General features: G+C 56.8%; 49 protein-coding genes (2 of these 49 running past the window's edge). 29 read left to right on the forward strand and 20 right to left on the reverse strand.

Annotated features, from left to right (window positions below):
* The 3 genes in view from WFM49_RS01305 to WFM49_RS01315 are tightly spaced (at most 12 nt apart) and all read left to right on the forward strand, a layout consistent with a single transcriptional unit that may run on beyond the window.
* A protein-coding gene (locus WFM49_RS01305; protein ID WP_026483134.1) for an NADH-quinone oxidoreductase subunit M crosses the window boundary here: on the forward strand, positions 1 to 992 show its 3' portion. 496 nt of this gene lie to the left of the window's left edge; 992 of the gene's 1,488 nt are visible here — the last part of the coding sequence; its start codon lies off the left edge, out of view; it ends in the stop codon at positions 990 to 992.
* A gap of 11 nt (positions 993 to 1,003) precedes the next feature.
* Entirely contained in the window at positions 1,004 to 2,482 is a 1,479-nt protein-coding gene (gene nuoN, locus WFM49_RS01310; protein WP_009456673.1) for an NADH-quinone oxidoreductase subunit NuoN, read from the forward strand.
* A 12-nt stretch (positions 2,483 to 2,494) separates the two neighbouring features.
* On the forward strand, positions 2,495 to 3,028 hold the full coding sequence (locus WFM49_RS01315; RefSeq protein WP_009456672.1) for a DUF2818 family protein: 534 nt from the start codon (positions 2,495 to 2,497) through the stop codon (positions 3,026 to 3,028).
* Positions 3,029 to 3,159: 131 nt separating this feature from the next.
* Here the strand turns inward: WFM49_RS01315 and WFM49_RS01320 are convergent, their stop codons facing one another.
* A complete protein-coding gene (locus tag WFM49_RS01320) occupies positions 3,160 to 4,275 on the reverse strand; it encodes an NAD(P)H-dependent flavin oxidoreductase (protein ID WP_009456671.1) in 1,116 nt (371 codons plus the stop codon).
* A 170-nt stretch (positions 4,276 to 4,445) separates the two neighbouring features.
* Between WFM49_RS01320 and serB the strand changes: the two genes are divergently transcribed.
* On the forward strand, positions 4,446 to 5,297 hold the full coding sequence (gene serB, locus WFM49_RS01325) for a phosphoserine phosphatase SerB (RefSeq protein ID WP_009456669.1): 852 nt from the start codon (positions 4,446 to 4,448) through the stop codon (positions 5,295 to 5,297).
* Between the two features lie 199 nt (positions 5,298 to 5,496).
* On the opposite strand, the gene mfd is transcribed toward serB, so the two are convergent.
* Entirely contained in the window at positions 5,497 to 8,976 is a 3,480-nt protein-coding gene (mfd, locus tag WFM49_RS01330) for a transcription-repair coupling factor (protein ID WP_442893023.1), read from the reverse strand.
* A 29-nt stretch (positions 8,977 to 9,005) separates the two neighbouring features.
* Here mfd and ispD point away from each other — a divergent pair, with 29 nt between their 5' ends.
* Both ispD and ispF read left to right on the forward strand, forming a co-directional pair.
* Positions 9,006 to 9,707: a 2-C-methyl-D-erythritol 4-phosphate cytidylyltransferase gene (gene ispD, locus WFM49_RS01335; protein ID WP_009456665.1), complete on the forward strand. Its 702-nt coding sequence runs from the start codon at positions 9,006 to 9,008 to the stop codon at positions 9,705 to 9,707.
* The gene (gene ispF / locus WFM49_RS01340; RefSeq protein WP_021446886.1) at positions 9,704 to 10,189 is read left to right on the forward strand and encodes a 2-C-methyl-D-erythritol 2,4-cyclodiphosphate synthase; all 486 of its coding nucleotides are present in this window, start codon (positions 9,704 to 9,706) and stop codon (positions 10,187 to 10,189) included. Before ispD ends, ispF begins: the two co-directional genes overlap by 4 nt.
* Positions 10,190 to 10,253: 64 nt before the next feature.
* Here the strand turns inward: ispF and WFM49_RS01345 are convergent, their stop codons facing one another.
* Together WFM49_RS01345 and ompR are read right to left on the reverse strand one after the other, a co-directional pair.
* Entirely contained in the window at positions 10,254 to 11,579 is a 1,326-nt protein-coding gene (locus WFM49_RS01345) for a sensor histidine kinase (RefSeq protein ID WP_009456663.1), read from the reverse strand.
* 119 nt (positions 11,580 to 11,698) lie between these two features.
* Complete coding sequence (ompR, locus tag WFM49_RS01350; protein ID WP_003801024.1) at positions 11,699 to 12,433, reverse strand: osmolarity response regulator transcription factor OmpR; 735 nt, start codon at positions 12,431 to 12,433, stop codon at positions 11,699 to 11,701.
* Between the two features lie 277 nt (positions 12,434 to 12,710).
* Here ompR and WFM49_RS01355 point away from each other — a divergent pair, with 277 nt between their 5' ends.
* Complete coding sequence (locus WFM49_RS01355) at positions 12,711 to 13,943, forward strand: bifunctional tRNA (adenosine(37)-N6)-threonylcarbamoyltransferase complex dimerization subunit type 1 TsaB/ribosomal protein alanine acetyltransferase RimI (protein WP_009456661.1); 1,233 nt, start codon at positions 12,711 to 12,713, stop codon at positions 13,941 to 13,943.
* Entirely contained in the window at positions 13,940 to 14,863 is a 924-nt protein-coding gene (locus WFM49_RS01360; RefSeq protein WP_021446885.1) for a uracil-DNA glycosylase, read from the forward strand. Before WFM49_RS01355 ends, WFM49_RS01360 begins: the two co-directional genes overlap by 4 nt.
* 125 nt (positions 14,864 to 14,988) lie before the next feature.
* On the opposite strand, the gene lplT is transcribed toward WFM49_RS01360, so the two are convergent.
* Positions 14,989 to 16,299, reverse strand: a complete 1,311-nt coding sequence (lplT, locus tag WFM49_RS01365; protein ID WP_060186478.1) for a lysophospholipid transporter LplT — start codon at positions 16,297 to 16,299, stop codon at positions 14,989 to 14,991.
* Between the two features lie 500 nt (positions 16,300 to 16,799).
* Between lplT and smc the strand changes: the two genes are divergently transcribed.
* From smc to ligA, 3 genes are read left to right on the forward strand one after another with little or no spacing between them, the layout of a single operon-like run.
* A complete protein-coding gene (smc, locus tag WFM49_RS01370) occupies positions 16,800 to 20,324 on the forward strand; it encodes a chromosome segregation protein SMC (RefSeq protein ID WP_336971300.1) in 3,525 nt (1,174 codons plus the stop codon).
* 45 nt (positions 20,325 to 20,369) lie between these two features.
* Positions 20,370 to 21,392, forward strand: a complete 1,023-nt coding sequence (locus WFM49_RS01375; RefSeq protein WP_336971302.1) for a cell division protein ZipA C-terminal FtsZ-binding domain-containing protein — start codon at positions 20,370 to 20,372, stop codon at positions 21,390 to 21,392.
* Positions 21,389 to 23,476 carry an NAD-dependent DNA ligase LigA gene (gene ligA / locus WFM49_RS01380; RefSeq protein ID WP_021446881.1) on the forward strand — a complete coding sequence of 696 codons (2,088 nt, stop codon included), beginning with the start codon at positions 21,389 to 21,391 and terminating at the stop codon, positions 23,474 to 23,476. The genes WFM49_RS01375 and ligA overlap by 4 nt, the downstream gene beginning before the upstream one ends.
* A 301-nt stretch (positions 23,477 to 23,777) precedes the next feature.
* On the opposite strand, the gene WFM49_RS01385 is transcribed toward ligA, so the two are convergent.
* From WFM49_RS01385 to msrB, 4 genes are read right to left on the reverse strand one after another with little or no spacing between them, the layout of a single operon-like run.
* Complete coding sequence (locus WFM49_RS01385) at positions 23,778 to 24,554, reverse strand: peptidylprolyl isomerase (protein WP_009456643.1); 777 nt, start codon at positions 24,552 to 24,554, stop codon at positions 23,778 to 23,780.
* 8 nt (positions 24,555 to 24,562) lie between these two features.
* Complete coding sequence (locus WFM49_RS01390) at positions 24,563 to 24,826, reverse strand: BolA family protein (RefSeq protein WP_009456641.1); 264 nt, start codon at positions 24,824 to 24,826, stop codon at positions 24,563 to 24,565.
* 7 nt (positions 24,827 to 24,833) lie between these two features.
* Complete coding sequence (locus tag WFM49_RS01395) at positions 24,834 to 25,400, reverse strand: septation protein A (protein ID WP_009456639.1); 567 nt, start codon at positions 25,398 to 25,400, stop codon at positions 24,834 to 24,836.
* Positions 25,397 to 25,792, reverse strand: coding sequence for a peptide-methionine (R)-S-oxide reductase MsrB (msrB, locus tag WFM49_RS01400; protein WP_239054505.1), 396 nt, complete (start codon positions 25,790 to 25,792; stop codon positions 25,397 to 25,399). Before msrB ends, WFM49_RS01395 begins: the two co-directional genes overlap by 4 nt.
* A gap of 339 nt (positions 25,793 to 26,131) precedes the next feature.
* Between msrB and WFM49_RS01405 the strand changes: the two genes are divergently transcribed.
* The 4 genes from WFM49_RS01405 (at position 26,132) to WFM49_RS01420 (ending at position 31,094) form a co-directional block, all read left to right on the forward strand.
* Positions 26,132 to 27,301, forward strand: coding sequence for an ABC transporter substrate-binding protein (locus WFM49_RS01405; RefSeq protein WP_009456635.1), 1,170 nt, complete (start codon positions 26,132 to 26,134; stop codon positions 27,299 to 27,301).
* Between the two features lie 138 nt (positions 27,302 to 27,439).
* A complete protein-coding gene (locus tag WFM49_RS01410) occupies positions 27,440 to 28,477 on the forward strand; it encodes a branched-chain amino acid ABC transporter permease (protein WP_035272757.1) in 1,038 nt (345 codons plus the stop codon).
* 5 nt (positions 28,478 to 28,482) lie between these two features.
* Positions 28,483 to 30,315, forward strand: coding sequence for a branched-chain amino acid ABC transporter ATP-binding protein/permease (locus WFM49_RS01415; protein ID WP_021446877.1), 1,833 nt, complete (start codon positions 28,483 to 28,485; stop codon positions 30,313 to 30,315).
* Positions 30,312 to 31,094: an ABC transporter ATP-binding protein gene (locus WFM49_RS01420; protein ID WP_250755921.1), complete on the forward strand. Its 783-nt coding sequence runs from the start codon at positions 30,312 to 30,314 to the stop codon at positions 31,092 to 31,094. The genes WFM49_RS01415 and WFM49_RS01420 overlap by 4 nt, the downstream gene beginning before the upstream one ends.
* Here the strand turns inward: WFM49_RS01420 and WFM49_RS01425 are convergent.
* The 6 genes from WFM49_RS01425 to fdxA all read right to left on the reverse strand — a co-directional run bounded on the left by WFM49_RS01425 (position 31,091) and on the right by fdxA (position 36,107).
* Positions 31,091 to 31,732, reverse strand: a complete 642-nt coding sequence (locus WFM49_RS01425) for an OmpW/AlkL family protein (protein ID WP_009456629.1) — start codon at positions 31,730 to 31,732, stop codon at positions 31,091 to 31,093. The two genes, WFM49_RS01420 and WFM49_RS01425, sit on opposite strands and share 4 nt — an antisense overlap.
* A 328-nt stretch (positions 31,733 to 32,060) precedes the next feature.
* Positions 32,061 to 32,774: an ATP-binding cassette domain-containing protein gene (locus WFM49_RS01430; protein WP_035272484.1), complete on the reverse strand. Its 714-nt coding sequence runs from the start codon at positions 32,772 to 32,774 to the stop codon at positions 32,061 to 32,063.
* 244 nt (positions 32,775 to 33,018) lie between these two features.
* Positions 33,019 to 33,657: an endonuclease III gene (gene nth, locus WFM49_RS01435; protein WP_026483118.1), complete on the reverse strand. Its 639-nt coding sequence runs from the start codon at positions 33,655 to 33,657 to the stop codon at positions 33,019 to 33,021.
* Positions 33,654 to 34,295, reverse strand: a complete 642-nt coding sequence (locus tag WFM49_RS01440; RefSeq protein WP_321216674.1) for an RnfABCDGE type electron transport complex subunit B — start codon at positions 34,293 to 34,295, stop codon at positions 33,654 to 33,656. Before WFM49_RS01440 ends, nth begins: the two co-directional genes overlap by 4 nt.
* A 52-nt stretch (positions 34,296 to 34,347) precedes the next feature.
* Positions 34,348 to 35,571, reverse strand: coding sequence for a polyhydroxyalkanoate depolymerase (locus WFM49_RS01445; RefSeq protein WP_336971312.1), 1,224 nt, complete (start codon positions 35,569 to 35,571; stop codon positions 34,348 to 34,350).
* A gap of 212 nt (positions 35,572 to 35,783) precedes the next feature.
* Positions 35,784 to 36,107 carry a ferredoxin FdxA gene (gene fdxA, locus WFM49_RS01450; protein ID WP_009456619.1) on the reverse strand — a complete coding sequence of 108 codons (324 nt, stop codon included), beginning with the start codon at positions 36,105 to 36,107 and terminating at the stop codon, positions 35,784 to 35,786.
* 240 nt (positions 36,108 to 36,347) lie between these two features.
* Here fdxA and pncB point away from each other — a divergent pair, with 240 nt between their 5' ends.
* A complete protein-coding gene (gene pncB, locus WFM49_RS01455) occupies positions 36,348 to 37,523 on the forward strand; it encodes a nicotinate phosphoribosyltransferase (RefSeq protein WP_035272486.1) in 1,176 nt (391 codons plus the stop codon).
* A gap of 180 nt (positions 37,524 to 37,703) precedes the next feature.
* On the opposite strand, the gene WFM49_RS01460 is transcribed toward pncB, so the two are convergent.
* Positions 37,704 to 38,222 (reverse strand): flavodoxin family protein, encoded by a 519-nt coding sequence (locus WFM49_RS01460; RefSeq protein ID WP_250755920.1) that lies wholly within the window; start codon positions 38,220 to 38,222, stop codon positions 37,704 to 37,706.
* Between the two features lie 83 nt (positions 38,223 to 38,305).
* Here WFM49_RS01460 and WFM49_RS01465 point away from each other — a divergent pair, with 83 nt between their 5' ends.
* The 4 genes from WFM49_RS01465 to accD all read left to right on the forward strand — a co-directional run bounded on the left by WFM49_RS01465 (position 38,306) and on the right by accD (position 43,721).
* On the forward strand, positions 38,306 to 40,600 hold the full coding sequence (locus tag WFM49_RS01465; RefSeq protein ID WP_035272489.1) for a RelA/SpoT family protein: 2,295 nt from the start codon (positions 38,306 to 38,308) through the stop codon (positions 40,598 to 40,600).
* Between the two features lie 75 nt (positions 40,601 to 40,675).
* Complete coding sequence (trpB, locus tag WFM49_RS01470) at positions 40,676 to 41,875, forward strand: tryptophan synthase subunit beta (protein ID WP_009456612.1); 1,200 nt, start codon at positions 40,676 to 40,678, stop codon at positions 41,873 to 41,875.
* A gap of 16 nt (positions 41,876 to 41,891) precedes the next feature.
* Complete coding sequence (gene trpA / locus WFM49_RS01475; protein ID WP_009456611.1) at positions 41,892 to 42,725, forward strand: tryptophan synthase subunit alpha; 834 nt, start codon at positions 41,892 to 41,894, stop codon at positions 42,723 to 42,725.
* A 117-nt stretch (positions 42,726 to 42,842) separates the two neighbouring features.
* Complete coding sequence (gene accD, locus WFM49_RS01480) at positions 42,843 to 43,721, forward strand: acetyl-CoA carboxylase, carboxyltransferase subunit beta (protein WP_035272491.1); 879 nt, start codon at positions 42,843 to 42,845, stop codon at positions 43,719 to 43,721.
* A gap of 876 nt (positions 43,722 to 44,597) precedes the next feature.
* Here the strand turns inward: accD and WFM49_RS01485 are convergent.
* Positions 44,598 to 47,939, reverse strand: a complete 3,342-nt coding sequence (locus WFM49_RS01485) for an Rne/Rng family ribonuclease (RefSeq protein WP_336971318.1) — start codon at positions 47,937 to 47,939, stop codon at positions 44,598 to 44,600.
* A gap of 488 nt (positions 47,940 to 48,427) precedes the next feature.
* Here WFM49_RS01485 and WFM49_RS01490 point away from each other — a divergent pair, with 488 nt between their 5' ends.
* From WFM49_RS01490 to WFM49_RS01505, 4 genes are read left to right on the forward strand one after another with little or no spacing between them, the layout of a single operon-like run.
* A complete protein-coding gene (locus tag WFM49_RS01490) occupies positions 48,428 to 49,390 on the forward strand; it encodes an RluA family pseudouridine synthase (RefSeq protein ID WP_264180248.1) in 963 nt (320 codons plus the stop codon).
* Between the two features lie 2 nt (positions 49,391 to 49,392).
* Positions 49,393 to 50,046: an HAD family hydrolase gene (locus WFM49_RS01495; protein ID WP_009456607.1), complete on the forward strand. Its 654-nt coding sequence runs from the start codon at positions 49,393 to 49,395 to the stop codon at positions 50,044 to 50,046.
* A gap of 54 nt (positions 50,047 to 50,100) precedes the next feature.
* Positions 50,101 to 51,054 carry a protein-methionine-sulfoxide reductase catalytic subunit MsrP gene (gene msrP, locus WFM49_RS01500; RefSeq protein WP_336971320.1) on the forward strand — a complete coding sequence of 318 codons (954 nt, stop codon included), beginning with the start codon at positions 50,101 to 50,103 and terminating at the stop codon, positions 51,052 to 51,054.
* Positions 51,054 to 51,662 (forward strand): sulfite oxidase heme-binding subunit YedZ, encoded by a 609-nt coding sequence (locus WFM49_RS01505; protein ID WP_336971322.1) that lies wholly within the window; start codon positions 51,054 to 51,056, stop codon positions 51,660 to 51,662. The genes msrP and WFM49_RS01505 overlap by 1 nt, the downstream gene beginning before the upstream one ends.
* A 42-nt stretch (positions 51,663 to 51,704) precedes the next feature.
* Here WFM49_RS01505 and WFM49_RS01510 read toward each other — a convergent pair whose 3' ends face one another.
* The 3 genes from WFM49_RS01510 to WFM49_RS01520 are packed head-to-tail and all read right to left on the reverse strand — an operon-like array spanning position 51,705 to position 53,805.
* Positions 51,705 to 52,514 (reverse strand): N-acetylmuramoyl-L-alanine amidase, encoded by an 810-nt coding sequence (locus tag WFM49_RS01510; protein WP_250755916.1) that lies wholly within the window; start codon positions 52,512 to 52,514, stop codon positions 51,705 to 51,707.
* Position 52,515: 1 nt separating this feature from the next.
* The gene (locus WFM49_RS01515; RefSeq protein WP_137431422.1) at positions 52,516 to 53,238 is read right to left on the reverse strand and encodes an SAM-dependent methyltransferase; all 723 of its coding nucleotides are present in this window, start codon (positions 53,236 to 53,238) and stop codon (positions 52,516 to 52,518) included.
* A 12-nt stretch (positions 53,239 to 53,250) separates the two neighbouring features.
* Positions 53,251 to 53,805, reverse strand: a complete 555-nt coding sequence (locus WFM49_RS01520) for a Maf family protein (RefSeq protein WP_336971325.1) — start codon at positions 53,803 to 53,805, stop codon at positions 53,251 to 53,253.
* A 340-nt stretch (positions 53,806 to 54,145) separates the two neighbouring features.
* On the opposite strand from WFM49_RS01520, the gene WFM49_RS01525 reads away from it, so the two are divergent.
* From WFM49_RS01525 to fabD, 5 genes are all read left to right on the forward strand, one after another.
* Entirely contained in the window at positions 54,146 to 54,667 is a 522-nt protein-coding gene (locus tag WFM49_RS01525; protein WP_009456592.1) for a YceD family protein, read from the forward strand.
* Positions 54,668 to 54,741: 74 nt separating this feature from the next.
* Entirely contained in the window at positions 54,742 to 54,924 is a 183-nt protein-coding gene (gene rpmF / locus WFM49_RS01530; RefSeq protein WP_003800968.1) for a 50S ribosomal protein L32, read from the forward strand.
* Positions 54,925 to 54,965: 41 nt separating this feature from the next.
* The gene (gene plsX / locus WFM49_RS01535) at positions 54,966 to 56,054 is read left to right on the forward strand and encodes a phosphate acyltransferase PlsX (protein WP_336971328.1); all 1,089 of its coding nucleotides are present in this window, start codon (positions 54,966 to 54,968) and stop codon (positions 56,052 to 56,054) included.
* A gap of 25 nt (positions 56,055 to 56,079) precedes the next feature.
* Positions 56,080 to 57,057: a beta-ketoacyl-ACP synthase III gene (locus tag WFM49_RS01540; protein ID WP_009456588.1), complete on the forward strand. Its 978-nt coding sequence runs from the start codon at positions 56,080 to 56,082 to the stop codon at positions 57,055 to 57,057.
* A 46-nt stretch (positions 57,058 to 57,103) separates the two neighbouring features.
* Positions 57,104 to 57,186, forward strand: partial view of an ACP S-malonyltransferase gene (gene fabD / locus WFM49_RS01545; protein WP_336971331.1) — the 5' portion only. It continues 856 nt past the right edge of the window; 83 of the gene's 939 nt are visible here — the first part of the coding sequence; it begins with the start codon at positions 57,104 to 57,106; the stop codon falls past the right edge of the window.

A 57,186-nucleotide genomic window follows, 5' to 3' on the forward strand; every position in this document is an offset into this window, starting at 1 on the left:
CATCGGTCAAGTTCTTCTTGTACACCTTGCTCGGCTCGCTGTTGACCCTGATCGCATTCATCTACTTGTGGAATGTGTCCGGCGGTACTTTCGATATCCTGACCTGGCATAAAGTGCCGCTGGATTACACCACTCAGGTGCTGATCTTTGCTGCTCTGTTCATGGCTTTTGCTGTGAAGGTGCCTATGTGGCCTGTCCACACCTGGTTGCCGGATGCCCACGTGGAAGCACCTACTGGTGGTTCCGTGGTGCTGGCTGCCATCATGTTGAAACTGGGTGCTTACGGTTTCCTGCGCTTTTCCCTGCCCATCGCTCCTGATGCTTCGCAAGGTCTGGCCGGAATCATCATTGCCCTGTCTCTGGTCGCGGTGATCTACATTGGTCTGGTCGCCATCGTTCAGGACGATATGAAAAAGCTGGTGGCTTACTCCTCTGTGGCTCACATGGGTTTTGTCACGCTGGGCTTTTTCGTGTTCAACACCACGGGTATGGAAGGCGCGATCATGCAAATGATCTCGCACGGTTTCGTGTCCGGTGCCATGTTCCTGTGTATCGGTGTTCTGTACGACCGTCTGCACAGCCGCCAAATCGCCGATTACGGTGGTGTGGTCAAGGTGATGCCTCGTTTCGTTACCTTCTTTGTGCTGTTCTCGATGGCCAACAGCGGTTTGCCAGGCACCAGCGGCTTTATCGGTGAGTTCACCGTCATCATGGGCGCGGTGGAGTACAACTTCTGGATCGGTCTGTTGACAGCAACAGCGCTGATTACAGGCGCGTCTTACTCGCTGTGGATGCTCAAGCGCGTGGCCTTTGGCCCCGTGGGTAACGACAATGTTGCCGGCATGAGCGACCTGAGTGGCCGTGAGTTCTTCGTTCTTGGCGTAATGGCGATTGCGGTGCTGGGCATGGGTGTGTATCCCAAGCCATTTACCGAGGTCATGCACGTTTCGGTTGAAGCGTTGCTGCAACACGTCTCCATCTCGAAACTGTAGGCCGAATCACTATGGATACTACCTTTAACTTTTCTCTGGCTTTGCCCGAGATCCTGCTCCTGGTTCTGGCTTCGTGTGTGCTGATTTTTGATGCTTTCAGCAAACACAAACAGCGCCACTCGACGTTTGTTCTGAGCCTGTTGACGCTTGCCGTGGTTGCGGCCAGCGTAGCCTGGCAGTGGTCCAAGGGTGTGAGCGGTGTCTCGTTTGGTGGCCTGTTCGTCGCAGACGAGTTGGCGCACTTCCTGAAGCTGCTTTCGTGTGCTGCGGTCGCCGCTACCCTGATCTACGGTCGTGAGTACGCTGAACAGCGCGACATGATGGAACGCGGTGGTGAACTCTACACCCTGACTCTGATGGCCCTGCTGGGCCAGATGATCATGATTTCGGCCAACAGCATGTTGACCGCTTATCTGGGTGTGGAGCTGATGTCCTTTGCGCTGTACGCACTGGTTGCGCTGCGTCGTGAACACCGTCAGTCCATTGAAGCGGCGTTGAAATACTTCGTTCTGGGTGCTTTGGCATCGGGTATCTTGCTGTACGGTATGTCCATGATTTTTGGCGCTACCGGCCATCTGGAATTCCCACGTATCGCTGAAGTCATCGCTAACGGTCAAGCCGAGCGTCTGGCTCTGGTCTTCGGTGTGGTGTTTGTTGTGGCAGGTCTGGCCTTCAAATTGACGGCTGCTCCTTTCCATATGTGGACACCGGACGTCTATCAAGGCGCTCCTACTACCGTTACCCTGATCATCGGTGCTGCTCCTAAACTGGCTGCTTTTGCCGTAACCATGCGCTTCCTGGTTGAGGCTCTGCACGGTATTGCCGTGGACTGGCAGCCCATGTTGCTGATCATGGCTGTGCTGTCGCTGGCTCTGGGTAACCTGACTGCGATCATGCAAAAGAATCTCAAGCGTATGCTTGCGTATTCGACCATCTCGCACATGGGTTTCATTTTCCTGGGCTTGCTGGCTGGCGTGTTCAATGGCGAGACTCACTCTCAAGCCTACGGTGCTTCGCTGTTCTATGTGGTGATCTACGTTCTGACCACCCTGAGCACTTTCGGTCTGATCCTGATCCTGAGCCGTCGTGGTTTTGAATGCGAAAACATCAGCGACCTGAAGGGCCTGAACCGCCGTAACCCTGGTCTGGCCTTGATCTGGCTGCTATCCATGTTCTCCCTGGCTGGTATTCCTCCGCTGTCCGGCTTTGCTGCCAAGCTGAGTGTTCTGCAAGCTGTGGTGGGTGCGGGCTATGTCTGGCTGGCCGTGTTTGCCGTCATCATGTCCTTGATCGGTGCTTTCTACTACCTGCGTGTCGTGAAGGTTGTTTACTTCGACGAACCTGAAGGTGAAGAGCATCCTGTGGCAACGGGCTTGCTGACCAAGCTGGTCATGCTGGTAAACGGCGTTCTGATTATCGGCCTGGGCGTTTTGCCTGGTGGCTTGATGGACACCTGCATCCGCGTGATTCAGTCTTCCTTGCAGTTTTAAGTAGGTAGCACTATGGACCAAAGCCTTTCCATCTGGGTCTTGATTGTTCTTTCCGTGATTACGGCTAATCTGCCGTTTCTCGTGGAAAAGCCCTTGCTGGTTTTGCCTTGGTCCATGCCGGGCGAGCGCTCAGGCCTCTCGCCCTGGCTGCAGCTGATCGTTGGCCTTGTGTACCTGGCCGTGCTGGCTGCTTTGGGTTTGGGAATCTACACGGTGATTGCCTCCAGCTCTGGCCTGAGCTCCTTGCCAGTCATGTTGGGCAAGTTGTTTTTGGGTCTGGCTTTGGTGGGAGCCATGTTTTACTTTCCGGCCTGGCGCTCCCGCCATCAGAAAGTTTCCAAAGGCTTTTTTTCTCGCCTTCTGGAAGTCTGTGCGTTTTACGGGATTATGGGTGCGTTCGGCTTTGCTTTTGAAGCCAGCATCGGTAACCCGTTCAAGCAGACTTGGGTGTTCTACACCATTACCTTTGCTTTATTCTTGGTGATGGCGTACCCCGGCTTTGTGTATCGCTATTTGATGCGTCATCCCAAGGGCAAGTTTGAATAGTGCTGACTGCATGAAAAAACCTCGCAATTTTGCGAGGTTTTTTTTGTCCTGAATGTCTGGGCCATGCCGTCAGCGGCTGGCTTTGACGCATGTGAGGGGCTGCACACCGCGTGTGCAGCCCGCAGAATCGATCAAGGTTTGTCCAGGGGAGCATGGGTAGCGCCAGCCACGCCCAGACGCTTGCAGACGCCCTGAGCCTCTTGGGCGAGAACCAGTGTCAGTTCCTCGGCAGGCAGGGCACGACCCAAGGCAGCGCTTTGTCCGCTCCAGAGGGAACTGAATTCGGTACGGCCTTGTTTTTCGGCTTCGATACGCAGCGGGCTGAGAGCCGAACCCGCATGGGGAAATACCGGAGCGCTGGCACTTAAAGGACCGATTTCATCCATCAGACGAGTGCGGATACTGCGGGCAGGGCGACCGGAGAACAGATTGGTCAAGGCTGTGCTGTCCGAGCGACTATTGGACAGTGCTTCGCGATGCAGTGGAGTGATCTTGGATTCAGGGCAGAACAGGTAGGCCGTGCCAATTTGAGCGGCGCTGGCGCCCAAGGCCAGGGCGGCAGCAATACCGCGTCCATCGGCAATACCACCGGCCGCAATTACGGGAATAGTGACGGCATCGGCAATCTGGGGAACCAAGGACATGGTGCCCACTTGGGTATGCACTTTATCGTCCAGGAATATGCCACGGTGGCCACCGGCTTCCAGACCCTGGGCGATGATGATGTCGGCGCCGTGCTCTTGCAGCCAGACTGCTTCAGCCGTCGTGGTAGCGCTGGACATGATCAGGGCACCGGCTTTTTTCACGCGCTGGACCAGCTCGGGGGAGGGCAGGCCAAAGTGGAAGCTGACGACTTCGGGTTTCAGGTCTTCGACCAATTCTGCATGCTGGCTGGAGAAGGGCGCGCGTGCCGCTTTGGGCAATTCCTGATTGGGGTCCTGGCCGTATTCCTGGTAGTAAGGCATCAGGCGCAGACGCCACTCTTGCAGAGCCTCTGGCTCCAGGCGCAGGTCTTCATGACAAAAGAAGTTCAGATTGATAGGGGCCGATACGGCTTGCCGGAACAAGCCTACTTGTTCCCGAATCTGCTCCGGGCTGAGCATGGCGCAGGCCAGAGAGCCCAGGCCGCCAGCACGAGCAACGGCAATAGCCAGTTCGCTGTCTTGGGCGCCGGCCATAGGGGCTTGAATGATGGGATGTTCGATGTGGAGCAGATCCAGCAAGGTATTGTTGGGCCAGATGTACATGGAGGGCGTCCTCGGTCATTTCGCGATAGCTTTTATCGTAGCAGGATGAGTTCAGGCTGAAAACTGACATTGCGCCTGTTGGCAGGGCCGTGCCGGGGCCGCAGCAGGCTACAATAATCGTCTTTTGGCACAGTGGCTGTGCTGTATTTTCTTGCTTTGTGGACGATCTGATGTCTCATCTCATTCTTCAAGGGCCGCGCCTGGATAGCGCCATCATCGAAAAAATTGCGGCAGTGGTGCAGGCCGATGGAGTGCAGGAGCTGGGTCCTACCGCCGTGCGCCTGCTGGGTGCAGATGCTACGCAACGCGCTGAGGTGCAGGCCCTGTGCAAGACCGGCGCGATGGATTTTGCTTTTCTGGAGCAGATTGATCGCCTGAAAGAAATGCGTGTGCTGGCAATGGACATGGATTCCACGCTGATCAATATCGAGTGTATTGACGAGATCGCCGATATGGCTGGCCGCAAGGAGCAGGTTGCCACAATTACTGAAGCGGCCATGCGCGGCGAAATCAAGGACTTCACCGAGAGTCTGAATCGTCGTGTCGCATTTCTGGAGGGTGTGCCCGTCAGCGATCTGACTCGCGTCTATGAAGAGCGCTTGCAGCCTAACCTGGGTGCAGACCGCTTGATTGCGACGGCCCATGCCCACGGGGTGAAAACTTTGCTGGTGTCGGGGGGCTTCACCTTCTTCACCGAGCGCATGAAAGACCGTTTCAGTCTGAGCTACGCCCACTCCAATACCTTGGAAGTGGTGGACGGCAAACTGACCGGTAAAGTGTTGGGCGCAATTGTAGATGGTCAGGCTAAAGCCCGTTTCCTGCAGGAACTGGCGGCTGAGCTGGGTGCTGGTCCAGAGCAGTGCATTGCGATTGGAGATGGGGCCAATGACTTGCCCATGATGTCCAAGGCCAAGTACTCGGTGGCTTATCGTGCCAAGCCGGTGGTGCAGGAGCAAGCCAGCTTTGCCTTGAATCACTCTCCGTTGGATGCCGTGTTGAACTGGTTCCGCCTGGACGTTTGATGTCGGCGGATCGTCAGCGTAGTCTGGCGAAAGAATGAAGGTGGGCGCCCCAAACTCAAGGCTTACCAAGAGTTGGTCTGTATATAGGCCTTCAAGCTCACCAGCGTAAACGCACAAGGCAGGAGTTTGGCTGTCAAAAATAAAAGAGCGCTGTCCTTGGGCAGCGCTCTTTTTTATATCCTAGCCTTGTTGTTAAGGCTTACTTCTCTTTGCGCAAGCTGTTCAAGACATTACGCACGGCTTGAATACGGTTCTTGATTTCCTCGCCTTTGGTAATTTCAACCTTGAGCTTGTCGGGCCCAGCCAGGCGTACCTGCTTGTTCTTTTGCACCAGCTCAATAATGCTGACCGCGTCCACATTGGGCTTGGAGGAAAACTGAATCGTCGCTTGAGCTTCGCTGGCATCGATTTTCACAATGCCCAGCGGTTCGGCCTTGATGCGCAAGCGATGCACGGCCAGCAGGTTTTCGCCCGCTTCTGGTAGCAGGCCGTAGCGGTCGATCAGCTCCTCATGGATATGGATCAGGTCGTCTTCGGTATGGGCGTGTGACAGGGCTTTGTAGTGTCCCAGACGGGCATTCACGTCCGGACAATAGTTGGCCGGCAGCAGCGCAGAAGTATGCAGATTCACTTCGCACTGCAAGGCAAAGGGCGAGTCCAGGTCAGGCTCTTCACCCGCTTTCAGGGCTTTGACGGCGGTGTTGAGCATATCCGCATACATGGAATAGCCCACTTCCTGAATGTCGCCGGATTGGGATTCGCCCAGCACTTCACCGGCACCCCGGATTTCCAGATCGTGCATGGCCAGGAAAAAGCCTGCACCCAGTTCTTCCATGGCTTGAATGGCTTCCAGCCGCTTTTTCGCATTGCTGGTGATGGCATCCTCGCCGGGGGTCAGCAGATAGGCATAAGCCTGGTGGTGGGATCGACCCACTCGTCCGCGCAGCTGGTGCAGTTGAGCCAGACCCAGGCGATCCGCACGGTGGATGACGATGGTATTGGCCGTGGGTACATCAATGCCGGTTTCAATAATCGTGGTGCACAGCAGCACGTTGTAGCGTTTCTGGTAGAAGCCCTTCATGACGGCTTCCAGTTCGCGTTCCGGCATTTGGCCGTGGGCCACTGCAATACTGGCTTCCGGCACCAGTTCTTCCAGACGGGCACGGCGGTTGTGAATGGTTTCGACTTCGTTATGCAGGAAGTAGACCTGACCGCCGCGTTTCAATTCGCGCAGCAGCGCTTCGCGTATGGTGCTGCCATCTTCACGACGCACGAAGGTCTTGATCGCCAGACGTTTTTGCGGTGCCGTGGCAATGACGGAAAAGTCCCGTATGCCTTCCAGGGACATGCCCAAGGTGCGTGGAATAGGTGTAGCGGTCAGGGTCAGGATATCGACTTCGGCACGCAGCTGTTTCAAGGCCTCTTTCTGGCGCACACCAAAGCGATGTTCCTCGTCGATGATGACTAGGCCCAGTTGTTTGAAACGCACATCCGAGGACAGGATTTTGTGCGTACCAATCACAATATCGACGCTGCCGTCGCGCAGGCCCGCAATCGCGGCCTGCGTTTCCTTGGTCGAGCGGAAGCGGGACAGTTCGGCAACACGGATGGGCCAATCGGCAAAACGGTCCGAGAAGGTCTGCGCATGTTGCTCGGCCAGCAGGGTGGTTGGGCACAACAGGGCAACTTGTTTGCCATTGGCCACGGCCAGAAAGGCGGCACGCAGGGCGACTTCGGTTTTACCAAAGCCCACATCCCCGCAGACCAGACGGTCCATAGGCTGGCCGGACGTCATGTCGTTCACGACGGCTTCAATGGCAGCAGCCTGGTCCGGTGTTTCCTCAAAGCCAAACCCTTCGGAGAAGGCTTGATAGTCATTGAGCGGCAGCTTGAACTTGAAGCCTTCACGAGCGGCGCGCTGAGCGTACAGGGCCAGCAATTCCGCAGCGCTGTCACGTGCTTGTTTCGCTGCGCGGCGGCGGGCCTTATCCCATTGGCCGGAGCCGAGCTGGTGTAAAGGTGCATGCTCGGGATCAGCACCGCTGTAACGGGCAATCACGTGCAACTGGGCTACGGGCACATACAAAGTGCTGCCTTTGGCGTATTCCAGGTGCAGGAACTCGACCGGGCCTTCGCCCAGGTCCATTTCTTTCAGGCCGCAGTAGCGACCAATCCCGTGCTCGGCGTGAACCACGGGGTCGCCTTCACGTAGCTCGGACAGATCCCGCACCATGGCTTCCACATCGCTGCTGCGCTCGTTGCGGCGACGGCTGCTTTGGGTGCGAGTCTGGGTGGGGTAAAGGTCGTTTTCAGTCAGCAGGCTCAGGCTGTCATGCACCAAGGCGAAGCCACGCGACAAAGGCGCGACGACCAGGGCAAAAGCCGCGTCTGACTCCAGGAAATCGGCCAGACTCTGGCAGTCTGTTGCGGGTGACAGATCATGTTCACGCAGCATCTGCAGCAGCGTTTCCCGACGACCTGCCGAATCCGCACACAGCACGGTCCGGTTTTTCGGGTCCAGCACTTCTTGCCGCAGTTGAGCCAATGGATCCTTGTCGCGTCGGTTTACAGCAACCACAGGCAAAGGCTCGAAATCGGGATGAGCTATAGGCTGGGTGTCAGCCTGGGCGCTCAGGCTCAGGCGGCTGAAAGGCTTGATGCCATTGAAAAACTGCTCGTCTGACAAAAACAGGCTTTCTGGCGGCAGAATCGGGCGTTCACGGTCGTTCTTCAGGAAGGAAAAACGGCTATGAGTATCGCTCTGGAAGCGGCCAATCGCGTTTTGTGCATCCCCGTGAGTAATGACCAGGCTACCTTGGGGCACATAGTCCATCAAGGTGGCCGTTTCTTCAAAGAACAGCGGCAGATAGTATTCAATACCGGCAAAGGCAATACCGTTGCCTACATCTTTATAGGGCAGGGCACGTGAAGGATCGCCTTCAAAGAACTCGCGGAAACGAGCCCGGAATTGCGTGCGCGCCTCTTCGTCCATGGGGAATTCACGGCCGGGTAGCAGCTGGATTTCCTTGACCGGATACAGGCTGCGCTGGGTGTCGATATCAAAGCTGCGTATGCTTTCAATTTCGTTGTCGAACAGGTCCAGACGGTAAGGCAGCACTGAACCCATAGGGAACAGGTCAATCAGGCCACCGCGAATGCTGAATTCGCCTGGAGCGCTGACCTGTGTCATATGGGTGTAGTTGGCCAACATCAACTGGGCGCGCAGTTGCGCCTCATCCAGCTCGTCGCCCTGGCGGAATGAGAAGGTGTAGGCGGCCAGAAAGGAGGGCGGTGCCAGACGATACAAGGCGGTGGTGACGGGGACCGTCAGTACATCGACCTCGTGCATGGTCAGGGCATGCAAGGTGCGCAAACGCTCGGAGATCAGATCCTGGTGCGGAGAGAAGCTGTCGTACGGCAGTGTTTCCCAGTCCGGCAGTTGGCGAACGCGCAGGGCGGGGCCAAACAACAGGATCTCCTCGGCCAGCCTTTGGGCCGTCAAGGGATCGGCGCAGAGCACCAGAATAGGCGCTTTATGTTGGCGGGCCAGGTCGGCAATCAGGCAGGCATCACCCGAGCCGGGGGGCATGGGCTGCGAGTAGCGTTGACCGGGGCGTAAGGCAGCCAGCACATCTTGGGTGCTGGGCAGGGACAGGGAGTGCTGTTTTTCGGTTTCCATCAGGATTGTCATTATAAAATCACCCACCTATGAAGACTACCTTGATTGCAATTGTTCCAGCCGCCGGTATTGGCTCGCGCGCCCTGGATTCTGCCACGAAGGCGCAAGGCTTGCCCAAGCAATACCGTTTGCTGGGTGGGCAGCCCATGTTGCGCCGCTCGGTACAGGCTTTGCTGGCTGATGAGCGCATCAGCCAGGTGCGGGTGGCCGTGGCCCCCGGTGATACCTGGGCCGCCGCCGCCCTGGAAGGCTTGCCGCGCACGATTTGTCTGCCTTGTGGTGGAGAAACGCGAGCAGAAACGGTGCTCAATACCTTGCAGAGCCTGGATAAGGACGAACAAGCCTGGGCTCTGGTTCACGACGCTGCTCGTCCCGGTTTGCCCAGGAAGGCTTTGGCGCGCCTGATTGATGCCTGCTTGCAGGCGCAACGCGGTGGCTTGCTGGCTTTACCCGTGCCTGATACCGTCAAGCGCGCAACGCCCGCCGAGCCGGTCGCGGTGCAGGGAACAGTGGACAGAGATGGACTGTGGTTAGCGCAGACTCCCCAGCTGTTTCCTGCCCATACTTTGCGTGAGGCTCTGCTAGCGGCTAAAGAACAGGGTTTTGCGGTGACGGATGAGGCCAGCGCCATGGAGTTGACGGGCAGCCAACCCTTATTGATATTGGGTTCGGCGCGGAATTTTAAAGTCACCTGGCCTGAAGATTTTGAATTGATGGAGAAATGGTTATGAGCATGCCGATTCGCGTAGGACAAGGTTTTGATGTGCATGTGCTGTGCGAAGGCCGGCCTTTGATTCTGGGCGGCGTCACCATTCCGCATACGCATGGCCTGATGGGGCATTCGGATGCCGATGCCTTGCTGCACGCCATTACCGATGCGATTTTGGGGGCGGCGGGTCTGGGAGATATTGGGCGTCACTTTCCGGACACGGACCCAAAATACAAGGGTGCCGATAGTCGAGTGCTGCTGCGTCATGCTTATGAGCAGGTACGCGCGGCGGGCTGGTTGGTAGGCAATGTGGATGCCACGATTCATGCGCAAAAACCCAAGATCGCACCACATGCTCCGGCGATGGTGGCCAATATCGAGGCCGATCTGCAATTGGAACCCGGCAGTGTGAACATCAAGGGTAAAACAAACGAGGCGATCGGTTTTGTGGGACGCCAGGAAGGGATTGCGGTGACCTCAGTCGCCCTGTTGTACCGTGCTTGATCGGCTTGGGACTGAACCCGGCCTTGGGCAAGGGGGGCTATCCCCTGCCTAAGGCTCAAGGTACTCAGATGGCTTTGGTGTCTTTATCGCCTTGCGTTCCAGGTGCATTACGACTGGCACGGATGCGGGGCAATTGAATGCGCGCGGTCAAGCCCTCGGACGGCGCACTGACCAGCTCGAAGTGACCTCCGACTTGTCCCAGCAAACGCTCCACAATAGCTAGTCCCAAGCCTGCGCCACTGACGCCTGTGCGTGCAGAGACGCCGCGCGAGAAGGGGCGCAGCAGGCGCTGGATATCGCCCTTTTCAATACCGGCTCCCTGATCCTTGACGGCAATCACCAGAATATTGCCATGCTGATGCGCCGACAGCTCAATGCGTGCCCGATCATCCTCAGGACTGCGTCCATAGCGACGGGCATTTTCGATCAGGTTGGAGACGATACGCTTCAAGTCGTGAGCGCTGATGCGAGCATACAGATTGGGTTCGACGGAGGCCGTCAAAATTCCACCCAGCGATTCTGTATGCGTGCGTTCGCGTTCGTAGACGTCATTGAGCACGGCGGAAACATCAATGCCATGTTCAGGGACTGCCGTAGCGGGACGGGCGTACTCCATCAACTGACCAATACTGTGGTCAATCTGGGCCAGGTCCTCGTCAATGGCGGCGCGGGTTTCGTCCGAGACCTGGCTTAATTCAATTTCCAGACGCATGCGCGCCAGCGGTGTGCGCAAGTCGTGCGAAATACCGGCCAGCATGATTTCTCTATCGGCCTCCGTCTGGCGAATGTCGCGCGCCATACGGTTAAAGGCGATATTCATGTCGCGGATTTCAACCGGACCTTTTTCAGGCAGGGTACTTGGGGTCTCGCCACGGGCCAGTTGCTGAGCCACTTTGGCCAACTGAGCTAAAGGCCGGTTCACAAAACGCACACTGACAGCGGCACCAATCAAGGCCAGCAGCAAGGCGGTAGCGCCCCAGCCAAGCCATTCCACGCCGGCAGTCAGACTTAATTGTTCGCGATCAAAGACCAGCCAATACTGATCTTCATTGATATCAAAGGAAACCCAGATGCCCGGCACGCTGTTGACCGACCACATGATCAAAGTCTGGCTGCCCAGTGCGCCACGCACTTCGGTAGAGACGTGCTGCCAGTAGTTGGAGCGCGGCAGGGGTTCCAGTTCGTCCGTGTTCTCGCGTGGTTGTACGCGCAGACTTTCCTTGGTGGCCAGATCCAGCAACAGGGCAGGGCGTACCGCCGGGGGCGCGTACACCAGGGCCGAGCGGGTGATGCTGACAATGGACGCCACGCGCTGCGCCATTTGGGCTGCGCGTGGGCCTTCTTCCATACTGAAGAATACTTGCAGCCAGGCACCCAGGCTGACGAGCATCAACGCTGCGAGCAATAAAAAAGACCGGCTGAATAAACCCAGCCGGATACTTGAGTTTTTTGTTGCTCGGCGTTGGGCGGCCACGGCGGGCCGCCCTTCTTGCTGAACGGAAGACAAGGTCAGTTACCGCCGTCTGGAACAAAAACGTAGCCCAGACCCCAGACCGTTTGAATGAACACGGGCTTGGAGGCATTGGGTTCGATCAGCTTGCGCAGACGCGAAATCTGCACGTCCAGGCTGCGGTCAAAAGCTTCGTATTCGCGGCCACGCGCCAGTTCCATCAGTTTGTCGCGCGACAAGGGGATCTTGGGATGACGGGCAAACACCTTCAGCACGGAGAACTCGCCCGTTGTGATGGGGACGACTTCGTTGTTGCGTGTCAGTGTTCGTGTGGACAGGTTCAGCACATAGGGGCCGAACTCGATCGATTCATTTTCCTGACTAGGTGCGCCGGGGTGTTCCTCGGTACCACGGCGTCGCAAGATAGCGTTGACACGGGCTAGCAGTTCGCGGGGGTTGAAAGGTTTGATGAGGTAGTCATCGGCGCCCATCTCCAGGCCCACGATACGGTCGATTTCTTCGGCCTTGGCTGTGAGCATGATGATGGGAGTGTTGTCGTGTCCGCCGCGCAGCCGACGACAGATGGACAGGCCATCCTCGCCTGGCAGCATCAGATCCAGTACCAGCAGATCGAAATGCTCGCGTTGCCAGAGTTTGGCCATTTCTTTACCGTCTTCGGCGACGAAAACGTTGAACCCTTGTTCAGACAAGTAGCGGCGCAATAAATCGCGCAGCCGGGGATCGTCGTCAACGACAAGGATTTTGCGGGTGAGGGGGGGGGTCGGCGTATTCATAGCGAAAATGTAACAGGCATCAGAAACCGCGTATAGGGGGGTGTAGAAAAATATTACACATTAAGCGTTTTGTACTATTTATGCGCCTTGCAGCGGATTTGGACTGGCTTCACAGAAGATTATATGGTGGCAAATAGTTTGACAGCCCGGCTTGAGTCAGGTCAAAAAAAAAGCGGCCAGAGGGCAAATACACCCGAAATTCCATGGTGGACTGCTTTGTCCTTGTCCGATCCCAGGGAGCTGCCTATTTTGAGTCTGCTTAAACTAAAATAGCGCGATGGATGCACATATTCTTGCCCTGGAGACTTCCTCCAATCTCTGTGAACTGACCTTGTTGTCTCGCACCCAAGCGGGTATTTCGCTGGTGGAGCTGAGCCACGAGGGGACTGGCGATCATGCCGAACGCCTTTTGCCCATGGCCGAGCAACTGCTGGAGCAGGCCGGTCTGGATAGGCACGCCCTGACGGCGATTGCTTTCGGCCAAGGCCCTGGTGGTTTTACCGGCCTGCGCGTGGCCTGTGGTGTAGCTCAAGGTATGGCTTTTGCTCTGGACCTGCCGGTGCTGCCCGTTTCCTCCTTACTGGCGGCTGCTGCTTGCGGTACGCCTGTAGAAGGCACAGCCTATGTGGTGGCACAGGATGCGCGCATGCAAGAGGTCTACGCGGCTGTCTACTGCTGGGCAGCTGAGAAGTCCTGGTCTGTGCTGCAAAGCCCGGTCTTGCTGGATGCCGCGCAGGTCACTACCTGGATCGCCCGTTTGCAGGCTGAAGGTTTGATCGCAGAGCAGCAGCCTATTCAAGTCGTCGGTGACGCATTGGAGCAGTTTCCTGATCTGGCCCCAGCTGTTCTAGCACAGGGCTGGGAGGTGGGTCAGGCATGGCGTGCAACAGGTGCCAGCGTGGCGCATTTGGCTTTGCATGATCTGGACGAAGGGCGGGGTATCTCCCCGGATCTGGCCATGCCGCTGTATGTGCGCGAGAAAGTCGCTTACACCATTCAGGAGCGTGAGCAGGGCTTGGGTGGAAACCCTGCGGCTCTGGATCAACCTCTACAAATTGAAGCCATGCAGGCCGGGCATGTGTCCGCCGTGCTGGATATTGAGCGTCGTGTGGAAAGCCATCCCTGGACGGCAGGCAACTTCACGGATGCCCTGGGCAATAGCGCGTACTGCTCCCGGATCATTCACAAACAAGGCCAGGTGCAAGGCTATGCCGTTTGGCTGCAAGCTCCCGATATGATTGAGCTTTTGCTGATTGGGGTGGCCCCTGAACAGCAGCGGCGCGGTCTGGCTTGGCAATTGCTGGACGACGGCCTGCAGTGGGCTCGTCAGCATCAACTGGAGCGCGTGGTTCTGGAAGTGCGAGCTTCGAATGCTCCGGCTATCGGCCTGTATCAGAAGTACGGTTTCAAGGCGGATGGCCTGCGTAAAAACTACTATCCGCTAGGCGATGGACTGCGTGAAGACGCGGTCTTGATGAGTCTGAACCTGGCCAGCAGGGCTGGGGCATGATCGATTTTCAGCCTATCTCCCCTCTGCAACGCACCTGGCTTTTGGAGTTGGGGCTGGAGCGTGCTTTTCTGGCGCGTCTGCCGCAGGCACAGCCGCTTGGGCAATCCGCAGCCATAGCAGCAGCCCCTGCGCAAGAGGCTGCAGCGGCCCCGCAGACGGCTCAGTTTGCAGGCCGAAATCTGGATGATGCAGGCAGCCCTGCGCCTGTTTCAGCTCCCGCAGCGGCTACTGATGCCATGTCGGCGCGTGATCAGGCGCTGGCGGTTTTGCGTAAATCCGGCGCTCGACCTGTTGCAGCGGCTCCTGTGGAGGAAGTGGTTCAGCGGCCTGCTGTACTGATTCAGCCCGAAAAAGCCCAGGATATGGCCAGCTTGCTGGAGCAGGTACAGGCTTGTCAGGAATGCGGTTTGCATACGGGCCGCGCTCAAGTGGTATTTGGTTCAGAGCTCTTGTCCGAGCCGGACTGGATGATTATTGGTGAAGCGCCGGGCACCAGCGATGATCGCAGCGCCCAGCCTTTTGATGGCAAAGCCGGTCTGCTTTTGCAAGCCATGCTTAACAGCGCGATTCCTGATGCTTCGGTCTATAAAACGCATCTGGTGAAGTGCCGCCCCTTGGGCAACCGTCCACCCACCCAAGAAGAGCTGGCCGCGTGTCGTGCCTTTCTGGATGCACAAATTCGCTTGGTACAGCCCCGTCGCTTGCTGGCCGTTGGCCATTTGGCGGCGGTGGCACTAAGTGGTCGTGAGGAGGATCTGGAGGCTTTGCGGGGCCAGGCCCTGACGTATACCGATGCCCAGGGTCGTAGCCTGCCTTTGGTGGTGACTTACCATCCTGCCTCGCTGTTGCTGCGCCCGCAGCACAAAGCCAATGCCTGGCGGGATTTGTCCTTGCTGCGCAAGTTGCAGGGCCAGTCCTGATCTCAGTTCTTGCAGGCGGCTTTTAGCGCTGGGTTGCCTCTCGTCAGACGTCATCATGGAAAAACACCCCAAAGATTGGATTCAAGTCCAACTTTTGGGGTGTAGTGCCTTTTTGGGGCTGTCCCTTACTTGGCCGTCAAGGCCTGCCCATGACCTTCCTGGCCTATGCAGGCCTCCAGCTCGGGATGCGCGCGTAGATTGGCGTTTTTCCAGATGATGAATACCGTCATCAAGGACGCTACCATCAGGCCAAAGAACACAATGATGTAGTTGATGGGCAAACGCAGCCATAACAGCAGGCTGTACAGCGCCAGCATGAACAGAATGTTCAGCTGTTCATTGAAGTTCTGCACGGCAATGGAATGACCGGCCGACAACATGACGTGCCCGCGATGTTGGAGCAGGGCGTTCATGGGAACGACGAAAAAGCCGGACAAGCCGCCAATGCCCATCAGCAGGGTGTAGACCGCCCATTTCTCGTGTACCAAGGGCATGAGCAGAACCACAAAGCCCATTGCCACTCCCACTGGCAGAACGGCCAGTGATTTCTTCAGGGGAACGCGGGCTGCAAAAACGGCGCCAAAGACCGTACCCAATGCGGCTACGCCCATCAGCACCGAGGCCTGGTCCAGACGGTAGCCCAGATGTTGAGCGCCCCATTCGATCACAATGAATTGCAGTGTGGCACCGGCCCCCCAGAATAAAGTGGTTACCGCCAGCGAGATCTGGCCCAGCTTGTCACGCCACAGAATATGTACGTAGGTACGGAATTCCTTGAGCAGCAGAATGGGGTTCTTTTGTTGGGGCGGGTAGTCGATATTGGTGCGGGGAATCAGCAGGTTGCACAGCGCTGCCGACAGGTAGATAAAGGAAATCAGCAAGATAGCGACTTCGGCACGCGTCTGGGCCAAAGGTGCAATCAGGGGGTGTTCGGCCAGCGAACTGGCGATCGACGGGTTGATCAGAATGCCGCCCAGCACGGTGCCGCCGATGATGGACAGAACGGTCAGCCCTTCAATCCAGCTATTGCCCTTGACCAACTGTTCGGGCTTGAGCATTTCGGTGACGATGCCGTATTTGGCGGGAGAGTAGGCAGCAGCACCGATACCTACCAGGGTGTAGGAGACAAAGACCAGAACCAGCTGCTGGGAGTCGTTCATGCCAAAGTACTGGTGGCAGAACATCAACATACAGCCTATCAGCTTGATGGCATTGGTGGCGAACATCACCCGGCCCTTGGGATACGAGTCGGCAAAGGCCCCTACAAAAGCGGCCAATAGCACGTAGGACAGCGCAAACCACCATTTCATCATGGGGACCATCCAGATAGGTCCGTGCAGGTCAGCGATCAGGGCGATGGCGGCAATCAGCAAGGCATTGTCGGCAACTGACGACAATGCCTGCGCGGCCATGACCAGATAAAATCCTTTATTCAAAATACATCCCGAATACGTGTGCCCACAGGTGCAGTCTCGGGACTGCAGAGCACGAATCAAAGCCAGGTGTCAGGCCTGGGGAGCTTTTTCAAGGCGGCTCCTCATGGTTTTTCTGACCAAGCCTGAGCCGGTGTGAAATTTACGAAGAGAGATGGGGAGCAAGAATAACAGGGACTGCGGGGGCAGTGGTATCAGAAATTCATTGCGGCTATCTGTCTGCGCGGATTTTCTGGCCGGGCGGGCGCTGGCAAAGCGCTATTGTAAATGCCCTGTCTGACGCTCTTGTCCTGCTTGCCAAGCAGGGTAAACAGGACTTGACGGCAAGGGGGAGTTTACTGCCTTATCATCCCAGCAGCCGTGCCGTGGTTTTCATTTGTTTTTTGGCGTGTTTTGCTGTGGGTGGCAGGTGCTGCGGTATCATACGACTCGCGGTGCCGGGCAGATCAAGATGCGCCTGTGCGCCTGTTCAAATTGGTCTTTTCTGAGCTGACTTCTACCCTGTGCGTCTAACCCAGATCAAACTAGCTGGTTTCAAATCCTTTGTGGACCCGACCTCCATTCCAACTCCCAGTCAGTTGGTTGGCGTTGTCGGGCCCAACGGCTGTGGAAAATCCAACATCATCGATGCGGTGCGCTGGGTGCTGGGCGAGAGCAAAGCCTCCGAGCTGCGTGGCGAGTCCATGCAGGACGTGATTTTCAATGGCTCCTCGCAACGCAAACCGGCGGGCCGCGCATCGGTTGAGCTGGTTTTCGATAATTCTGAAGGGCGGGCCTCGGGTCAGTGGAGCACCTATGCCGAGATCTCGGTACGGCGTGTCCTGAGCCGGGACGGGACCAGCAGCTACTTTCTGAACAATCAGGCCGTTCGTCGGCGTGACATTCACGACATCTTTCTGGGGACGGGTCTGGGGGCGCGGGGTTACGCCATCATCGGGCAGGGCATGATCAACCGCCTGATTGAAGCCAAGCCGGAAGAACTGCGTGTGTTTCTGGAAGAAGCCGCAGGCGTGTCGCGCTACAAGGAGCGTCGCCGCGAAACAGAAAGCCGCTTGCGCGATACCCGTGAAAACCTGCTGCGAGTGGAAGACATTCAAAGAGAACTGGATGCGCAGTTGGAGAAATTGCAGGCGCAGGCCGAAGTGGCACGCCAGTATCGTGACTTGCAGCAAGACGGTGAGCTCAAGCAAAACCTGCTGTGGCTGCTGAAAGAGTCCAATGCACAGAGCGATCAAAAAGCCCGTTTCCTGGCGATTGAACAGGCTCAGACCAAGCTGGAAGAATCCATTGCCGGTTTGCGGCATGCCGAATCCACGTTGGAGTCGCAGCGACAAGCTCATTTACAGGCTGGCGATGCCTTGCATCTGGCGCAAAGCCAGTTGTATGAGGCGGGCTCTCAAGTGTCCAGCCTGGAAGCAGAAATTCGCCACGTGCTGGATTCGCGCAGCCGCATGGCGCAACGCCGTGAGCAACTGGAACAACAGCAGCATGACTGGATTGAACAACAAGAACATTGCCAGCAAGAACTGGAAAACAGTGAGCAGCAGCGCGAAGAAGCCGCGGTAAAGCTGGAAGAATTACAGATTCTGCTGGAGGAGGCGCAAGGCGCCTTGCCCGATCTGGAGCTGCGTGTACGCGAACAGGCCCAGCGTCGGGACGAAATGCGCATGGCTTTGGCGCGTCTGGAACAGAGCTTGGCCCTGGCTGCGCAATCACAGCGTGATGCCGACCGCCAGATTCAAGGCGTGGAGCAGCGTCAGGAGCGCTTGAAGCAGGAGTTGCGCGAACTCAATGCCCCGGACCCGGACAATCTGGAGCGCCTGCAAGGCGATCTGAACATGCTGCAAAATCAGCTGCAGCAAGCTCAGGAACATATGCAGCATCTGGAGGCCCAGCTTCCTCGACTGGAAGAGGAGCGCAAGAAGGCGCAGGAGCAAGCCTTGCAAGGCGGGCAGGATATGGCCCGTCTGGAAGCACGTCATCTGGCCTTGAGTCGTTTGCAGGAGGATGTGGCGCGCAAGGGAACTCTGGAACCCTGGCTGGCCAAGCATGGACTGGAGAACATGAAGCGTCTATGGCAAAGCCTGGACGTGGAAAAAGGCTGGGAAACCGCGCTGGAGGCTGTGCTGCGCGAGCGCATGACGGCCTTGGAGCTGCGCCGCCTGGATATGGCCGCAGCTTTCGCCAGTGATGCACCACCGGCCCGTTTAAGTTTTTATCAGTTGCCCGAGGCGGGAGCGCCGGCCAAGCCTGCCCTGGATTTACCCTTGTTGACTTCGGTGTTGCGACAGCAAGAGGGTGGCTTGCGCAGCTTGCTGGATAATTGGTTGCACCAGGTTTATGTCTGTCAGGATTTGAAGCAGGCCCTGAGCTTGCGCGATCAACTGACAGAGCAAATGGCAATCGTGGTGCGTGACGGCCATTTGGTGGATAAGCACAGCATTCGCTTTTATGCACCCGACTCCGAACAAGCCGGGATGCTGGCACGTCAGCAGGAAATTGCTCATCTGGAGCGCGAGCTGCGCGGCGCTCAACTGATTGTCGATGAACTGGGCCATACCAGCACCCAGGCCGAAATGGCCTTGCAGCAAGTGCGTAACGGCCTGGTTCCGGCCCGAGCCCGCGTGGGCGAGCTGACAGCTCGAATGCACGATGTGCAGCTGGAGCACTCCAAGTTGGCCCAACAGGCGCAGCAGTCGCAAGAGCGTGGTAGCCGCATCAACGAAGAGTTGGAAGAACTGGCAGTACAGCGCGAAGAGCTGCAGGCGAACCGCGAGGAATTCGAGGCCCGCTTTGAAACGCTGGATGAAGAGCTGGCCGAACATCAGGGCGTGTTTGCCGAAGCGCAGATGGAAGGCGAGAAGGGCGCCGAACAGGCAGAACAGGCCCGCCGTACCGTACACGAGCGTGAGCGCGCCGTGCATGATGCCCAATTTGCCGAGCGTGCTTTGGTGCAGCGCATGGCCGAACTGCAGCGCAATCTGGCCCTGGCGCAGGAGCAGGCACAACGCACGGCCGGTCAGCTGGAAGGTTTGCAAGGCGAACTGCTGGATCTGGATGCGTCCGCCGCACAAGCCGGTTTACAAGATGCCCTGGAGTTGCGTGCCGAACGTGAAGAAGCCGTTCGTCTGGCAAAAATTCAACTCGATACGCTGGCTGCCCAATTGCGTGAGCATGAACAGGCCCGTGCCGAGAACGAAAAGAATCTGGCCCCCTTGCGCGAGCAAGTCACTGAATTGCAGTTGCAGGAACAAGCGTCGCGTCTGGCGGTCGAACAGTTTGCTGAACAGCTGGACAGCAGAAAGGTAAACCGTTCCGAACTGTGGAGCTTGTTACAGGAAAAGACACCGGAATGGCAGCGTGTGGGCTGGTTGCAGTCTGAAGTGCAGCGCATCTCGCGCCAGATTGAAGGCCTGGGTCCGGTGAACCTGGCGGCCCTTGAGGAGCTGACTACGGCCCAGGAACGCAAGACCTATCTGGATGCTCAGCATAAAGATTTGAGTGATGCCATCGAGACTCTGGAAGATGCGATTCGCAAGATTGACCGCGAGACCCGCCAGTTGCTCATGGAAACATTCAACATCGTTAATCAGCACTTTGGCGAGCTTTTCCCAAGGCTATTTGGTGGTGGAGAGGCTAAACTGACGATGGTGGGCGATGAAGTGCTGGAAGCTGGGGTGCAGGTCATGGCTCAGCCACCAGGCAAGCGCAATAGCACGATTCATTTGCTCTCTGGTGGTGAAAAGGCATTGACAGCGACAGCGCTGGTTTTTGCCTTCTTCAAGCTCAATCCCGCACCCTTTTGTTTGCTGGACGAGGTGGATGCGCCACTGGATGATGCGAATACCGAACGCTATGCCAATCTGGTGGCCAGCATGAGTGACCAAACCCAGTTTTTATTTATTTCTCACAATAAAATTGCCATGCAGATGGCCAAACAACTGATTGGGGTCACCATGCAAGAGCAAGGTGTATCCCGAATTGTGGCAGTGGACGTAGACGCTGCCATGCAAATGAGCAGTGTGTAAGCCTGTTTTTTTTAATCCGCTAGTGTTGATTCGACGGAACTGACAATGAGTGATTTGCAAATCGCACTGATTTTATTGGGCATTTTGCTCATCTTGCTCGTGGTGGTCTTTAACTGGTGGCAAGACCGCCGAGTGCGCCAGCAGATGCAAAGCCAATTCCCGGATGGGGATACCGATCCCTTGATGAGCCAGCTCACCGAGCTGGAACGCCGCGAGCCCAGCATGACGCGTGGCGGCGATTCTGCGTCTGCTGACGGTGAGCACGATGCGGCCGAGGCCGACTGCACGACCGAGGCTGTTATCGATATCAGTTTCAGCCAGCCCGTGGATGCTCAGGATCTGGCTCAGGCCTTGCAATCGGTATTGCGTACCGGTGCCAAGCCTGTGCGTTATTTTGCGGAATGCGAAGGGGGCGGTCATCGTGCTCGCCTGCGTTCGGGCGAGTCCTACGCCAGCATGCAGATTGCCGTTTTGCTGGCCAACCGTAGTGGCCCCTTGTCGGCGATCGAGTGGTCGCAGGTCTGGATGGCTGCGCAAGCGCTGGCACAGCAGTTTGATGGTTCGGTAGAAGGTCCGGAACAGGATGATGTGCTGCGTCGTGCGGCTGCCCTGGATAATACCTGCGCTGATCTGGATGCCCTGGTGGGCGTGTCGGTGCGCTTGCCTGGCCCCATGCCTGCCTCGTCCGTGATTCAAATGGTCAAGGATGCCGGTTTTCTGCCCTTTGGCCAGCAACTGGCCTGGTTGGCAGATTCGGGGCAACCCCGTTTCACCGCCATGTTCGATGGTGTCCAGCCTAAAGATATTCAGTCGGCCAGCATTGAGCGTATCGACTTGCTGCTGGATTTGCCCAACAGCCCGGCGGACGATCATGCCTTCAGCCGCATGGCAACGGTGGCCCGTGATCTGGCCAGCCGTCTGGACGGCGTGGTGCTGGATGATCAAGGTCGCCCCTTGCCCGAGAGCACCGATCAAAACATTGATGAACAACTAAGTAATCTGTACGAACGCCTGGAGCAGGCTGGCTTTACAGCAGGCCAGGAACGTACAGGCAGGATTTTTTCGTGAGCTTGAAGCGAGTACAGCAGTTACATGAAGAATTGGCCCAGCATAACTGGGCCTATTACGTTCAGGATGCGCCCAGTATTTCGGACGCGCAATACGACGCATTGATGAACGAGCTGCTGGCGCTGGAAGCCGAGCACCCGGAATGGATTACTCCGGACTCGCCCACACAGCGTGTGGGTGCAGCGCCACTGGACGGTTTTGATACGGTTCAGCACGCTGTCCCCATGCTGTCCTTGGGTAATGCCTTTGATGCTGAAGAAGTTCAGGCCTTTGACAAGCGTGTCGCCGATACCCTGGTCGAGGCAGGTGTGGTGGGACTGGACCGTCGGGTAGATTATCTGGCCGAATACAAGTTTGACGGCCTGGCGATCAGCTTGCGCTATGAGCAAGGTCTGTTGGTACAGGCATCGACTCGCGGTGATGGCACCACGGGCGAGGACGTCACCAGCAATATTCGCACCATCAAGTCCATTCCTCTGCGCTTGCGTGGCGATGCGGCACAATTGCCCGCCGTGCTGGAGGTGCGAGGCGAGGTTCTGATGAACCGGGCGGACTTTGAGCGCCTGAACGAGAACCAGACCAAGCGTGGCGAGAAAGTATTTGTGAATCCGCGCAATGCGGCCGCAGGCAGCTTGCGTCAGCTGGACCCGAAAATAACTGCCAAACGGCCTTTGCGCTTTTTTGCCTATGGTTGGGGTGAGGTCAGCCCCATGCCTGCCGCGAATCAGCCACAAAGTGCCTTGTTTGCTGAACCCGCTGGCGAGGCACTGCCCCGTGATACCCAATCGGGCATGATGGACTGGCTGGAAAGCCTGGGTATGCCCTTGAGCCGCGACCGTAAAGTCGTGAAGGGCGTGCAGGGCTTGCTGGATTTCTATGGTGAAACCCAGCAACGTCGTCCCGGTTTGCCCTTTGAAATTGACGGTGTGGTCTACAAGGTCAACTCTTTGGCTGCGCAGCGTGTTCTGGGCTATGTGGCCCGTGCGCCGCGCTTTGCCGTTGCTCATAAATTCCCCGCGCAAGAAGAAATGACGCGTGTGGAGAGTATCGAGTTTCAAGTAGGCCGTACCGGGGTTGTCACACCTGTCGCACGTTTGAAGCCGGTGTTTGTGGGCGGTGTCACAGTCACTAATGCCACGCTGCATAACGAAGACGAAGTGCGTCGCAAAGATGTGCGAGCGGGCGATACCGTCGTGGTACGCCGTGCTGGTGATGTTATCCCTGAAGTGGTTGCTGTGGTGTTGGAGCAGCGTCCCGAGAGCAGCGTGCCTTTCGAGATGGTCAAGGAGTGTCCGGCTTGTCAGTCGGCACTGGAGCGTCTGGAAGGGGAGTCTGCCTGGCGTTGTACTGGTGGTCTGATTTGTCCTGCCCAGCGCAAGCAAACCCTGATTCACGCCGCCAGCCGTAAAGCGCTGGATATTGAAGGCTTGGGTGAAAAGCTGGTGGATCAGTTGGTGGAAACCGGGCTGGTGCGTACCTTGGCCGATATCTTCAAGCTGCAAGTTGAAAAACTGGTGCTACTGGAGCGTATGGGACGCAAATCGGCCGAGAATCTGATCGAGGCGATTGATAAGGTGCGCGAGCCGGCTTTGAATCGCTTGATTTACGCCTTGGGCATTCGCCATGTGGGTGAGACCACGGCGCGCGATCTGGCACAGCATTTTGGCTCCTTGCAGGCATTGGAGCAGGCTGATGAAGAAGCGCTGCTGCAAGTCAATGAGGTGGGCCCGGTTGTAGCGGCTTCCGTGCGGCACTTTTTCCAGGAGCCGCATAATCGTGAGGCCCTAGATGCGCTGCTGGCGGCTGGGGTGACTCCTCAACAGGCGCAAGCCCGCGCCAATAGCGCTAATCTGCCGTTGGCGGGCAAAACGGTGGTCATTACGGGTACGCTGCCTAGCATGAGCCGCGACGAGGCTACACGCCGTGTATTGGAAGCAGGTGGCAAGGCCAGTGGCTCGGTCTCCAAAAAGACGGCCTATGTGCTGGCAGGTGCAGAGGCGGGTTCCAAGCTCACCAAGGCGCAGGAGTTGGGCGTGACTATTTTGGACGAAGCCCAGTTCCTGGCTTTACTGGCGGGTGAATAGCGCAGGGGGAAGAAGTGAAGTTCTGCCACCTTGCAGGCTTAGCTTTTTTGCCAAGAGTCTATGAGTCAGCAGGATATTTGCTCTGGTAGCTATTTTTCGACTTTTAGGCAGTGCGCTAAGCACGCACTGCCTTTTGTTTTAATGCGCGTTGAATAGTCCTGGTGGTGGTTCAGCAGTGATCTGGGCTTTTAATTACCGCATGAACGACCTGCACTACAAACAAATATGGCGCCCTTGAGGCGCCATATTTGTCTTTCCTGCCAGCCGCCTTATCGGGATGATAAAGCGGCCTGCAGAGCCATTACTTGATATTGGCTTCTTTCAGGATTTTCTGCTGGTACTCGGCCAGCTTGCGCTGACGCAGCATTTCTTCCAGCTGAGGCTTCACTTCGGCCATGGCGGGGAAGGTCACAGGGCGAGCATCGTCCACCTGGATGATGTGCCAGCCAAACTGCGACTGCACAGGCGCAGCGCTCAGCTCGCCTTTTTTCATCTTCTCTACAGCCTGAGCGAACTCGGGCACGTAGGTGGAGCTAGGAGCCCAGCCCAGATCGCCGCCTTGCTGACCGCTGCCGGTGTCGATGGAGTCTTTCTTGGCGGCATCAGCAAAGCTGATTTTCTTGGACTTGATCTTGGCCAGCAAATCTTTGGCGGCAGCCTCGTCCTTAACCAGAATGTGGCGCACCTTGTATTCCTGCTGACCTTCTTCCATCGCCTTGATGGTGTTGTATTCCTTGGTCAGGTCGGCGTCGGTGACGGGGTTCTTTTTCAGGTAGTCAGCCATCAGGGCACGGACCAGAATGCTCTGGCGGGCCAGTTCCAGCTCTTGCTGAACCTGGTTGGTCTTGTCGATACCGGCTTTTTCAGCGGCTTGCACCACAGCCAGACGGTTGACCATTTCCTGTTTGACTTGCTCACGCAGCTCGGGCGAGTCCTTGGCGCCTTGCTCGACCAGAACGGCGACGAACTGATCCAAGTCTTTTTGCGTGAGGTTTTTGCCGTTTACGGTGGCAATCGTCTGTGCATAGACGGGAGCAGCCATAGCGCAGGTCAGGGCAAATGCGGCAATACGTTTCATGAGCATCCTTAAGCGGTGGTTTTGGCTTGAATAGCCAATGCGTGAATCGGGAAAGGCATTAGATCGTGGACGCGATCATACACAAGTCTGTGTCGTGCGAGTGTTGAAATTCCATCAAATTGTTTCGAGGCGATGATCACCCGAAAGTGGCTTGCACCACCTTGTGCACCGGCGTGGCCAGCGTGCAGATGGGACTCATTGATGATGTCCAGTTCCGACGGCTCCAGTGCCTGGAGCCGTTCGTGAATCAGGGAAGCAAGTGCGTCTGTCATGGCGAAATCAAGATTTTGGGGGAGTGGAGTTGTCGGAAGAGTCTTGCAGGTAGCGGCCCAGCCACAAGGATTGGGCAACGACAAACACCAGCATCAAACCCAGCAGGCCGAAAGCCTTGAAGTTGACCCATTGGGATTCGGTAAAGTGGCCCGAGAAGGCAACGTACAGATTGACCAGGCCCATGGCGACAAAAAAGCTCGCCCAGACCAGGTTTAATTTGTCCCAGACATGGCCGGGCAAGACCAGATGGGTGCCCATGAATTTTTGCATCAGATTGCGATGCATCAGGTAACGTCCGCCCAGCAGCACCAGAGCAAAGATCCAGTACAGCACCGTGGGTTTCCAGCGGATGAAGACATCATTGTGGAAAAACAGGGTGGCACCGCCAAAGACCACAATGACGGCCAGATTGATCCAGTGCGAGGTCTCGATCGCCTTGCTGGTGAGCTTCAGCCACAGTATCTGGAGGACCGAGGCGGCCATGGCCACGCCGGTGGCGACATAAATGTCGGAGAAGCGAAACGCCAGAAAGAACAGTACGAGCGGGAATAGATCAAATAAGAGCTTCTTCATGCTTCGGGTTCAAAAGTCATGGATAGAGAGTTAATGCAATATCGTAGCCCAGTGGGTGGGGGACCGTCTTCAAAGACGTGCCCCAAATGAGCATCGCAGATATTGCAAAGCACTTCGGTACGGCGCATGCCGTGACTGGTATCCAGCTCCTCGCGCACATTGTCCGGGTTCAGGGGCGTGAAGTAGCTGGGCCAGCCGCAACCGGCATCAAACTTCGTGTCCGAGGCAAACAGGGGCGTGCCGCAACCGACGCAGCGGTAGATGCCGGGCGTGGTGGTGTCCCAGTAGCGGCCGGTAAAGGGGCGCTCCGTCCCTTTCTGACGGGTGACATAGAATTCTTCGGGGCTGAGCTGGGCGCGCCACTCAGCGTCTGTTTTACGTACTTTTTCCACGTGTGCTGCCTTATGAAAAACAGTTCAATGCCTACAGGAGGTGCAGTCCTACATAGTAATCGACAATTAGAGTGCGTTTGGAACAGAGGGTTCCAAAGTGCAGATCTTCCTGACCTCCAGTGGGCTCTCCAGTGAAGAAAATCGCGGTACAGGGCACTTAATTAGTGAGCTATCACTTTAGTTAGTGCACTATTTAAACTTTTAATATTTAAGGTAAACACCAATATCTGAAATTCTCGTGACTTGATACGTTTCTGGTATGTGCTGGTGATTATCTGTATTACGATTTTTTGACCGTTGAGTCGGTCCACAACAATGAACAAAATTTGGGAGAAAAGGATGAACTGCATTACTACTGGTCGCCTGACGACATTGGCTGCAGCCCTGGCCTTGAGCCTGCCCGTGGCCGTGTCCGCGCAGATCAAGGTGGGTGTGACGGTGGCAGCGACAGGACCGGCGGCCTCGCTGGGCATTCCTGAGCGCAACACAGTCAGCCTGCTGCCTACTGAAGTGGCCGGCCAGAAAATCGAGTACATCGTTCTGGACGATGCAACCGATACCACCGTAGCCGTACGCAATATGCGCAAACTGATCACCGATGACAAAGTGGACGTGGTGATCGGTACTTCCGTGACCCCCGGTTCCCTGGCCATGGTGGACGTTGCCGGCGAAACCAAGACTCCCATGATCAGTGTGGCCGCTAACGCCAAGATTGTTGATCCTGTGGAAGGCGCCCGTACCTGGGTGTTCAAGACTCCTCAGAATGACCAGTTGATGGCCGGTGCTCTGGCTGATGCCATGGTCAAGCAGAACGTCAAAACCCTGGGCTTTATCGGTTACAACGACGCCTACGGTGACGGCTGGCTGAACGTGATTACCGAAGCCGCTCAAGCCAAAGGCATCAAAGTGCTGGGCGCCGAGCGCTATGGCCGTAACGACACCAGCGTGACCGGTCAGGTTCTGAAGTTGCTGGGCACCAAGCCTGATGCCGTTCTGATCGCCGGGTCCGGTACCCCTGTTGCCTTGCCCCAGCGCGAACTGAAAGGTCGCGGCTACGCTGGCATCATTTACCAGACACACGGTGCCGCCAACAGCGACGTGCTGCGTGTGTGTGGCAAAGACTGTAACGACATGATCTTGCCAGCCGGTCCATTGCTGGTTGCCGAACAACTGCCTGACAGCAGCTCGGTGAAAAAGACCGCCATGGACTACAAGGAAAAATACGAAGCCAAATACGGCGCTGGCTCCATCAATACCTTTGGTGGCCATATGTGGGATGCCGGTCTGCTCGTGACCGAAGCCATTCCGGAAGCCCTGAAGTCCGGCGCCAAGCCAGGTACCCCCGAGTTCCGCGCAGCCCTGCGTGATGCTCTGGAGCAAACCAAGGAACTGGCTGCTTCCCAAGGTGTGTTCAATATGTCTGCAACGGACCACGCCGGTCTGGACAAGCGTGCCCACGTGATTGTGAAAGTGGTCGACGGTAAATGGACGTATCAGCCTGATCTGTAATATCTGACAGGCAAAAACCGGCTCAAGAGCCGGTTTTTTCCAAGGCGGGTGCTGGCTGAGCCTGGCACCCGTTCCCGCTACAGGCCTGCGTTTGCCGTAAGCCCTTTGCCCTTTTTGTTGTACAGGATGTTGTCCGACATGGATACCACCATCGCTTTAATTTTGTTGCAGGATGGCATATTGAATGGCGCCATCTATGCTTTGCTCGGGCTCGCCCTGGTTCTGGTTTTCCTGGTTACCCGCGTTATCTTTATCCCGCAAGGTGAGTTCGTCACCTTTGGCGCCTTGACCCTGGCCTTTGTGGTCAATGGCCGCATGCCGGGAACCGTTATTTTGCTATTGATCGCCGGTGCGCTGGTGTTCTTGCTGGAGTTGCTCTCTGCCTTGCGCAGCCGCAGCCTGGCCGGCATGCCCCGCAAGTTTCTGGTCAATATCGTGATCCCTGTCGCGGTTTACTTTGCCGCTCCCGCCATTGTCAGCTCGGAGCTGCCATTGTGGGTGGCCGTGCTGTTCTCGCTGGCGGTAGTGATTCCTCTGGGCCCTATGGTCTACCGCCTGGTATACCAGCCTATCGCCGAAGCCAGTGTGCTGGTGCTGCTGATTACCTCGGTCGCCGTGCACTTCGCGCTGACGGGTCTGGGCCTGGTGTTCTTCGGTCCGGAAGGCTGGCGCACGCCTCCCTTCATGGAAGGTGAGGTGTCCCTGGGGGCAGTGAGCTGGTCTGCTCAAACCTTCTTTGTGATGGGCGCCTGCGTGGTCCTGATTCTGGCCTTGTGGGGCTTTTTTGGTAAGACTCTTTACGGTCGCGCCCTGCGTGCCACGGCGGTGAACCGTCGTGGTGCCCGTCTGGTGGGTATCAGTACCAATATGTCCGGATCCCTGACCTTCACTCTGGCTGCGGCCATCGGTGCCTTGTCAGGCATGCTGATTGCGCCTGTAACGACCATCTACTACGACACGGGCTTTTTGATTGGTCTTAAAGGCTTTGTGGCTGCAATCTTTGGCGGCCTGATCAGCTACCCCGTCACCCTGCTGGGCGCTTTGTTCCTGGGTGTACTGGAAGCGTTTTCCTCTTTCTGGGCCAGTGCCTACAAAGAAGTTATTGTATTTACCATGGTGATACCGGTGTTGTTGTGGCGCTCCTTCGGTAGCAAGCACGTGGATGATGAGGAGTAAATCACATGAGACACTGGCTGACGCTACTATTTATTGCGGTTCTATTGGTTTTGCCGCAGCTGGGCGCAACGCCCGAGTTCTGGATTACCCAGCTTAACTATATTGGTTTGACCAGCTTGGTCGTGCTGGGTCTGGTGTTGTTGACTGGCGTGGGTGGTCTGACTTCTTTTGGTCAGGCTGCATTTGTGGGCCTGGGTGCATACACTACGGCGTACCTGACGGCTCGCCTGGGCTGGTCGCCCTGGTTCAATCTGCTGATTGGCATGGCCATTACCATGATGGTGGCCTACATTCTGGGCGCGATCACACTGCGTTTGTCCGGACACTTCCTGCCTCTGTGTACCTTGGCCTGGGGCCTGGCCTTGTACTACCTGTTCGGCAATCTGGAGTTTCTGGGTCAGTACGATGGTATTTCCGGTATTGCTCCTTTGGAGTTCTTCGGTATTTCCCTGTCCTCCGGTCGGGATATTTACTACCTGATCTGGGCCTTTGCCTTGCTGGCCATGTGGGGTACGCGTAACTTGCTGAACTCCCGTCCCGGACGTGCTATTCGCGCTCTGAAGCATGGCAGCGGCATGGCCGAGTCCTTTGGTGTGAACATGGCCAATTACAAGGTCATCGTGTTCGTTTACGCCGCTTTGCTGGCTTGTGTGTCCGGTTGGCTCTACGCGCACTACCAGCGCGCTGTCTCGCCCAGCCCCTTCGGTTTGAACTACGGTATTGAATATCTGTTCATGGCCGTGTTGGGCGGAGCTGGCAGTGTCTGGGGTGCCGTTCTGGGTTCAGCCCTGGTGCTGAGCCTGAAAGACCAGTTGCAGAACTGGTTGCCCAAACTGCTCAATACCGACATCAACTTCGAGCTGATCGTTTTCGGCATCTTGATGGTTCTGATCTTGCAGTACGCGCGCGACGGTTTGTGGCCCATTCTGCAAAAGGCTTGGGAACAGGTTTTCGGTGCACAGAAGCGTCATCAGGCTGCTCCTCCACAAGCCGAGGCTTTGCCGCAGCGTGAGCGTCCGCAGGCCGGTTCGCTGGTTCTGGAAGTGAACAAGATCCGCAAGGAGTTCGGTGGCCTGGTCGCTGTGAATGACATCAGCTTCACCTTGAATGCAGGTCAGATCATGGGCCTGATCGGTCCTAACGGTGCGGGCAAGAGCACGACCTTTAATCTGATTACCGGCGTGCTGTCGGCCACCAGTGGTCAGGTCAGCTTTCTGGGGCAGCGGATTGATGGCAAACCTGCACGCGAGATTTCTCGTCTGGGCGTGGGCCGTACCTTCCAGCACGTGCAGTTGCTGCCAACGATGACTGTGTTGGAGAACGTGGCACTGGGCGCTCACTTGCGTCGGAATGTCGGTGTAGTGTCCGCTGTCCTGCATACCGAGCGTCGCAGCGAAGCCGAGCTGTTGCACGAAGCGGCTGTTCAGCTGCAGCGTGTGGGTCTGGGTGACTATCTGTACGAAGAGGCGGGCAATCTGGCCCTGGGCCAACAGCGTATTCTGGAAATTGCCCGTGCTCTGGCTTCTGATCCGCTGCTTTTGCTGCTGGACGAACCGGCTGCCGGCTTGCGCTACAAGGAAAAGCAGGAACTGGCCAAAGTGCTGGATCAGCTGCGTAGCGAAGGCATGAGCATTCTGCTGGTGGAGCATGACATGGACTTTGTCATGAATTTGACGGACAAGCTGGTGGTCATGGACTTTGGCACCAAGCTGGCCGAAGGTTTGCCCAAGGAAATTCAGGAAAATCCAGCCGTGCTGGAAGCCTACCTGGGTGGTATTGATGACGACCTGGATCTGGATCAGGTCAATGAGCCCGCCTCGGCAGGAGCAGCGCTATGAGTTCGGCACAATCGAAAGACATTATTTTGAAGGTAGACAATCTGGCGGCTCAGTACGGCAAAGTCAGTGCCGTGATGGGGGCCAGCCTGGACGTGCGTGCCGGCAGCATTGTGACCGTGATTGGTGCCAACGGCGCCGGTAAGTCCACTTTGCTCAATGCCATGATGGGTTCTTTGCCCAGTGTGGGCCGCAGCACAGGCTCGGTGCAGTACGAAGGGCAGGAGATCAGCCATTGGGAAGTGGAGCGTCGCGTTGCGGCCGGTATTTCCCTGGTGCCAGAGCGCCGCGAGCTGTTTGGCAGCATGACAGTAGAAGACAATCTGCTGCTGGGCGGTTTTCGCCTGTATCGTGCCCGCCATCCCGGTTGGCGCGACACCATGGACAAGGTCTACACCTTGTTTCCCCGCTTGAAAGAGCGTCGTACACAGCTGGCAGGGACTTTGTCAGGCGGGGAGCGGCAGATGCTGGCCGTAGGCCGTGCCTTGATGGCGCAACCCAAAGTGCTGATGCTGGATGAACCCAGTCTGGGCCTGGCGCCGCGTGTGGTGCGGGAGATCTTCATGATCATTGCCCGACTGCGCAGTACCGGCGTGGCCATCTTGCTGGTCGAGCAAAATGCGCGTGCCGCTTTGCAAGTGGCTGACTACGGTTATGTTCTGGAGACGGGCGATGTGGTGCTGCAAGGGCCCGCGTCTGACCTGGCTCATAATCCCCGAGTGATAGAAAGCTATCTGGGCTTGGGGCAGGGCAAACGCGAGCAGGAAGAGGCGACGGCTTAGAAGCGGTAGCCGACCCCGATGGTGGCAACCACGGGGTCCAGCTTGGCTTTGCCAATGGACTGGCCGTTCAGCTTCACATCTGGGCGGATGCTGATGTAACGTACGTCAGCATTCAGGAACCAGTTCTTGTCCAGCTTGTAATCCACACCGACCTGGGCAGCAAAACCCCAGCTGTTTTTCAGCTTCAGGTCGGAACCCGCCAGAGCACCGCGCGACTCGGTGTCAAAGAACATGGTGTAGTTCACGCCCACGCCCACGTAGGGCTGGAAGTCGCTGTCAGGCAGGAAGTGGTATTGCAGACTCAGGGTTGGGGGCAAGTGCTTGGTCTTGCCGATACGACCCAGATTGCTGTCGATATTGTGCTGGAAGGGGAAAGCGCCCAGCAGCTCAATACCAATATTGCGGGTGGCCATGTAGGTCAGCGAGAAGCTGGGGCGAGCATTATTGCCTACGTCCAGCTTGACGGTGCCGTCAGCCACAGAGCCGTTATTGGATTTTGGGGATACCCAGGTCACGCCACCTTTGAGCAAGAAATCACCCGCTTCGTGTGTTTGGCCTTGAGGCGCGTACAAAACAGCGGCCAGTCCAACAGCAAGCAAGGACAGGTGCAGACCTGGAATCAAGTGGCGGGATTTCATAGGAGCTCCGTAGGTGTGTGTAAAGCCTACAGAGTGCATGAGGGCTGGGTCCGCGGATTTGATCCAAAGCAAGCTTCAGAGGTAGTTGGCCGCCTGACCTTGTTGTAGATCAAGTAAGCAGAATTCATGCGAGGCCAATTTGGCCGCTATGTCTGTTTTTAGCATCACCTGGTAACAGCCCGGAAATAGAAAGCCTTGGAACCCGTCCGGTTATTTTTGGGCGTTTTTCCACTTTTTGGGATGCCTGTTTATTGGGATCCTGTACCTGCCTTCCAGGCAAGGACAAGTAGGGGGAAGACGCAGGTTTGGAGCTTGGCGAATCAAGTGCTCATACATTCAGGAGTGCGTGCAGGGCTTCGTATTTATGGCTTAATTCGTTGCGGCTGAATCGCTCGATAATTTGCCCTTGTTCCAGCACATGAAACTGATCGCTGAACTCTGCCGAGAACTGCGGGCATTGTTCGGCCAGCACAATGGTGTAGCCCTCATTGCGCAGCGTGCAGATCAACTTGCTCAGTGTCTGGGCCTGCACCGGGGCCAAGCCCTCGGATACCTTGTCCAGAAGCAGCAGATTCACACCCGTGCGCAGCAAGCGCGCAATCGCCAGTATCTTTTGTTCCCCAGTAGACAGGTGGGTAGCCATATGGTGGCGACGCTGCTCCAGACTGGGCAATAGTTCATAGATTTGTACCAGCGACATTCCACCACCCAGGGCTGTTCCTATGGCAGGCGGCAGCAGGAGGTTTTCCTCGCAGCTCAAACCGGTAAAAATGCTTTGTTCGTAGGGGCTGTAGCCCACGCCCAGATCTGCCAGCTGATGCTGGTTCAGGTGAATGGCTTCGGTGCCCTGGATACGGATGGAGCCGCGGCGGCTATCCGTTAAACCCACGATGGCGCGTAGCATGGCGCTGCGGCCGGCCCGGTTGCGGCTCAAGACAGTGCAGATTTCGCCGGAAGCGACCTGCAAATTCAAACCGCGCAAGAGCGGGAACTCTCGGTGCCAGGCGTACAGATTCTCAATATCCAGGGCAGCCCGTGTCATGAGAACGCTCCTTGTCGTGAGTCGTCAATATGGGCCTGTACGTTGGCTGGTCGGCGCAGGAACCCGTTACGCGTCCTTTGCCTCTTACCGCGGTGATTCCATCGCCAGCAAACTATAGGCAGAGTCCTTCATGCGTTTCAGTATGGAAGCGCCGACGAAGCAAAACTATGCGGGTTTGTCATAGGATGGTCCGGTTTAATGCACTGTTTGGTAAACAAATGTTGTTAAACCGGGTATGTGTTACTTAAGTGTTAACGGTTTTCGGTTTGAAGTCGCACAAATCCGAGATGCCGCACTGGGGGCACTTGGGCTTGCGGGCTACACAAATGTAGCGGCCATGCAAAATCAGCCAGTGGTGAGCGTCCAGCAAAAAAGGCTTGGGTATGACTTTCTCCAGCTTCTTTTCCACTTCGACCACGTTCTTGCCGGGCGCAATGCCAGTGCGGTTCGCTACACGGAAAATATGTGTGTCTACCGCAATGGTGGGCAGGCCAAACGCGGTGTTCAATACCACGTTGGCAGTTTTACGACCTACACCGGGAAGCGCTTCCAGAGCGGCGCGATCACAGGGAACCTTGCCTTGATGCAAGTCCAGCAGCATCTGACAGGTCTTGATGACATTGGCGGCCTTGGTCTTGTACAGACCGATGGTCTTGATGGCCTCGCGCAAGCCTTCTTCACCCATGGCCAGGATGCCCTCGGGTGTGCCATGTTCCGGAAAGAATCGGGCTGTGGCCAGATTCACGGAGCGATCGGTGGCCTGAGCCGACAAAATCACGGCAATCAGCAGCTGAAAGGTGTCTGCGTATTCCAGTTCGGTGGTGGGTTTGGGGTTGGCAGCTTGAAAACGACTGAAAATCTCGTAGCGCTTGGCAGCGTTCATGGTGTGGTTCCGCTTGCAGTCTTGCTGGCACGGCGGGCACGGGCGCGAGCCAGGGCAGAGGCAATGGACGCCTCGCGTTTATCAGCCTGATCGGCATCATTGGCCAGAACGGGTTTATTGGCCAGGGTACGGGCCGCCAGGTCCGAGCTTTCCTTGTGGCGATTCAGCAGGCGCTCCCGGCGCTGTTCGGTATCCAGACGTGCTTGAGCGGCCTGTTCGGCGCTCCAGTCGTCGGTGGGCACCATGCTGATGCAGTCCACAGGGCAGGGCGGCACACAGAGCTCACAGCCTGTGCAGCGGTCGGCCAGCACGGTATGCATCAGCTTGTTGGCGCCAATAATGGCGTCCACCGGACAGGCCTGGATGCACAAGGTGCAACCAATACAGTGTTCTTCGATAATCACCGCCCGACTGGGGCCGGTGAATTCGCCACAGGACGGATCCAGGGGCAGGGCCTCACGACCCAGCAGCTCGGCCAGGGCATGTACGCCCTCTTGCCCGCCCGGTGGGCAGCGGTTGATGGCCTCACCCTCAAGCGCGATGGCTTGGGCATAGGGCAGACAGGCGTCGTAACCACAGCGGGTGCACTGGGTTTGAGGGAGCAGGGCGTCAATGCGCCGTATTAAGGTGTCGGACATGAATGCAAAAACGGGGCCAACTGGCCCCGTCAGAAACGGCCTGAGCCAAATATCAGCTGTGCTGACGGATGAAGTCCCTGATTTTAGGACAGATCAGCGTGCGCCAGCGACTTCCGGAGAAAATCCCGTAATGCCCACAGTTGGGTGCGGTGAATTGTTGCTTGAGTTCAGGGGCAATTTTTGCGCACAGCGCTTGAGCCGAATGGGTCTGGCCCTGGCCGGAAATATCGTCCAGTTCGCCCTCTATGGTGAACAAGGCTACGCCATCAATATCTTGTGGACGAACCTGTTCGCCATGCACGTGCCATTGGCCCTTGGGCAGGCGGTGCTCCTGGAACACAATGCGGATCGTGTCCAGATAGAACTCGGCGGGCATATCCAGCACGGCATTGTATTCGTCGTAGAAACGGCGGTGTGCTTGTGCGTCGTCATCATCACCCTTGATCAGGTGCTGATAAAAGTCGTAGTGCGAGCTGACGTGACGATCCGGATTCATGGCCACAAAGCCAGCATGCTGCAAAAAGCCGGGGTACACGCGACGGTGAGCACCGGGGTACTTGGTGGGCACGCGATGAATCAGATTGTTTTCAAACCAGGAGTAGGACTTGGTCGTGGCCAGACGGTTCACTTCCGTAGGCGACTGACGCGTGTCGATGGGACCACCCATCATGATCATGCTGCGCGGCATCACGGCCGAGCGGCGGGTCGCCATTAGCGAGACGGCAGCCAGTACTGGCACTGTGGGTTGGCAAACCGACATGACGTGCACCTTCGAGCCCAGCGCCTGGATGAACTCCTGCACATACAGAACGTAATCGTCCAGATGGAAGGGGCCGGCCGAACGGGGCACCATGCGAGCATCAATCCAGTCGGTGACATAGACAGAGTGATCGGGCAACAGCGCACGTACGGTTTCACGCAGCAAGGTGGCGTGGTGGCCGGACAAAGGGGCTACCAGCAAAATTGTGGGGTCCTGAGCGGCTTTGGGGTGATCACGCTCGAAGTGGATCAACTTGCAAAAGGGCTTGCTCAGGTGTTCGACCTCGCGCACGGCAACGGTCTGGCCGTCGATCCGGGTTTCGTTCAGCCCCCAGGCTGGCTTTTCGTAATCCTTGCCGATACGGTGTACCAGTTCAGAGGCCGCCGCCAGTTGGCGCGACAGGGGCGTGTAGGCCAGTGGACTGTATGGGTTGGAGAACCATTGGGAGCTGGTGCCGGTAAAGGCAGCCAGCGGGGCCAGAAAGGACCGCTGAAGTTCGTGCAGATCGTAAAGCATAGTGTGCGCCTTGGTGTTGCCTAATTTGATACAGAGGAATGTATATGCTTATTCCTGTGGGAAACAATACGACGTTTACCGTTCCTCTGTACTTGGGATTTTCCCTTGCTGCAGTGCGGCAAGTTTTTTTATCAAAAGGCGAGATTGGGCGCAAGAGTGGCTGGATAGGAACGCAGCCACCGGGTCGGACTTCTATAGAGCGAGCGAAGGGTTTAGCGCTCCAGATACTGTAGTTTGTTCTCCACACCGTTCCAGTCGTCCGCATCTTCCAGCGGTTTCTTGGAGCGGTTGATGCTGGCAAAAATAGGCGTCAGTTCTGCGTTCAGTTCGATGAAGGGAACTTGATCCTGCGGCACATCTTCTTCAGCAAAAATGGCATTGGCCGGGCATTCGGGAATACAGACGGCGCAGTCAATGCATTCGTCCGGGTCAATCACCAGAAAGTTCGGGCCTTCACGAAAACAGTCGACGGGGCACACATCCACACAATCGGTGAATTTGCACTTGATACAGTTTTCGGTGACGACGTGGGTCATTTCAGTAACACTCCTGCGGTATCGCTAAGGCGGTCAGTCACGGCAAAGGGCCGTGGATGGGGTGCGCGACAACGCACAGGGCCTGAACGATAAAAATGGGATTTAAATCGAATCTTTCGATTTTAACGAATATTCAGCTTCTTGCTTATTGAGATGGCGCAATAGCTCACCTGCTAGATAGCTGTACGCAAGAACTGGCGCCCGTGCTATGGTTGCGCAATCAAAATCGGTAGGTTTGTGATGATCATTACCTCTTTACTTGATACGGACCTGTACAAGTTTTCCATGATGCAGGTTGTTTTGCATCATTTCCCGGCTGCGCACGTGGAGTATCGCTATAAGTGCCGTACTCCCAATATTAATTTGAGCCAGTACCTGGACGAGATTCGGGCGGAAATTCACGCACTGTGCCAGTTGCGTTTTTCAGACGCCGAGCTGGATTATTTGCGTAGCCTGCGCTTTATCAAAAGCGACTTCGTCGATTTTCTGGGCCTGTTCCACCTGCCCGAGCGCTGCATTCAGGTGCAGGCCGGTGATGTGCCCGGCGAGATCGAAATTTCGGTTCAGGGGCCCTGGCTGCACACGATCCTGTTCGAGATCCCGGTGCTGGCCATTGTGAACGAGGTTTACTTTCGCAACGAATGTCCGCAGCCGCCATGGGCAGAAGGGCGCGAGCGTCTGCAGTCCAAGATGCGGCTGGTGGTGGATGATCCGGCCCTGAGCGACTTTCGTGTGGCTGACTACGGTACGCGCCGCCGCTTCTCCAAGCAGTGGCACGAAGAAGTGGTCACTACCATGATCGAGCAGATGAAGCCGCACTTTGCGGGCACCAGCAACGTCTGGTTGGCCATGAAGTATGGGGTGACGCCGCTGGGCACCATGGGCCACGAATACTTGCAGGCTTGTCAGGCTCTGGGCCCCCGTTTGCGTGACTCGCAGATTTTTGCTCTGGAAGTGTGGGCCAAAGAGTATCGCGGTGACTTGGGCATTGCCTTGTCGGATGTCTACGGCATGGATGCCTTCCTGCGCGACTTTGACATGTACTTCTGCAAGCTGTTTGACGGTGCTCGCCATGACTCGGGTGACCCATTCATTTGGGGCGAGCGCCTGCTGGCGCACTATCAGGCCAACCGTACCGATCCACGTACCAAGACCTTGGTGTTTTCTGACGGTTTGACCATACCCAAAGCCATTGAGCTGGCCCTGCGTTTTGCAGGTCGCTGCAAGGTGTCTTTCGGGATAGGCACCAACCTGACCAATGACCTGGGCCATGAGCCCTTGCAGATTGTCATGAAGATGGTGCGTTGCAATGGCCAGCCCGTGGCGAAAGTCTCGGATGCGCCTGAAAAGACCATGTGTGATGATCCGGCGTATCTGGCTTACTTGCGGCAGGTTTTTCAGCTGCCTCCGGCTTAGAGCTTGGGCTTCCCTTCTTGAGGTCCTTGCTGCTTGAGGCAAATGCTGCTTGGGTAGGGGAGCTAAGGGCATCGTGGTCAGTGATGCTCGTGATTTCAGGCGGGTGGCATCGTTTTAAAGCGATAAAGCTATAGCACTAAAAGTTTGAATCAAAGCCTTTTGCACACGCAAAGGGCTTTTTCATAGACACAGCAGTGCTGCCAGATGCCCACCGGCTTCCCGAGCTTGGGCAATTTGCTCTTCGCTCAAGGTCTTGGGAGCCAGAATGGCTTCTGGCGTCTGGGCGTGAAAATTGAAGATACGGATGGGGGCGGCCAGCTCCAGCCGCCAGCCCGTACAAATCCGTTCCAGTTGCCGTTGTGCACTTTGCCCGTCGCTACCCGCACTGATCAGGGCGGAATAAGGACGCCCGTTGAGTTGATCCAGCACCTCGTAGTAGTTCCGGTCCAGACACTCTTTCATGGCACCGCTCAGACTGCCCAGATTCTCGGGCGCGCAGAACAAATAGGCGTGGGAATCGCGCAAATCCTGTGCTTGCACCTGATCACAATGCAAGCGTTTGATACAGACCTGCTCTGTCTCGCCCAGTTCTTTGAGGACCTGCAGCGCGCCTTCCTCGGCCTGTTCGGCCAGTTGACGGGCGGCGCCGGTACGGGAGTGCCAAATCAACAGAAGCTGGCGGCATGTGTTCAGACTCATAAGCTCTTACTCGCGGTGATAGACTAGCGTCTACAGTATAGAGAGCCATTTCAGCGCTGAGTGGCCACATCGACGTAATCCACATGAATCACACCGCTTCTCCCCCTATGGCCGAGTCGGCCTTCAATCCTCAATGGTTCGCGCAAGCCAGCCACGGACTGGATGAAGCAGGGCGTACGCTATTGCAGGCGGCTGCCGACTGGGCGGGGCCTATTTTGCTGGATCTGGCCGGAAGTACCGGCGAACCCTTGGACAGCCATTGCGCTCAGGTCGCGCTTATTTTGGCTGGCTTGGGTGTGGACGCTCAAACCCGTGCCAGCGCCTTGCTGGCCGTCACTCCTGCTCCTGGGCCGGAGGTCAAGCAGGACCCGGTTCAGAAAGCCTTTGGTGCCGAAGTCATGACGCTGGTACGTGGCTCGCGAGCCTTGTACCGTCTGGGTTCGCTGACAGGCCAGGCCAAGGAGCAGACAGGCGGGGGCGATCAAAAGGAAATGAAGCGCAAGATGCTGCTGGCGATGGCCGCTGACTTGCGCATTGTGATGATGCGCCTGGCTTCGCGCCTGCAGTCCTTGCGCTGGTATCGGCAGTCCAAGACCGTCTGCCCGGTCGAGTTTGCGCGTGAAACGCTGGAGCTTTATACGCCCTTGGCGAATCGTTTGGGGATTTGGCAGATCAAGTGGGAAATGGAAGATCTGGCCTTTCGCTTTCTGAATCCCGAGGTCTACAAGAATATTGCCAGTAAGCTGGAAGACAAGCGCGTAGAGCGCGAAACCCTGATCAGTCAGGTCCGCGACCAACTGCTGGCAGCCTTGAAACGCGAGCATATCGTGGCTGAGGTTTCAGGCCGGCCCAAGCATATCTTCAGTATCTGGAACAAGATGCGCAACAAGCATCTGGATTTCGATCAGCTGTTTGATCTGCGCGCCTTGCGTGTCATTGTTGATGACGAGCGCAGCTGCTACCACACCCTGGCGGTGGTGCATTCGCTGTGGACGCCGGTGCCCGAGGAGTTTGACGATTACATCTCCCGGCCCAAGCCCAATGGCTACCGTTCACTGCATACCGTTATTGCGGATGCACAGGGGCGTTGTTATGAAATCCAGATCCGCACGCGCGACATGCACCAGTTCGCGGAATACGGGATGGCTGCCCACTGGCGCTACAAGGAAGCTGGAGCCCAGGGCGGACAGCAGGTGGCCGATGGTGAGGACGATAGAAAGATCGCCTGGATGCGTCAATTGCTGGCCTGGGACAGGGAGGCGTCCACCTCGAATGCTACCGAGCCTGGCCTGCAAGCAGACAGCAGCAAAGATTCGGCTTCCGAAAAGGTAGTGGAGCCCGTTGCCAGCAAGAAACCTGCTGTTGCCAGGCCTTTGAAGGCTCAGGAAGACGAACATATTTATGTGCTGACGCCGCAGGCTCGGGTTATCGAGCTGCCTGTGGGGGCGACGCCGGTGGACTTTGCCTACTACCTGCATACTGATCTGGGCCATCGTTGCCGGGGTGCGCGGGTTGATGGGCAGATGGTGCCTTTGTCCACGCGCTTGTCGACTGGCCAGACGGTAGAGATTGTGGCGGCCAAATCCGGCGGTCCATCGCGTGACTGGCTGAACGTGCAGTTGGGCTTTCTGGCCAGCCCACGCTCGCGCTCCAAGGTGCGCGCCTGGTTCAACGCGATTGAGTTGCAGCAGCGCATCTCTCAAGGCCAGAGCATGGTCGAAAAAGAGTTGCAACGACTGGGTCGTACGGCCGTGAATCTGGAGCAGATGGCGCAACAGCTGGGCTTTGCCAAGGCAGATGACCTGTATGTTGCCGTGGCCAAGGATGAATTCAGCCTGCGTCAGGTGGATGCCTTGTTCCGTGAGGATGTGCAGGAGGAAGAGCCCGTACAGCGTGTGTTTGATGCGGCCCGGGAAAGTGTTTCCAAGACCGGGAAAAGCGGCGTGCTGGTGGTGGGTGTAGATTCGTTAATGACGCAACTGGCCCGTTGCTGCCGTCCCGCACCCCCTGATCTGATTGCCGGTTTTGTGACTCGTGGCCGGGGAGTGTCCATACACCGTGCCGACTGCAAGTCCTACCAGGAACTGGCTGATCGACAACCTGAAAGGGCTATTAGCGTCGATTGGGGCGATACGGGGGATACTCAGTATCCCGTGGATTTGGCCATTGAGGCTCAGGAGCATCCCAGCCTCTTGCGTGATCTCTCGGAAGTGTTTGCCCGCCTGCGTTTGAACGTAACGGGTATCAACACCTTGAGTCGCCGCTCGTTGACGCGCATGATATTTACTATTGAAGTGCGTGATGGCGAGCAAATTCAAAAGGCTTTAGCGGCCTTGAACGAGTTATCGGGCGTCAGCGCCCGCCGCTACTCGTCCTGAACTGCTAAAATCGGTAAACCTAAACCTCGCGGGCGTTGTGCCCGCGATTGTTCTTGTCAATCAAGAGAGCGAGCTTTGAAAACCTATACCTTGCCCGACCCGGATGGACATTTTGGTCAGTTTGGTGGTTCGTTTGTCGCTGAAACGCTGGTCCACGCCCTGGACGAGTTGAAAGCAGCCTACGAACAGTATCGGAACGATCCTGAGTTTCTGCGCGAGTTTCACTACGAACTCAAGCATTTTGTCGGTCGTCCCAGCCCCGTGTACCATGCCCGTCGATGGTCGGAGCAGCTAGGTGGAGCTCAGATCTGGTTCAAGCGCGAAGATCTCAATCATACTGGCGCACACAAGATCAACAACTGTATCGGTCAGATTCTGCTGGCTCGCCGCATGGGCAAGCCACGCATTATTGCTGAAACCGGTGCAGGCCAGCACGGCGTGGCAACGGCTACGGTCGCCGCCCGCTATGGTCTGGAGTGTGTGGTCTACATGGGTAGCGAGGACGTGCGCCGTCAGGCTTCCAATGTGTACCGCATGAAGTTGCTGGGTGCGACGGTCGTTCCTGTGGAATCCGGTTCGCGCACCCTGAAAGACGCGCTGAACGAAGCCATGCGCGACTGGGTCACCAATATCAGCAATACCTTCTACATCATTGGTACGGTGGCTGGTCCTCATCCTTACCCGATGATGGTGCGCGACTTCCAATGCGTGATCGGTGACGAGTGCGTGGAGCAAATGCCTCAGGATGCCGGTCGTCAACCTGACTACGTTTTGGCGTCGGTGGGCGGTGGTTCCAATGCCATGGGCATTTTCTACCCCTACATCGAGCACAAGGATGTGGAGCTGATCGGGGTGGAAGCGGCTGGCCGCGGTCTGGATACGCTGGAGCACTCGGCTTCCCTGAACAAGGGCATGGTGGGTGTGCTGCACGGTAACCGTACCTATGTGCTGCAGGACGATGACGGTAACGTCATGCCTACGCACTCGGTGTCGGCTGGCCTGGATTACCCCGGTGTGGGTCCCGAGCACGCCTGGCTGAAAGATTGTGGCCGTGCGCAATACGCCACCTGCACCGATGAAGACGCCCTGAAAGCGTTTCACGATTGCTGCCGCATCGAAGGCATCATGCCCGCGCTGGAGTCCTCGCACGCGCTGGCCCATGCGGCTCGCATTGCCCCGACTTTGCCCAAGGATAAAATCATCCTGGTCAGTTTGTCTGGTCGCGGTGATAAGGACATGCACACGGTCGCCGAGTACGGCGGCTTGACTCTGTAAGCAATCGGGAACGGATATGTCGAGTAATGTGCGTCTGAAAAAGACGTTTGAAGGTTTGAACGGGCGCTGTGCCCTGGTGCCTTATATTACGGCCGGAGACCCTTCGGTGCCCGCTACCGTGGCCTTGATGCATGCCTTGCGTCAGGCCGGGGCAGATGTCATTGAATTGGGTGTGCCGTTTTCTGATCCCACTGCCGATGGCCCGGTGATTCAGCAGGCGGCTGAACGTGCGATCAGCCGTGGTGTGGGCTTGCGTAAAGTGCTGGAGATTGTGCAGCAGTTTCGTTTGATCGATGAGGAAACGCCGGTTGTTCTGATGGGTTACGCCAATCCTATTGAGCGTATCGGTCAGGCTGAATTTGCCGTCATGGCAGGTAAGGCGGGTGTGGACGGCGTACTGACGGTGGACTACCCACCTGAGGAGTCCGAGGATTTCACCCGTTTGCTGACCGAGCAGGGCGTGGATACCATTTTCCTGCTCTCGCCTACGTCCACGGACGAGCGCATTGCCAAGGTAGCCGCTTTGGCGCAGGGCTATGTGTATTATGTGTCCCTGAAAGGTGTGACCGGTTCGGCCCAGATTGATGTGGCTGATGTGGAACACCACTTGCAGCGTATTCGTCAGCACGTCAAAATTCCGGTCGGAGTGGGTTTCGGGATTCGGGACGCGCAAAGCGCCAAAGCCATTTCCCGTAGCGCGGATGCAGTTGTCATTGGCTCCAAGCTGATCCAGACCATGGAGCAGGCTGTGCAGGAGAACGCTGGCAAAGAGCAAAAGGATATGGATGCAGCTGCGGTTGCAGCAGCTAGCCAATGGCTCGCGCAGATACGTCAGGCACTGGATAATTAGCCTAAATACCTATTCCGCGTATAGAATCATCTGCCTGTTCTTTAGGAGCAGGCGCTTTTTTTCAGAATAAAGAGCTTGGTGGGCCGGGTGCCGGCCAGGCGAAAACAGGATCTAACAATGAGCTGGATCGAGAAAATACTCCCGCCGCGAATTAACCGTAACCCCGAAAGCAGCCGTCGCGTTCCCGAAGGGCTGTGGGTGAAATGTCCGTCGTGTGAGTCTGTGCTCTACAAGGAAGATCTCCAGGCCACCTTGAATGTCTGCCCCAAATGCAGCCATCACATGCGCATTGGTGCTCGTGCCCGGATCAAGTCCTTGCTGGACCCCGAAGGCCAGACCGAGATTGGTTCCAACACCCGTCCTATGGACCCCTTGAAGTTCCGCGATTCGCGCAAGTACACCGAACGTGTTTCCGAGGCGGCCAAGCAGACGGGCGAAACTGAAGCCATGGTGGTCATGAGCGGTACGATTTTGTCTGTGCCTGCCGTGGTGGCCTGCTTCGAGTTTGAATACATGGCCGGTTCCATGGGTTCCGTGGTGGGCGAGCGTTTCACGCGTGGTGTGCAGGCGGCTATTGCCAACCGCAGTCCTTTTATTTGCGTGGCCGCTTCGGGTGGCGCGCGTATGCAGGAGAGCTTGTTCTCTCTGATGCAGATGGCCAAGACGACGGCTATTTTGGCTGAATTGTCCGATGCGGGTTTGCCGTTTATCAGCATTTTGACTGACCCCACCATGGGGGGGGTGTCGGCCAGTTTCGCTTTTATGGGCGATGTGGTGATTGCCGAGCCTAATGCCTTGATCGGTTTTGCCGGTCCTCGCGTGATTGAGCAGACTGTGCGCGAGAAACTGCCCGAAGGCTTCCAGCGTGCCGAGTTCTTGCTGGAGAAGGGCGCTATCGATATGGTGGTTGATCGTCGCGAGCTGCAGCGTGAGCTGGCCGAGTTGCTAGCTTTGCTGACTCGTCAGCCGGCTGAGGCTGTGTCGCGGCATTCTTGATTGCCAAGGAATTGCTAAAGAAGAACGCCACCTGGGTTTAGATGGCGTTTTTTTTGGGCTGCCGTGTTTTTGTTTTTTTGCAAAGCGGTTTTTGGTATTGAGGCGTTGGCTTGTGAGTTGAAGCTTCAGGGCGAGATTGGCTTGGTTTTCTTGGTGTGGGGAGTACGACCCTGGGGCGGGGCCCTGGCCCGTGCTGCGCACGGGTACCCTTGGCTATTGAACAATCCAGGCGCCCAGTGAACTCGCCAGGTACTTGGTCCCCCGGACCAAGTACAAGCGTCTGGCTCGAACAGCACTGGGCTTGCACCCTGGATTGTTCAATGGCCCGCGGCCAAGTCCCTGACTCGCCCCAGGGCCGTACTCCCCACACCAAGAAAAAAGGAATATCGCAGAGGGCTCAAATAGAGGGCTGTATCTACTATCTGCACCTGCACCTGTGCCTGTCCTGCCCAGTGCTTGTACTTGTACCTGAGCCTGTGTTGGAAGCTATGCCTCGTTCGGTTGTGTGTGTACGCGCGTTTTCTGCATTGTTGGTTTCAGCTTTGTTTTTCTCTTTATTTTTATATTTGGCTGTGTCTGCTGCTGGAGTTGAAAGATTTATAGGCTTGGGATTAAGGCCAGGGCAGGTTTAACGCCGAGCTCGACGCTGCAGCAGGCGGAGCTAGGCTAAGTTTGGGTTTGGGTTTGGGTTTGGGTTTGGGTTTGGGTGTGGGTTTGGGTGAAAGAGAATAGTGACTTTTTTGGGAGGCTGGGATTAGCGGGGAAGGAGAAAGGGCCCAGGTGACTACTCTTTGTGGATACGGGTAGGTATAAAAAAACGGATGCGACAGGCATAAAAAACGCCGCCCTTGTGGGCGGCGTTTTTAGTCTTGCTGTTTACTGCGTTTCAACCTGTTGCAGCGGCTCGCTGTTCTCGGTTTCTGCAGCACGTTGCTTGCGTGGGCGACCCAGGCGCACTGGTGCGGGCTGGTAGTCGTCCTGTGTTGCCGAGCGAACGGTTTCCACTAGTTCGATGCCCGCTGCGTTCAGTACGGCTTCCAGAGGGGCGGCTGTGGGCTTCTGTGCTTGTTCGGCAGCAGGGGCTTTTGCAGCTGCAGTCGTTTGAGTCTCAACGCGAGTCTCTACGGCTGTGGTTTCCACTGGAGTGGCTTCAACGGCCGGGGCTTCAACTGCAGGTTGTGCTTCTGCGGGAGTAGCAGTTGTCTCCACGGCTTCAGCTTGAGCTTCGGTGGCTTCTGCTTTGGCTGGTTCGGCAGCAACTTCTGCTTGCGCAGGAGCAACAGCTTCTTCAGCGGCAGGAGCTTCTGGCGCTACCTCGGCCTGAGCGGCTGGAGCAGCAACTTCTTCCTGTGCAGTAGCGGTTTCTACGGCTGCAGTTTCCACTGGAGCGGCTTCAATGGCTGGGGTTTCTGCTGCGGCTTGCGTTTCTGCGGGCGCTGCGGCTGTTTCTACAGCTTCAGCTTGAGCTTCGGTCACTTCTGCTTTGGCAGGTTCGGCGGCAGCTTCTGCTTGCACAGGAGCAACGGTTTCTTCTGCGGCTGGAGCTTCTGGAGCAACTTCGGCCTGAACGGCTGGAGTGGCTACTTCTTCCTGGGCTGGAGCGGTTTCAACAGCGTTTACCGGGGTCGTAGCGACTTCTTCAGCTTGTTGTGCGGCTTGAGCAGCGGCAGGAGCTTCTTCAGAGGCCTCTACGGCGACAGGAGCGGCTTCTTGGGCTGCAGGTGCCTCTACGGCTGCTTGTGGCTGTTCAGGCTCGGCTGCTGCGGTTTGGGCGGCAGCTTGTTCCTGGGCATCCAGGGCAGCGGGGTTGAAGCTAGGTGTTTCGTGAGCAACGTAGGCGCTGGTATTGCCTTCTTCGTTGTTCTCTTCGTTCTCGGCTACGGCGTTGGCGTCGGTGTTGCGACGACCACGACGGCTACGACGACGGCGACGTTTTCGCTCTGGGTCCAGAGCGCCGTTTTCGCTGTTCTCGTCGGTTTCGGCATCCGAGTTGTCGCTGGTATCAGCGCTGTCGGTCTCGGCCAGCTGTTCAGCGCGGTTTTGCGCTTCTTGCTTGGTGGCGGCCACGGCAGCAACTGCGGCGACGCTGGCCACAGCGGCAGCAGCCTGTTCGGGCTGGGTTTCTGTGCTGGCGACGTCTTTGTTCAGCTCGACGTTCTCTGCGCTGCCTTCTTCACGGCGTTGACGGCCACGGCCACGGCGGTTGCGTGGGTTGCGGCTGTTGCTGCTGCCTTCGTCGGCAGTGGCGGGCGTCGTGTTGGCGCTTTGTGGAGTTTCCAGAGCAGATTCGTTACCTGCTGAGGCGTTACGGCGGCGACCTCGGGTATTACCGCCGGTGCTTTCCGTGCTGGCTTTTTCTTCCTGAGCCGCTTCCGGGCGGTTGGACTGGCGACGGCCACGACCACCTTGGCCACGGCCGCTATTGGATTGGCCGGGACGGCCTTGGCGGCGACCAGAGGAGGATTTGCTACCTTCGGATTTGGTGGTTTCGGCCACAGGTTCGGCAGGTGCGCCGGACAACCAGTTCAGCAGGCGCTTGAGCAGGCCGGGCTTGTTGTCGCTGGCAGCGGCGCTGGCGGCTGCGGCGGCAGCAGGCTTGCTCATGGGAGCTGGCTGGGCCGGTGTGGTGCTCTTGACCAGGGCTTCTGGACGAGGCTTGATTTCGTGGCTGCGGTGCGGCACCAGGCTGTCTTGCTGCTCAGGCTGCTGAACCAGCTCGTAGCTGCTGCGCAGTTCGTCCAGACGGGGGTCATCGTGGCGCAGGCGCTCGATGATGTGGTGTGGAGTTTCCAGATTCTTGTTGGGAATCAGGATCAGGGCAATGTTCAAGCGCGATTCGATCTTGGTGATGTCGGCGCGTTTTTCGTTCAGCAGGAAGGTAGCCACATCCACCGGCACTTGTGCGTGCAGGGCGGCTGTGCCTTCTTTCATGGCTTCTTCTTGCAGCAGACGCAGTACATGCAGAGCGCTGGATTCGGCATCGCGTATCACGCCAGTGCCGGTGCATCGTGGGCAAGTAATGTGGGAGCCTTCGTTCAGGGCAGGGCGCAGGCGCTGACGGGACAGTTCCATCAGACCAAAGCGCGAGATCTTGCCCATCTGGACGCGAGCACGGTCCAGGTGCAGGGCATCACGCAGGCGTTGTTCGACAGCACGCTGGTTCTTGCTGTCTTCCATATCGATAAAGTCGATAACAATCAGGCCACCCAAGTCACGCAAACGCAACTGGCGGGCCACTTCGTCAGCGGCTTCCTGGTTGGTGCGCAGGGCGGTTTCTTCAATGTCGGCACCACGCGTGGAGCGAGCCGAGTTCACGTCAATGGCAACCAGGGCCTCGGTGTGGTCGATAACGACAGCACCGCCCGAAGGCAATTGCACGGTACGCGAGTAGGCGGTTTCGATCTGGTGTTCGATCTGAAAGCGCGAGAACAGCGGGATGTCATCGCGGTACATCTTTACGCGATGCAGATTGTCGGGCATGACCACGCTCATGAAAGCGGCGGCCTGTTCGTGAATTTCGTCCGTGTCGATCAGGATTTCGCCAATATCGGGCGAGAAGTAATCACGGATTGCCCGGATAACCAGGCTGGATTCCAGATAAATCAGGATGGGGGCTGCATTGTCGCGGGCAGCGCCGTCAATGGCGGTCCACAACTGCATCAGGTAGTTCAGGTCCCACTGCAGCTCTTCGACGCTGCGGCCGATACCTGCGGTGCGGGCGATGATGCTCATGCCCTGCGGGATGTCCAGCTGGTCCATGGCTTCGCGCAGTTCCTGGCGGTCTTCGCCTTCAACGCGGCGCGATACGCCACCCCCACGGGGGTTGTTGGGCATCAGAACCAGATAGCGGCCTGCCAGGGAAATGAAGGTAGTCAGGGCAGCGCCCTTGTTGCCACGCTCTTCTTTTTCAACCTGGATGATCAGTTCCTGGCCTTCAACCAGGGCGTCCTGGATGCGGGCGCTGCGTACATCAACCCCTTCCTTGAAGTAGCTGCGAGCTACTTCCTTGAATGGCAGAAAGCCGTGACGCTCTTCACCGTAGCTGACGAAGCAGGCTTCCAGGCCGGGTTCGATGCGGGTGATGACCCCTTTGTAGATATTGCCTTTGCGCTGTTCGCGCCCGGCTGTTTCGATGTCGAGGTCAATCAGTTTTTGACCGTCGACAATGGCGACGCGTAGTTCTTCTTGATGCGTCGCATTGAACAACATGCGTTTCATGAGTGTGGATCTCCGTTGTCATGGAGCACCGAAATATCGGCGCACGACCGCGGGTCACAGGTGTGTAGCGCTATAGCTGCATCAGTTTGGTGCAGGCAGGCAAAATCGGCCTACCGGCTTATAGTCTGGGAGGCACGAGTCGCGCCAAAGCGCGAAGTTCAATCAGCAGGGGGGTCAGAGTCACGGTGTGTGTTTGACGAATATAAAATTGCTGGGGGAACGGCAGCCGCATAAATCATGCGGCTGGTGCAAAAGAGCGGGACAATCTGTGCAGGAATTCAGCGCCGCACGCGGGAGGAAAACATCTCTTGGAAAGCGGGCCTTCTTGCCACACGACTTTCGCTATTTCGGACTCACCCCGGCGACCTTATGACCCGGGAGCTGGAACTCAAGGATACAATTATCAGTCCTTGGTCATCCAACGGAGACGCACCCTTTGCATCTCTACGCTGGACCCAGTCTCAGCTTCCATAGGCTGAAGCGATTATATGCCCCTTTTTGTTATGTGCAAACCTCATGAATCACAAAGATCAGCCCCTCAAGTGCGAATATTACGCATTGATGAAACGCGGGCAGGTCAGCGTATAGATAATTTTTTGTTACGTGAATGTAAAGGGGTGCCAAAAAGCCACATTTACAAAGCGATCCGTGGCGGTCAGGTGCGCGTGAATAAAGGCCGTATCAGCAGTGACTATCGTTTGCAGGACGGCGATATGGTGCGGATTCCGCCGCTGCGCCTGCCCGAGCCCGAGCAGCCGCGTCATGTTCCCGCTGCCGTTTTCCCGGTGGTGTTCGAGGACGAGCACCTGATGGTCATCGACAAGCCAGCCGGTGTTGCCGTGCATGGTGGCAGTGGTGTGTCTTTTGGTGTCATTGAGCAGTTGCGTGCTGCCCGTCCTCAGGAGCCCTTTCTGGAGCTGGCCCACCGTCTGGACCGGGATACCTCCGGCTTGCTGATTATCGCCAAGCGTCGTGCTGCTCTGGTTGGTTTGCACGATATGTTCCGCGAAATCCGTGCTCGCAAGTTTTATTGGGCGCTGGTGCAGGGCGATTGGGTGAACGATCGCCAGCATATCCGTTTCCCCTTGCTGCGCTGGCTGACCGAAAGTGGGGAGCGGCGCGTCAAGGTTGACCCCACGGGCAAGCCTGCGCATACCATCATCACCATGCAGCGCCGTTTTGGTCGCTTTACTTTGGTACAGGCGGAGCTGAAAACCGGCCGCACTCACCAGATCCGGGTTCATTTGGCCCATTCGGGCTTTCCGATTGTGGGCGACGACAAGTATGGCGACGACGCCATTCGCGATCAATTCGCCCGCCAGGGCTTCAAGCGCATGTTCCTGCATTCGGGACGCCTGGAGTTCAATCATCCTGTCACCGGACAGCCTCTGGTTCTGGAGGCCGCCTTGCCGGCTGCCTGTCAGGCCGTTCTTGAGCGTTTGGAGAAGTAGTTATGACGCGTTACGCCGCCGTTCTGTTTGATTGGGACGGCACAGTTATGGATTCGACGTACTCAATTGCCAGTTCTATTCAGTTGGCCAGTGCGGATCTGCAATTGCCTGTGCCCTCGATTCAGCAAGCCAGCTGGGTTATTGGTTTGTCGCTGGAAAGCGCCTTGTATCGCGCTGTGCCGGATTTGACTGCCGAGCAGATGCCGCTGTTTCTGGAGCGTTATCGTCATCACTTTATGCAGCGTGACCCGCATATCAAGCTGTTTGACGGAATTTTGCCTTTCATGGGTGAACTTCGTGGCCGCCAGATTGCCTTAGGAGTGGCAACGGGTAAAAGTCGTCAAGGTTTGGATAGAGTGCTGCAGCAGGTCAATCTCAGCACTTTTTTTGATGCTACCCGTTGTGCAGATGAAACCCGCAGCAAGCCGGACCCGGAAATGCTGCATCAATTGCTGGCCGAATTGATGTTGGAGCCCGAGCAGGTCTTGATGGTGGGCGACACCGTGCACGATATTCATATGGCGGCCAATGCGGGCATGGATAGCGTGGCTGTCACTTACGGCGCGCATGATCCTCAAACCCTGGCAAAGGCTGAGCCCACGGTCATGGTTGATAATGTGGCGCAAATGCGCGATTGGGTATTGGCACGGATTTAATAGGCGGCAAGCCGGTTTGACGACCATCTTGCCAGACAGGTTCAGGAGATGGAGATGTTCAAATCACGTTCGCAGCCCATACGTCCCTCTGAAATTACCGACGAGTCGGTCTGGCGGGCGCGCCGCCGCCTGCTTTTGCAGGCTCCCGGCGCCTTGGCCCTGGCGGCCAGCTTGCCGGGTCGGGCTCAGGCGGTCCCGGTAGGGCAGGACTTGTCGTTCACGCCTTCCCAGCGCTGGAAACTGGACGATATGCCCACCAGCGAGTCCGATGTCACCTCCTACAATAATTTCTACGAATTTGGCACGGGCAAGGAAGATCCTGCCCGCCATTCGGGGAAATTCAAGACTGAACCCTGGACTTTGCAGATTGACGGTTTGGTGAACAAGCCGCTTACCTTGGATATGGACCGGATATTGAAGCTGGCCCCTTTGGAAGAGCGTATTTATCGTCTGCGTTGTGTTGAAGCCTGGTCCATGGTGGTGCCCTGGGTGGGCTATTCCTTGTCGGCCTTGCTAAAGCAGGCGTCGCCCCAGGGCTCGGCCCGCTTTGTTCGGTTTGAAACAGCGGCGGACCCGGAAACCATGCCGGGTCTACGCTCTCGTATCTTGGCCTGGCCCTATGTGGAGGCGCTGCGGTTGGATGAGGCCATGCATCCTTTGACTCTGCTGGCTACCGGTCTGTACGGAAAAAGTCTACCTGTTCAGAATGGAGCGCCGGTGCGGCTGATCGTGCCGTGGAAGTATGGGTTCAAATCGGCCAAGTCTTTGGTGCGCATCACCTTGACGGACACCATGCCCGAGTCCAGCTGGATGAAGGTGGCTCCGCATGAGTATGGCTTTTACGCCAATGTGAACCCGGAAGTGCCGCATCCCCGCTGGAGCCAGGCCACTGAACGTGTCATCGGTTCGGGATTCTTCGCCACCAAAAAGTCGACTTTGCCTTTTAACGGCTATGCCGAAGACGTGGCAGGTCTGTATGCCGATATGGACTTAAGGCGTTACTACTGATGAGTACCTGGAAGGCTGCGCAGTTGGATAGGCTCAAGCCCTTGGTATTCTTGCTGTGCTTGTTTCCCTTGGGGCGCTGGGTATGGTTGGGTTTCAACAATGGCCTAAGTGCCAATCCAGCTGAATTTTTGACCCGATCCAGTGGGATCTGGGCCTTGGTACTCTTGCTGCTGACCCTGGCTTTAAGTCCTGTGCGGCGTTTGCTCGTTCAGCCCGCCTTGGTGCGTTGGCGCCGCATGTTGGGTTTGTTCAGTTTTTTTTATGCGGCTTTGCATACCCTGGCCTGGGCCTGGTGGGATCGCTCGGGCGACTGGCTGTCCATGTGGCAGGACGTGGTGCAGCGGCCCTTGATTGCGATCGGGGTAGTGGCTGTGCTGATTTTATTGGCGTTGACCCTGACTTCCACGCATGGCTGGCAGAAACGTTTGGGTCGTGGCTGGAGTCGCTTGCATCAAACCGTGTATTTGGCGGCGGTGCTTTCCATCCTGCACTTTTACCTGATTCGTACTGGTAAAAATGATGTGGTGGAAGTTTATGTCTATGGTTTGGTTCTGGTGGGCTTGCTGGTTTTGCGCCGCTGGCCCGTATTGAATAAGACAGTGCACTAAGCAAAACAGGTAATGAGCATAAGCCCATTACCTGTTTTTTTATCAATCCAGACTTTGCAGAATGGCGGCTGTTTCGGCATCCAGAGTGCCGTCGTAGCGGGCTGGGCGGTAGTGCATCTGGAAGGCGGCGATCACGTTTTGTGTGGCCTTGTCGAACACGCCGCTGTCAGGCGTTTCGTAGCCTGCTTTGCGCAGCAGGGCCTGGGTTTGAGCGGCAGAGGGCAGGGGACGCGTGGCGTACTGCGCCTGCAGTGCTCGGGCCTGTGATTCCTTGTACCAGCGGCCTATGCCTGCTTGGGCCAGTTCCTTCCAGGGGAAATGAGGGCCGGGGTCCAGCTTGCGTTGGGGGGCAACATCGCTGTGGCCAATAATATTGCGGGCAGACACGCCATGGCGCTGAGCCAGGTCTTTCAGCAGTGCTTTGATTGCTTCAATCTGCCCGGACGTATACGGAGCCCAGCGACCATCTGCCAAGCGGCCCATGTTAACGATTTCGATGCCGATAGAGCCGGTGTTCAGGTCTGTGAAACCATACCAGGAGCCCAGACCTGCATGCCAGGCGCGGCGTTCCTCTGGAACCAGACGGTAGACAGTGGGACGGCGCTCGTCACTGACCAAGTAATGGGCGCTGACATCACGCTGCGTCAGCACCTTCAAGGAGGTGGCGTGGTCGCCAGCGGTGTAGTGCATGACCAGATAACGCACTCGGCTGTTCTGGCCCTGAGCGCTATAGCTGTCATCAAGTTTGAAGGGACCGCTACTGCCACAGGCCGCCAATAAGGCCGTCAGGCTAAGTACGCCAATCTGAACGCTGCGCTTCAAGACGGGTGCAAGAAAAGACAGGGATTTCATCTTAACGACCAGCCAGAAACAGGAAAATGCAGGGGGTTTTGTCCAGGGCAGGCGGCTGGCGCTCGCGCCATTGTTCAATGGTGGCAGTCTGGACCAATTCACGTGTACCTGTCAGGTCACGAGCCAGGCACAAGCGTGTTGTGGGCTTGAGGGACTGCAGCAAGGTGCTGTACATGGCCTGGTTGCGATAAGGTGTTTCGATCAGGATCTGGGTTTGTTTCAGGGCTTGGGACTGGCTTTCCCATTGCTTGAGCTGCTTGGCGCGAGCGGCCCCATCTACAGGCGCATAGCCGTGGAATACAAACTGCTGACCGTCCAGGCCGCTGGCCATCAGGCTCAGCAAAATGGAAGAGGGGCCAACGTGAGGGCGCACGGGGATCTTCATTTCGTGGGCCATGGCAACTACCAGCGCACCGGGGTCGGCGACGGCGGGGCAGCCAGCTTCCGATACCAGACCAATGGCTTGACCTTGCAGGGCTGTTTTCAACCACTCACGCATTTCACCGGGTTTATTGCCGCGCTTGTCCAGCGTGTGAATAGTGATTTCTTGCAGAGGTACCACGGGTTCAACCAGTTTCAGGAAAGCACGGGCGGTTTTGGCGTTCTCGGCAATAAAGACGGTCAGTTCGCGCGTCAAAGCCTTGACGTCGGCGGGTAGCCAGCCGCTGATCGGGCTCTCGCTTAAGCCTACGGGGATCAGGTGCAAAGGGGCGGCTTGGGGCATGGCGTATCAGTCCTAAACGGAAGGGGGCAAAAGGGTGGGGCGCAAGGGGTTCAAGCCAAAGTGACGCAGCATGGTGCACAGCTCGATCAGCGGCAGGCCAATGATAGCGGTTGGGTCGTCCGAGCGCATGGACTCCATCAGGGCAATACCCAGGCTTTCGGCCTTGGCGCTGCCAGCGGTGTCATACGGTTTTTCCTGCAGCAAATAGTGCTCGATTTCTTCATCACTCAATGCGCGAAAACGACAATTGGTAACAATATGGCTGCACAGAAATTCCTGGCCATCCGTCACGCATAAAGCGCTATGGAAATCGATGTCTTGACCGCTCAGGCGACGCAGTTGTTTCTGCGCACCGGCATGGTCGCCAGGCTTGCCAATAACATCCTGGCCCGATGTGGCGACCTGATCGGAGCCGATCACGAGGGCGCCTGGGTTCAGCTGGCTGATACGGGCCGCTTTTTCACGCGCCAGACGCAGGCTGAGCTGGGCGGGAGCCTCTGCGGGAAGTGGGGTTTCATCAATGTCAGGAGACTGACAGGTGAAAGGCAAGCCCAAACGCGCTAACATAGCGCGGCGATAGACTGAGCTTGATGCAAGGATGAGACGCATAGTGTGTTTTAGCTGTGCTTTGGTTTGACTGCCTTGTGCTTAGCACGGTATTATCTAATGTTTTCTTCGTTATTGAAATGGTTGTGGGCTAGCTTGGCGGTTTGCCGACTGCGCTTTACATGCTTCAATACCGAGGGGCAGGAAAAAAAGCAGTACAAGAAAAAGTGGTAGAGCCCCCAAGCGATACCAAGGCAGTGAAACAAGCAAGCAGCAAACAAGCGAAAGCGACAAATAAAGCAGAACAAACAAGCGGTTCCAGATCCTGGTAAAACCGTGGTTTGATGCCCTAAGCATACTTATGACGACACAGTATATCGACACCTTGAATCTAGCCCGTGCCCCTCAGGAAATGTCGGGCCAGGTGCTGGTGGAAGATTTGTCTCGTCTGGTATCCGATTTGCCCGATCAAGGCGATTTGCGCATTGACTGGAGTGTGTCGGGTCGGGAAGATTCTGCCCGGCGTCGTTTTGTGCATGTGCAGGCCAAAGGTAGTGTCATTTTGGAATGCCAGCGCTGTGTGAAGCCTTTTGAGTGGCCCATCGATATTTCCAACGAAGTACAGATTGTGGCAACCGAGGACGAACTTGAGCTGGATGATGACGATACGGAAGGTCCTGATCGCATCTTGTGTGAAGGCCAGTTGGATGTCCTGGGACTGGTCGAGGACGAGCTGATTCTTAGCGTGCCTTATGTGCCGCGCCATGAGGTTTGTCCCGACGCGCAGTCGCTGTCCATGGAAGCCAAATCTGACGACCTGGATGAGTCCGCCTTTGAGCGGCCGTCCCCGTTTGCCGTATTGGGCTCGCTCAAGAAGTCTTGATTGTTTGTTACTAATTCGTTAATTTTTTCGGGCTGCACCCATTTATTCGGGGTTGTCCATCTACAGGAGTCATCATGGCTGTTCAGCAGAATAAAAAGAGCCCGTCCCGGCGTAACATGCGTCGTTCGCACGACGCGCTTACTGGTCCTTCGACGGCTATCGAGCCTACGACTGGCGAACTGCACCTGCGTCACCACATCAGCCCTAACGGCATCTACCGTGGCCGTAAAGTGCTGAAAACAAAGAACGACGAGTAATAGTCTCTTTGTCGTTGCAAGCAACATAGGTTGCATGCTTGATGTCTAACAAAAAAATACGTATTGCCATCGATTGCATGGGCGGCGATATCGGTTTATCCGTCACTGTCCCTGCAGCGCTGCTTTTTGCCAAGCGCTATCCGGATGTGCACTGCTTATTGGTTGGCGAGCCTCAGGCCATCGAGCAAACATTGCGTGCGCAAGGTAATGTCGATACCTCCTGGTACGACATTCTTCCCGCATCCGAAGTTGTCACCATGGCCGATTCGGTCGAGGTGGCCCTGCGCCGCAAAAAAGACTCCTCCATGCGAGTGGCTGCCCAGTCCGTCAAGGACGGGATAGCTGATGCCTGCATTTCTGCGGGCAATACCGGCGCATGGATGGCAATTTCGCGCTACGTACTCAAAACTCTGGATGGGATTGATCGCCCAGCCATTGCCACGTCCATCCCTAACCAAAAGGGCGGGGCCACGATCATGCTGGACCTGGGTGCCAATGTGGATTGTTCCGCAGAACACCTGTTGCAGTTCGCCATCATGGGTTCTGCGCTGGCCAGTATCGTGGATCGTCATGAGCGTCCCACCGTGGGCTTGCTCAATATTGGTGAAGAGGTCATCAAGGGCAACGAAGTCGTCAAGAAGGCGGCTGAATTGCTGCGCTCCAGCGGACTGAATTTTTACGGCAACGTAGAAGGCGACGATATCTGCAAAGGTACCGTCAACGTGGTCGTGTGCGACGGTTTCGTGGGCAATGTGGTCCTTAAATCCATTGAAGGGCTGGCCAAGATGGTCGGCAGTATGCTGCGCGACGAATTTACCCGTGACCCCTTGAGCAAAGTGTCCGCTTTGCTGGCTCGTACTGTCTTGAATCGTTTCCGCGACAGGGTGGATAATCGCCGTCATAACGGTGCGGCCCTTTTGGGTTTACGCGGTATTGTTATCAAGAGTCATGGTTCTGCCGATGCCTACGCTTTCGGTTATGCTTTGCAACGGGCCCGCGGTGCGGTGCTCAATGGTCTGCTCAGCGGTACTAGCCAGGCAGTCGAACGCATCATGCAAAGTGTGAACTTGCATGAAGAGCAAAGCGGCGAACCAGATACACGCCATACTTCAGAGCCCTCGTCCTCATAAGAACGGGCTTGATCGGGAACATAAAATGACGATATTTGCCAAGATTATCGGTACAGGCGGCTACCTGCCTCCTCGGATTGTGTCTAACGATGATCTAGCGGTGGAGCTGGCTCAAAAGGGTATCGAAACCTCCGATCAGTGGATTGTCGAGCGTACCGGTATTCACCAGCGTCATCTTGCCGATCCCGGTGTCCGTACCAGCCACTTGGCAACCCAGGCCGCGCGTCAGGCGCTGGAAGATGCGGGCATTGCTGCCCAGGATCTGGACCTGATTGTGGTGGCTACTTCCACTCCCGATTACGTTTTCCCCAGCACCGCGTGTCTGGTGCAGGCCGAATTGGGCAACAAGGGCGCTGCCGCGTACGACGTACAAGCGGTGTGCAGCGGCTTTGTCTATGCACTGACGACTGCCGACGCCATGATCAAGGCCGGCCGTGCGCGCAATGCGCTGGTCATCGGTGCCGAAGTGTTCTCCAGCATCCTGGACTGGAACGACCGCTCTACCTGCGTCCTGTTTGGCGACGGTGCGGGCGCTGTGGTTCTGCAAGCCAGCGATGAACCCGGTGTTCTGGCTGCCCAGCTCAATGCAGATGGCAGTCAAATGGGTATTTTGTGCGCGGCAGGCAATGTCTCGCACGGTCAGGTAGTGGGCGATCCCTTCCTGCGTATGGATGGTCAGGCTGTGTTCAAGCTGGCTGTCACTTCTCTGGCCGCTTCGGCCAATCAAGTCTGCGAACAGGCTGGCGTCTCTCTGGCCGATATCGATTGGCTGGTGCCGCACCAGGCCAACGTTCGTATCATCAATTTTCTAGGTCGTAAGCTGGGTATCCCCTCCGAGAAGGTGGTTATCACGGTTGATCAACATGCCAACACCTCGGCAGCCAGTGTGCCATTGGCCCTGAATGCCGCTCGCCGGGATGGTCGTATCCGTGCCGGTGATCTGGCGCTGTTGCAAGGCGTGGGTGGCGGCTTTACCTGGGGTTCGGTGCTGGTCCGCTGCTAAGTAGCGCGATCCGGATTACCGCCTCATCTCTTTGGGTTTTTCTACCATGAAAATTGCGTTTGTCTTTCCAGGACAAGGCTCGCAGTCCGTAGGCATGCTCGATGCCTGGGCCGAGTCTGCTGTCGTACA

This window comes from Alcaligenes sp. PF14 (assembly GCF_037150615.1).
GTDB classification, from domain to species: Bacteria; Pseudomonadota; Gammaproteobacteria; order Burkholderiales; family Burkholderiaceae_B; genus Alcaligenes; species Alcaligenes phenolicus.

Excerpts from the sequence above, each read along its gene's own strand:
- nuoN (WP_009456673.1), top strand. The coding sequence starts at position 1,004 with ATGGATACTACCTTTAACTTTTCTCTGGCTTTGCCCGAGATCCTGCTC.
- WFM49_RS01315 (WP_009456672.1), top strand. The coding sequence starts at position 2,495 with ATGGACCAAAGCCTTTCCATCTGGGTCTTGATTGTTCTTTCCGTGATT.
- WFM49_RS01320 (WP_009456671.1), bottom strand. The coding sequence starts at position 4,275 with ATGTACATCTGGCCCAACAATACCTTGCTGGATCTGCTCCACATCGAA.
- serB (WP_009456669.1), top strand. The coding sequence starts at position 4,446 with ATGTCTCATCTCATTCTTCAAGGGCCGCGCCTGGATAGCGCCATCATC.
- mfd (WP_442893023.1), bottom strand. The coding sequence starts at position 8,976 with ATGGAAACCGAAAAACAGCACTCCCTGTCCCTGCCCAGCACCCAAGAT.
- ispD (WP_009456665.1), top strand. The coding sequence starts at position 9,006 with ATGAAGACTACCTTGATTGCAATTGTTCCAGCCGCCGGTATTGGCTCG.
- ispF (WP_021446886.1), top strand. The coding sequence starts at position 9,704 with ATGAGCATGCCGATTCGCGTAGGACAAGGTTTTGATGTGCATGTGCTG.
- WFM49_RS01345 (WP_009456663.1), bottom strand. The coding sequence starts at position 11,579 with ATGCTCGTCAGCCTGGGTGCCTGGCTGCAAGTATTCTTCAGTATGGAA.
- ompR (WP_003801024.1), bottom strand. The coding sequence starts at position 12,433 with ATGAATACGCCGACCCCCCCCCTCACCCGCAAAATCCTTGTCGTTGAC.
- WFM49_RS01355 (WP_009456661.1), top strand. The coding sequence starts at position 12,711 with ATGGATGCACATATTCTTGCCCTGGAGACTTCCTCCAATCTCTGTGAA.
- WFM49_RS01360 (WP_021446885.1), top strand. The coding sequence starts at position 13,940 with ATGATCGATTTTCAGCCTATCTCCCCTCTGCAACGCACCTGGCTTTTG.
- WFM49_RS01375 (WP_336971302.1), top strand. The coding sequence starts at position 20,370 with ATGAGTGATTTGCAAATCGCACTGATTTTATTGGGCATTTTGCTCATC.
- WFM49_RS01385 (WP_009456643.1), bottom strand. The coding sequence starts at position 24,554 with ATGAAACGTATTGCCGCATTTGCCCTGACCTGCGCTATGGCTGCTCCC.
- WFM49_RS01390 (WP_009456641.1), bottom strand. The coding sequence starts at position 24,826 with ATGACAGACGCACTTGCTTCCCTGATTCACGAACGGCTCCAGGCACTG.
- WFM49_RS01395 (WP_009456639.1), bottom strand. The coding sequence starts at position 25,400 with ATGAAGAAGCTCTTATTTGATCTATTCCCGCTCGTACTGTTCTTTCTG.
- WFM49_RS01405 (WP_009456635.1), top strand. The coding sequence starts at position 26,132 with ATGAACTGCATTACTACTGGTCGCCTGACGACATTGGCTGCAGCCCTG.
- WFM49_RS01410 (WP_035272757.1), top strand. The coding sequence starts at position 27,440 with ATGGATACCACCATCGCTTTAATTTTGTTGCAGGATGGCATATTGAAT.
- WFM49_RS01415 (WP_021446877.1), top strand. The coding sequence starts at position 28,483 with ATGAGACACTGGCTGACGCTACTATTTATTGCGGTTCTATTGGTTTTG.
- WFM49_RS01420 (WP_250755921.1), top strand. The coding sequence starts at position 30,312 with ATGAGTTCGGCACAATCGAAAGACATTATTTTGAAGGTAGACAATCTG.
- WFM49_RS01425 (WP_009456629.1), bottom strand. The coding sequence starts at position 31,732 with ATGAAATCCCGCCACTTGATTCCAGGTCTGCACCTGTCCTTGCTTGCT.
- WFM49_RS01430 (WP_035272484.1), bottom strand. The coding sequence starts at position 32,774 with ATGACACGGGCTGCCCTGGATATTGAGAATCTGTACGCCTGGCACCGA.
- nth (WP_026483118.1), bottom strand. The coding sequence starts at position 33,657 with ATGAACGCTGCCAAGCGCTACGAGATTTTCAGTCGTTTTCAAGCTGCC.
- WFM49_RS01440 (WP_321216674.1), bottom strand. The coding sequence starts at position 34,295 with ATGTCCGACACCTTAATACGGCGCATTGACGCCCTGCTCCCTCAAACC.
- WFM49_RS01445 (WP_336971312.1), bottom strand. The coding sequence starts at position 35,571 with ATGCTTTACGATCTGCACGAACTTCAGCGGTCCTTTCTGGCCCCGCTG.
- fdxA (WP_009456619.1), bottom strand. The coding sequence starts at position 36,107 with ATGACCCACGTCGTCACCGAAAACTGTATCAAGTGCAAATTCACCGAT.
- pncB (WP_035272486.1), top strand. The coding sequence starts at position 36,348 with ATGATCATTACCTCTTTACTTGATACGGACCTGTACAAGTTTTCCATG.
- WFM49_RS01460 (WP_250755920.1), bottom strand. The coding sequence starts at position 38,222 with ATGAGTCTGAACACATGCCGCCAGCTTCTGTTGATTTGGCACTCCCGT.
- WFM49_RS01465 (WP_035272489.1), top strand. The coding sequence starts at position 38,306 with ATGAATCACACCGCTTCTCCCCCTATGGCCGAGTCGGCCTTCAATCCT.
- trpA (WP_009456611.1), top strand. The coding sequence starts at position 41,892 with ATGTCGAGTAATGTGCGTCTGAAAAAGACGTTTGAAGGTTTGAACGGG.
- accD (WP_035272491.1), top strand. The coding sequence starts at position 42,843 with ATGAGCTGGATCGAGAAAATACTCCCGCCGCGAATTAACCGTAACCCC.
- WFM49_RS01485 (WP_336971318.1), bottom strand. The coding sequence starts at position 47,939 with ATGAAACGCATGTTGTTCAATGCGACGCATCAAGAAGAACTACGCGTC.
- WFM49_RS01490 (WP_264180248.1), top strand. The coding sequence starts at position 48,428 with ATGCCCCTTTTTGTTATGTGCAAACCTCATGAATCACAAAGATCAGCC.
- WFM49_RS01495 (WP_009456607.1), top strand. The coding sequence starts at position 49,393 with ATGACGCGTTACGCCGCCGTTCTGTTTGATTGGGACGGCACAGTTATG.
- msrP (WP_336971320.1), top strand. The coding sequence starts at position 50,101 with ATGTTCAAATCACGTTCGCAGCCCATACGTCCCTCTGAAATTACCGAC.
- WFM49_RS01505 (WP_336971322.1), top strand. The coding sequence starts at position 51,054 with ATGAGTACCTGGAAGGCTGCGCAGTTGGATAGGCTCAAGCCCTTGGTA.
- WFM49_RS01510 (WP_250755916.1), bottom strand. The coding sequence starts at position 52,514 with ATGAAATCCCTGTCTTTTCTTGCACCCGTCTTGAAGCGCAGCGTTCAG.
- WFM49_RS01515 (WP_137431422.1), bottom strand. The coding sequence starts at position 53,238 with ATGCCCCAAGCCGCCCCTTTGCACCTGATCCCCGTAGGCTTAAGCGAG.
- WFM49_RS01520 (WP_336971325.1), bottom strand. The coding sequence starts at position 53,805 with ATGTTAGCGCGTTTGGGCTTGCCTTTCACCTGTCAGTCTCCTGACATT.
- WFM49_RS01525 (WP_009456592.1), top strand. The coding sequence starts at position 54,146 with ATGACGACACAGTATATCGACACCTTGAATCTAGCCCGTGCCCCTCAG.
- rpmF (WP_003800968.1), top strand. The coding sequence starts at position 54,742 with ATGGCTGTTCAGCAGAATAAAAAGAGCCCGTCCCGGCGTAACATGCGT.
- plsX (WP_336971328.1), top strand. The coding sequence starts at position 54,966 with ATGTCTAACAAAAAAATACGTATTGCCATCGATTGCATGGGCGGCGAT.
- WFM49_RS01540 (WP_009456588.1), top strand. The coding sequence starts at position 56,080 with ATGACGATATTTGCCAAGATTATCGGTACAGGCGGCTACCTGCCTCCT.